Source organism: Gilliamella sp., from assembly GCF_024104075.1.
GTDB classification, from domain to species: Bacteria; Pseudomonadota; Gammaproteobacteria; order Enterobacterales; family Orbaceae; genus Gilliamella; species Gilliamella bombi.
Genome location: NZ_JAGGHR010000001.1, coordinates 115,344 through 173,014 on the forward strand (window position 1 = coordinate 115,344; position 57,671 = coordinate 173,014).

The 57,671-nt window shown below is 34.8% G+C and carries 52 protein-coding genes and 4 tRNA genes (2 of these 56 cut by a window edge); 32 read left to right on the forward strand and 24 right to left on the reverse strand.

Annotated elements, in window-relative coordinates; genetic code table 11:
- The 7 genes from J6569_RS00525 to J6569_RS00555 form a co-directional block, all read right to left on the reverse strand.
- Nucleotides 1–489 carry the beginning of a microcin C ABC transporter permease YejB gene (locus J6569_RS00525; protein ID WP_034910220.1) on the reverse strand. It extends 600 nt beyond the left edge of the window, so 489 of the gene's 1,089 nt are visible here — the first part of the coding sequence; it begins with the start codon at nt 487–489; its stop codon lies off the left edge, out of view.
- A gap of 1 nt (nt 490) precedes the next feature.
- On the reverse strand, nt 491–2,461 hold the full coding sequence (locus J6569_RS00530; RefSeq protein WP_174798749.1) for an extracellular solute-binding protein: 1,971 nt from the start codon (nt 2,459–2,461) through the stop codon (nt 491–493).
- 427 nt (nt 2,462–2,888) lie between these two features.
- A complete protein-coding gene (locus tag J6569_RS00535; RefSeq protein ID WP_194240433.1) occupies nt 2,889–3,089 on the reverse strand; it encodes a helix-hairpin-helix domain-containing protein in 201 nt (66 codons plus the stop codon).
- Between the two features lie 211 nt (nt 3,090–3,300).
- Complete coding sequence (locus J6569_RS00540) at nt 3,301–3,738, reverse strand: PTS sugar transporter subunit IIA (RefSeq protein ID WP_296317151.1); 438 nt, start codon at nt 3,736–3,738, stop codon at nt 3,301–3,303.
- 56 nt (nt 3,739–3,794) lie between these two features.
- The gene (locus J6569_RS00545; protein ID WP_296317153.1) at nt 3,795–5,210 is read right to left on the reverse strand and encodes a PTS fructose transporter subunit IIC; all 1,416 of its coding nucleotides are present in this window, start codon (nt 5,208–5,210) and stop codon (nt 3,795–3,797) included.
- 11 nt (nt 5,211–5,221) lie between these two features.
- Complete coding sequence (gene pfkB, locus J6569_RS00550; protein ID WP_065590357.1) at nt 5,222–6,142, reverse strand: 1-phosphofructokinase; 921 nt, start codon at nt 6,140–6,142, stop codon at nt 5,222–5,224.
- Between the two features lie 11 nt (nt 6,143–6,153).
- The gene (locus tag J6569_RS00555; RefSeq protein WP_034910211.1) at nt 6,154–7,008 is read right to left on the reverse strand and encodes a tagatose bisphosphate family class II aldolase; all 855 of its coding nucleotides are present in this window, start codon (nt 7,006–7,008) and stop codon (nt 6,154–6,156) included.
- Nucleotides 7,009–7,353: 345 nt separating this feature from the next.
- Between J6569_RS00555 and J6569_RS00560 the strand changes: the two genes are divergently transcribed.
- Nucleotides 7,354–8,175, forward strand: coding sequence for a DeoR/GlpR family DNA-binding transcription regulator (locus J6569_RS00560; protein WP_065590359.1), 822 nt, complete (start codon nt 7,354–7,356; stop codon nt 8,173–8,175).
- Nucleotide 8,176: 1 nt separating this feature from the next.
- Nucleotides 8,177–9,142 (forward strand): sugar kinase, encoded by a 966-nt coding sequence (locus tag J6569_RS00565; protein ID WP_296317155.1) that lies wholly within the window; start codon nt 8,177–8,179, stop codon nt 9,140–9,142.
- A gap of 244 nt (nt 9,143–9,386) precedes the next feature.
- Here J6569_RS00565 and hemW read toward each other — a convergent pair whose 3' ends face one another.
- Nucleotides 9,387–10,514 (reverse strand): radical SAM family heme chaperone HemW, encoded by a 1,128-nt coding sequence (gene hemW, locus J6569_RS00570; protein WP_296317157.1) that lies wholly within the window; start codon nt 10,512–10,514, stop codon nt 9,387–9,389.
- Between the two features lie 179 nt (nt 10,515–10,693).
- Here hemW and J6569_RS00575 point away from each other — a divergent pair, with 179 nt between their 5' ends.
- The 21 genes from J6569_RS00575 to yfbR all read left to right on the forward strand — a co-directional run bounded on the left by J6569_RS00575 (nt 10,694) and on the right by yfbR (nt 33,279).
- Nucleotides 10,694–11,566, forward strand: coding sequence for a D-hexose-6-phosphate mutarotase (locus tag J6569_RS00575; protein ID WP_296317159.1), 873 nt, complete (start codon nt 10,694–10,696; stop codon nt 11,564–11,566).
- A gap of 181 nt (nt 11,567–11,747) precedes the next feature.
- A complete protein-coding gene (gene rplY / locus J6569_RS00580; protein ID WP_065560399.1) occupies nt 11,748–12,032 on the forward strand; it encodes a 50S ribosomal protein L25 in 285 nt (94 codons plus the stop codon).
- 181 nt (nt 12,033–12,213) lie between these two features.
- Complete coding sequence (gene zwf, locus J6569_RS00585) at nt 12,214–13,674, forward strand: glucose-6-phosphate dehydrogenase (RefSeq protein WP_296317162.1); 1,461 nt, start codon at nt 12,214–12,216, stop codon at nt 13,672–13,674.
- Between the two features lie 13 nt (nt 13,675–13,687).
- Nucleotides 13,688–14,386, forward strand: coding sequence for a 6-phosphogluconolactonase (gene pgl, locus J6569_RS00590; protein ID WP_296317164.1), 699 nt, complete (start codon nt 13,688–13,690; stop codon nt 14,384–14,386).
- Between the two features lie 252 nt (nt 14,387–14,638).
- Complete coding sequence (gene mraZ / locus J6569_RS00595; RefSeq protein ID WP_065590397.1) at nt 14,639–15,085, forward strand: division/cell wall cluster transcriptional repressor MraZ; 447 nt, start codon at nt 14,639–14,641, stop codon at nt 15,083–15,085.
- A 15-nt stretch (nt 15,086–15,100) separates the two neighbouring features.
- A complete protein-coding gene (gene rsmH, locus J6569_RS00600; RefSeq protein ID WP_296302291.1) occupies nt 15,101–16,036 on the forward strand; it encodes a 16S rRNA (cytosine(1402)-N(4))-methyltransferase RsmH in 936 nt (311 codons plus the stop codon).
- On the forward strand, nt 16,029–16,409 hold the full coding sequence (ftsL, locus tag J6569_RS00605) for a cell division protein FtsL (protein ID WP_085164936.1): 381 nt from the start codon (nt 16,029–16,031) through the stop codon (nt 16,407–16,409). Before rsmH ends, ftsL begins: the two co-directional genes overlap by 8 nt.
- Entirely contained in the window at nt 16,409–18,187 is a 1,779-nt protein-coding gene (ftsI, locus tag J6569_RS00610) for a peptidoglycan glycosyltransferase FtsI (protein ID WP_065590395.1), read from the forward strand. The genes ftsL and ftsI overlap by 1 nt, the downstream gene beginning before the upstream one ends.
- A gap of 9 nt (nt 18,188–18,196) precedes the next feature.
- On the forward strand, nt 18,197–19,750 hold the full coding sequence (murE, locus tag J6569_RS00615) for a UDP-N-acetylmuramoyl-L-alanyl-D-glutamate--2,6-diaminopimelate ligase (RefSeq protein WP_296317165.1): 1,554 nt from the start codon (nt 18,197–18,199) through the stop codon (nt 19,748–19,750).
- Nucleotides 19,747–21,120, forward strand: coding sequence for a UDP-N-acetylmuramoyl-tripeptide--D-alanyl-D-alanine ligase (gene murF, locus J6569_RS00620; protein ID WP_296317167.1), 1,374 nt, complete (start codon nt 19,747–19,749; stop codon nt 21,118–21,120). The genes murE and murF overlap by 4 nt, the downstream gene beginning before the upstream one ends.
- A gap of 4 nt (nt 21,121–21,124) precedes the next feature.
- Complete coding sequence (mraY, locus tag J6569_RS00625; RefSeq protein ID WP_085164930.1) at nt 21,125–22,207, forward strand: phospho-N-acetylmuramoyl-pentapeptide-transferase; 1,083 nt, start codon at nt 21,125–21,127, stop codon at nt 22,205–22,207.
- 22 nt (nt 22,208–22,229) lie between these two features.
- On the forward strand, nt 22,230–23,564 hold the full coding sequence (gene murD / locus J6569_RS00630) for a UDP-N-acetylmuramoyl-L-alanine--D-glutamate ligase (RefSeq protein WP_065590393.1): 1,335 nt from the start codon (nt 22,230–22,232) through the stop codon (nt 23,562–23,564).
- Entirely contained in the window at nt 23,561–24,712 is a 1,152-nt protein-coding gene (ftsW, locus tag J6569_RS00635; RefSeq protein ID WP_081298061.1) for a cell division protein FtsW, read from the forward strand. Before murD ends, ftsW begins: the two co-directional genes overlap by 4 nt.
- Nucleotides 24,712–25,764, forward strand: coding sequence for an undecaprenyldiphospho-muramoylpentapeptide beta-N-acetylglucosaminyltransferase (murG, locus tag J6569_RS00640; protein ID WP_296317169.1), 1,053 nt, complete (start codon nt 24,712–24,714; stop codon nt 25,762–25,764). Before ftsW ends, murG begins: the two co-directional genes overlap by 1 nt.
- A 160-nt stretch (nt 25,765–25,924) precedes the next feature.
- A complete protein-coding gene (murC, locus tag J6569_RS00645; RefSeq protein ID WP_366941214.1) occupies nt 25,925–27,373 on the forward strand; it encodes a UDP-N-acetylmuramate--L-alanine ligase in 1,449 nt (482 codons plus the stop codon).
- Between the two features lies 1 nt (nt 27,374).
- Complete coding sequence (locus J6569_RS00650; protein WP_174798736.1) at nt 27,375–28,283, forward strand: D-alanine--D-alanine ligase; 909 nt, start codon at nt 27,375–27,377, stop codon at nt 28,281–28,283.
- Nucleotides 28,284–28,296: 13 nt separating this feature from the next.
- Complete coding sequence (locus tag J6569_RS00655) at nt 28,297–29,130, forward strand: FtsQ-type POTRA domain-containing protein (RefSeq protein WP_174798735.1); 834 nt, start codon at nt 28,297–28,299, stop codon at nt 29,128–29,130.
- Between the two features lie 21 nt (nt 29,131–29,151).
- Nucleotides 29,152–30,405 (forward strand): cell division protein FtsA, encoded by a 1,254-nt coding sequence (ftsA, locus tag J6569_RS00660; protein ID WP_174798734.1) that lies wholly within the window; start codon nt 29,152–29,154, stop codon nt 30,403–30,405.
- Between the two features lie 81 nt (nt 30,406–30,486).
- On the forward strand, nt 30,487–31,626 hold the full coding sequence (gene ftsZ, locus J6569_RS00665; RefSeq protein ID WP_174798733.1) for a cell division protein FtsZ: 1,140 nt from the start codon (nt 30,487–30,489) through the stop codon (nt 31,624–31,626).
- Between the two features lie 69 nt (nt 31,627–31,695).
- A complete protein-coding gene (gene lpxC / locus J6569_RS00670; RefSeq protein ID WP_065610422.1) occupies nt 31,696–32,610 on the forward strand; it encodes a UDP-3-O-acyl-N-acetylglucosamine deacetylase in 915 nt (304 codons plus the stop codon).
- 81 nt (nt 32,611–32,691) lie between these two features.
- The gene (gene yfbR, locus J6569_RS00675) at nt 32,692–33,279 is read left to right on the forward strand and encodes a 5'-deoxynucleotidase (RefSeq protein WP_296317174.1); all 588 of its coding nucleotides are present in this window, start codon (nt 32,692–32,694) and stop codon (nt 33,277–33,279) included.
- 7 nt (nt 33,280–33,286) lie between these two features.
- On the opposite strand, the gene J6569_RS00680 is transcribed toward yfbR, so the two are convergent.
- From J6569_RS00680 to J6569_RS00690, 3 genes are all read right to left on the reverse strand, one after another.
- A complete protein-coding gene (locus tag J6569_RS00680) occupies nt 33,287–33,493 on the reverse strand; it encodes a zeta toxin family protein (RefSeq protein ID WP_296317176.1) in 207 nt (68 codons plus the stop codon).
- 11 nt (nt 33,494–33,504) lie between these two features.
- Complete coding sequence (locus J6569_RS00685) at nt 33,505–33,798, reverse strand: hypothetical protein (protein ID WP_085164917.1); 294 nt, start codon at nt 33,796–33,798, stop codon at nt 33,505–33,507.
- Between the two features lie 432 nt (nt 33,799–34,230).
- Entirely contained in the window at nt 34,231–34,935 is a 705-nt protein-coding gene (locus J6569_RS00690; RefSeq protein WP_296317178.1) for a lipopolysaccharide core heptose(II) kinase RfaY, read from the reverse strand.
- A gap of 184 nt (nt 34,936–35,119) precedes the next feature.
- On the opposite strand from J6569_RS00690, the gene J6569_RS00695 reads away from it, so the two are divergent.
- Nucleotides 35,120–35,413, forward strand: a complete 294-nt coding sequence (locus J6569_RS00695) for a GIY-YIG nuclease family protein (RefSeq protein WP_065574493.1) — start codon at nt 35,120–35,122, stop codon at nt 35,411–35,413.
- 12 nt (nt 35,414–35,425) lie between these two features.
- On the opposite strand, the gene J6569_RS00700 is transcribed toward J6569_RS00695, so the two are convergent.
- From J6569_RS00700 to J6569_RS00710, 3 genes are all read right to left on the reverse strand, one after another.
- A complete protein-coding gene (locus J6569_RS00700; RefSeq protein WP_296317179.1) occupies nt 35,426–36,412 on the reverse strand; it encodes a serine/threonine protein kinase in 987 nt (328 codons plus the stop codon).
- Between the two features lie 11 nt (nt 36,413–36,423).
- Entirely contained in the window at nt 36,424–37,035 is a 612-nt protein-coding gene (gene yihA / locus J6569_RS00705) for a ribosome biogenesis GTP-binding protein YihA/YsxC (RefSeq protein WP_296317181.1), read from the reverse strand.
- A 65-nt stretch (nt 37,036–37,100) separates the two neighbouring features.
- Nucleotides 37,101–38,312 carry an aspartate aminotransferase family protein gene (locus tag J6569_RS00710; RefSeq protein ID WP_296317183.1) on the reverse strand — a complete coding sequence of 404 codons (1,212 nt, stop codon included), beginning with the start codon at nt 38,310–38,312 and terminating at the stop codon, nt 37,101–37,103.
- 214 nt (nt 38,313–38,526) lie between these two features.
- On the opposite strand from J6569_RS00710, the gene J6569_RS00715 reads away from it, so the two are divergent.
- From J6569_RS00715 to pflA, 7 genes are all read left to right on the forward strand, one after another.
- Complete coding sequence (locus J6569_RS00715; RefSeq protein ID WP_034914624.1) at nt 38,527–38,796, forward strand: oxidative damage protection protein; 270 nt, start codon at nt 38,527–38,529, stop codon at nt 38,794–38,796.
- An 8-nt stretch (nt 38,797–38,804) separates the two neighbouring features.
- Nucleotides 38,805–39,872, forward strand: a complete 1,068-nt coding sequence (gene mltC, locus J6569_RS00720; protein WP_034914627.1) for a membrane-bound lytic murein transglycosylase MltC — start codon at nt 38,805–38,807, stop codon at nt 39,870–39,872.
- A gap of 604 nt (nt 39,873–40,476) precedes the next feature.
- Nucleotides 40,477–41,427: a hypothetical protein gene (locus J6569_RS00725; RefSeq protein ID WP_296317186.1), complete on the forward strand. Its 951-nt coding sequence runs from the start codon at nt 40,477–40,479 to the stop codon at nt 41,425–41,427.
- A gap of 626 nt (nt 41,428–42,053) precedes the next feature.
- Nucleotides 42,054–42,902, forward strand: a complete 849-nt coding sequence (gene focA, locus J6569_RS00730; RefSeq protein ID WP_081298300.1) for a formate transporter FocA — start codon at nt 42,054–42,056, stop codon at nt 42,900–42,902.
- A 67-nt stretch (nt 42,903–42,969) separates the two neighbouring features.
- Nucleotides 42,970–45,252 carry a formate C-acetyltransferase gene (pflB, locus tag J6569_RS00735; RefSeq protein ID WP_085164906.1) on the forward strand — a complete coding sequence of 761 codons (2,283 nt, stop codon included), beginning with the start codon at nt 42,970–42,972 and terminating at the stop codon, nt 45,250–45,252.
- A gap of 1,228 nt (nt 45,253–46,480) precedes the next feature.
- Nucleotides 46,481–48,145: a group II intron reverse transcriptase/maturase gene (gene ltrA, locus J6569_RS00740; protein WP_366941218.1), complete on the forward strand. Its 1,665-nt coding sequence runs from the start codon at nt 46,481–46,483 to the stop codon at nt 48,143–48,145.
- A gap of 344 nt (nt 48,146–48,489) precedes the next feature.
- On the forward strand, nt 48,490–49,269 hold the full coding sequence (pflA, locus tag J6569_RS00745) for a pyruvate formate lyase 1-activating protein (protein WP_218055817.1): 780 nt from the start codon (nt 48,490–48,492) through the stop codon (nt 49,267–49,269).
- Between the two features lie 49 nt (nt 49,270–49,318).
- Here pflA and rarD read toward each other — a convergent pair whose 3' ends face one another.
- The 3 genes from rarD to J6569_RS00760 all read right to left on the reverse strand — a co-directional run bounded on the left by rarD (nt 49,319) and on the right by J6569_RS00760 (nt 52,617).
- Entirely contained in the window at nt 49,319–50,215 is an 897-nt protein-coding gene (gene rarD / locus J6569_RS00750; protein WP_296317191.1) for an EamA family transporter RarD, read from the reverse strand.
- A gap of 66 nt (nt 50,216–50,281) precedes the next feature.
- Nucleotides 50,282–51,574, reverse strand: coding sequence for a serine--tRNA ligase (serS, locus tag J6569_RS00755; protein WP_296317193.1), 1,293 nt, complete (start codon nt 51,572–51,574; stop codon nt 50,282–50,284).
- Nucleotides 51,575–52,440: 866 nt separating this feature from the next.
- A complete protein-coding gene (locus J6569_RS00760) occupies nt 52,441–52,617 on the reverse strand; it encodes a hypothetical protein (protein WP_155266131.1) in 177 nt (58 codons plus the stop codon).
- A gap of 443 nt (nt 52,618–53,060) precedes the next feature.
- Here J6569_RS00760 and J6569_RS00765 point away from each other — a divergent pair, with 443 nt between their 5' ends.
- Nucleotides 53,061–53,525, forward strand: coding sequence for an integrase core domain-containing protein (locus J6569_RS00765; protein WP_366941219.1), 465 nt, complete (start codon nt 53,061–53,063; stop codon nt 53,523–53,525).
- A gap of 170 nt (nt 53,526–53,695) precedes the next feature.
- Here the strand turns inward: J6569_RS00765 and J6569_RS00770 are convergent.
- From J6569_RS00770 to J6569_RS00800, 7 genes are all read right to left on the reverse strand, one after another.
- Nucleotides 53,696–53,772: transfer RNA gene (locus J6569_RS00770), tRNA-Arg, on the reverse strand.
- 20 nt (nt 53,773–53,792) lie between these two features.
- Nucleotides 53,793–53,869 (reverse strand) — tRNA-Arg (locus J6569_RS00775).
- A gap of 19 nt (nt 53,870–53,888) precedes the next feature.
- Nucleotides 53,889–53,965, reverse strand: a tRNA-Arg gene (locus J6569_RS00780).
- 18 nt (nt 53,966–53,983) lie between these two features.
- A tRNA-Ser gene (locus J6569_RS00785) sits at nt 53,984–54,076 on the reverse strand.
- Between the two features lie 123 nt (nt 54,077–54,199).
- Entirely contained in the window at nt 54,200–54,400 is a 201-nt protein-coding gene (csrA, locus tag J6569_RS00790; RefSeq protein WP_034913196.1) for a carbon storage regulator CsrA, read from the reverse strand.
- Nucleotides 54,401–54,531: 131 nt separating this feature from the next.
- Nucleotides 54,532–57,165: an alanine--tRNA ligase gene (gene alaS, locus J6569_RS00795; protein WP_296301021.1), complete on the reverse strand. Its 2,634-nt coding sequence runs from the start codon at nt 57,163–57,165 to the stop codon at nt 54,532–54,534.
- Between the two features lie 205 nt (nt 57,166–57,370).
- Nucleotides 57,371–57,671, reverse strand: partial view of a regulatory protein RecX gene (locus J6569_RS00800; protein ID WP_296301022.1) — the 3' portion only. The gene runs 206 nt beyond the window's last position; the window shows 301 of its 507 coding nt (coding positions 207–507); its start codon lies off the right edge, out of view; it ends in the stop codon at nt 57,371–57,373.

Below are 57,671 nucleotides of genomic sequence, written 5' to 3' on the forward strand. Positions count from 1 at the left end.
AAATGCAGAGCCATCCTTCACTGCTTTGCGAATGCCTAACGGGATTGAAATTAGATAAACAATCAAAGTACTCCATAATCCTAATGAAATTGAAACAGGTAAACTTTTGGCAATTAAACCTAGTACCGATTCACTTTTAAAAAAACTATTACCAAAATCAAATAATATATATTTCTTTAGTGTTTCGATATAACGTTCAAATATCGGTTTATCAAAGCCGTACTGCTTTTCTATCATTGCGACAACTTGGGGATCAAGACCGCGTGAACCGCGATAATTTGATTCATTTTTATATTGCTGCACTGGCGTAGATGAGCCACCACTCCCAGGCAATAGCCCTTGCCCTGCTTGCGGTCCGTTTTCAATCATAGCAAGCGCCTGATCAACGGGTCCACCTGGCGCAACTTGTACAATAAAAAAGTTGATAGTTAAAATCACAAACAATGTTGGAATAATCAGCAACAGTCGACGAATAAGGTAATTGATCATATTAATGTTTCCGATTTTTAGGTAGGCTAGCTGCTTTGTTTGCATCATACCACCAACTATCAACTCCGATTGCATAAGTAGGTTGTATAGCTGGTTGCCCAAATTTATTCCAGTATGCATAATACGTTTTACTGTTATACCACATTGGAATCATTGGATATTCTTGCGTTAAAATCCGATCAAGCGCTCGTCCTAGCGGGACTAACTCTTCTTGATTATCCACATGTTTGGTGATTTCAGCAATAATGGCATCAATAGCCTTATTATGCAAACCCGAAGCATTCCATGATGAGTTAAGATACTCGCTTCCCCAAAGCACTAGCAAATTAGAGCTTGGGTAATTTACGGCATAATAATCACGTGCAACCATATCATAATCACGTTCACGAACACGTCGTAATTGTTGTGCTGAATCTAGCAAGGTAATATTCATGGTGATCCCCAAACGTGCTAAATTTTGTTGAAAGGGAATGGCATATTTAATATCACTACCGAGGTAACTGATCAGTTCAAATTCAAATGGTTGCTGTGTTTTAGTGTTAATCAGCTTACCGTCTTTAACTTCCCAGCCCGCTTGTTTTAATAATTCTGCTGCCTTTAATAAATTATCACGATTAAAGCCCTGACCATCACTTTTTGGCACATAATAGGCATTGCCGAAAGCACGCTTTGGAATAATATCTTTATAAGCATTAAGCCATTTTAATTCTTGCTCACTAGGTGTGCCGATTGCGGCATAAATGGTATTTTCAAAAAAACTATAAGGTCTTTTGTAACTGTCATAATAAAAGGCATGATTTAGCCATTCAAAATCAAATGCCAAGGTAATGGCTTCACGAACTTTAATATCTTTAAATAGATCTTTTTGTAAATTAAACGCAAGCCATCTAGTGTCGGTAGCTGTTTGAACTGGTTTTTCTTGTTTAATAATATGGTTAGAATCAAAATATCTACCTTGATATTGAGTAAACCAGTTTTTAGGTTGATCTTCAGCACGCAAATCATATTCGCCAGCTTTAAAGGCTTCTAGCGAAACGTTATCATCCATATAATAATCAATACGTTTTTCGTCAAAATTATCTAAGCCTTTATTAATAGGTAAATTACGTGCCCAATAATTCGGATTACGTCGATAAACAACATATTGCCCTAATTTATATTCGCTAATGTAGTATGGACCACTACCAACTGGTGGTGTAGTTAGTGGTTCAGAAAGATCATGATCTTTCCAAAAATGTTTCGGCATAACTCGCATACTACCAACGAATGAAAAGAGTTTTTCCCGATCGGAATCGGGAATATCAACACGCACATGGTGATCATCTATTGCCTTAACTGTAATGCCTTTATTATAAACACGATACTGAGGCACGCCTTCGGTCATAAATTTGTGAAAGGTAAACTCAACATCATGGGCTGTTATTGGTTTCTCATCTTGAAAACGAGCGTTGGAATTAATAGTAACCTCAGCCCAACGATAACTATCAGAATAAGTTATTGATGTCGCAATAAGTGGATAAAAACTAGTAATATCATCAGCCGTATTGGTAAAAAGCGTGTCATATAACGCTCCCGAATTTCGCTCAGGTGCTCCACGGCTAGCATAGCGATTCAAATTATCAAAAGAGCCAACTTCAGCCAGTTTAATTACTCCACCTTTAGGTGCATTAGGATTTACATAATCAACATGTTGGAAGTCAACATGATACTTTGGTTGACCTGAAAGTGAAAAGATGGTTTTGTGGTAAATTACCTCACGTTTTTCAGTAGGAATAACGATATCAATTTGTTTATCCTGAGATGATTGAACAGGAATATTAACATCGATTTCTTCCTCAGTTTGAGGTGAAATTGTTTGCGGTAAAATTTGTTGTTCTTCATCGGCAAAAGCAGGTGCAGAACAAATGGCTATACCACTTAGGCAACTCAAGATGAATAATATTTTTGTAGGTTGTTTAATTCGACTAATCATCCTAATTCCGTTCCTGCTTTTATTTAACAATAACATGTTTATATTACTTTTTATTTATTATTAACAAATTCAAATCATTTAAGACAATCATCATCGCCTAGCTAGGGTGTCTATTTTGCCAAACTTCAACTAAATGAGCAAAAACTAATTAATAAAGTTTATATAAAATGATAATGTTAGCGAAAAGCATACCGTTATTTTTAGATTAAACAAGCTATATTGAATCAATTATACATTTTATATTTTTCAATATGATTAACTATGCCTTACATAAATTGGGATATATTGACAGCTATCTTTTTGTGAAAAAGTTTCAGGTAACTATACGTTTCAGTATAAATATCTTGAAAATAGATAAGAAATCAAAAAAACGATTATCATTGTTCAATTGAAAAGTTGGATGTACTTACCACTCATAAAAGAAATATTACGTATTGTTGGCTAAACTCAAAATATGATTTATTACCGTTTTTGCTTGATGACTGTTTTTCCAACAAGTTGAACCTGATAATAACGTACTTTTGTTAAGAATTTCATCTAAACTAGCATTACGCAATTTATCGAAAGAATCGAAGTGCATATCTTCAAGTCTTTCAATAATTTTGGCATCCACGAATTTAAGCTCCATCAACTGCTGTCGTTCTGATTCTGAAAAGGCAATATTATTCCCATTACGTTATATTAAATATGCTTTTAAAATAATGTATTTTTGTAGCTTTTTTAAGTAGGCGCCTATTAATATTTTATAGGCATAATGCTTTGTTATTAATAGATTTTATCGAGATTATATCATAACAACATTTTTATGCCTTTTCTTTTTATTACAAACTCAAGATCTTTTAATTACCTTGAAGAATTGCTAATAAATCCTCCGAAGTTTTAACTGCGTGAATTCGTGTTAGCGTATCTTCAGCAATTACAGCTCGGGTTAGTTGACGTAAAATATCTAAATGTTCATTGGCTTTTGCAGCAATACCAATGACAACATAAGCTATATTATTATCTTCGTCCCAATTGATTCCTTCAGGATAATATATGATTTTGATTCCAGTTTGGATAACACTATCACGTTTTTCCGTTGTGCCGTGTGGAATGGCGATTCCGTTACCTAAAAAAGTTGAAATTTGGTTATCACGATCAAACATTGCTTGGGTATAGTCATCTTTGACTAACTTAGCTTGGATCATCTTTTCTGATACATGTTTAATTGCTTCTTTTTTAGAATAGGATCCAGTTACGATTGAAATATCATGTACTGTCAAATTTAATGTGCTCATTTCTATTCCTTACTAAAATGAATATACCGAAATAAATCGGTATATTTCTTGATTGATTAAACTGATTTTTTGGCAACTAATTGTCGATTTTGATGAATACGTACTAAACCTAATAAAATAGCGCCAACTAGTGCTCCTACGAAGATACAGCCTACCCATAAAAATGGTTTATTAACCAATGGCAGAACTAAAAATCCTCCATGTGGCGCTGGAACTTGAATTTGACATATGAATGTCAATACTGATGCAATTGCAGAAGATAACATCATAATTGGAATTACTCGCAAAGGATCCTTAGCCGCAAATGGGATTGCACCTTCTGTAATGTGTGTCGAACCTAAAACATAGTTAACAAGTCCAGCAGCACGTTCTTCTTCTGTGAAAGCTTTGCTGCGGAAAATAGTGGTAGAGAATGCAATAACAAAGGGTGGTACTATACAAGCAGCAGACACACCTGCCATGAAATAGAAATTTCCTTCACCTAACAACATAGTGCCAGTAACATACGCTGCTTTATTAACAGGACCACCAAAGTCAAACGAACACATTGCTCCAATAACAATACCGAGTAAAACAGGATTTGCAGATTGTAATGATTCAAGGAAAGATTTCATTCCATTATTAATACTTGCAATTGGACCACCAAGTAAAAACATACCTGCACCGATAACAAATACACCAATTAATGGCATAATAAAAATCGATTTAAGTCCTTCAAATGAACGAGGTAATCCATCTAACATTTTTTTGACATAAAGCATTAAATAGCCTGCTGCAAAGCCAGCTATAATTCCGCCTAAGAATCCTGCACCAGTAATGTTGGCAATTAAGCCACCAACAAAACCAGCCACCATACCAGGTTTTCCACCTATTGAATAGGCAATAAATCCAGTAAAGATTGGTACCATTATGCCAAATGCTTGCCCACCTATTTTCATTAACAATGCAGCAAATTCATTATATTGGGCATTATTAGGGTCGGCTGAATAGATTCCCCATAAAAAAGATAAAGCAATTAGTACTCCACCAGCGACAACAAATGGTAGCATGTTTGACACACCACTCATTAAGTGCTTATAGATTTGGCGTCCAATCGATTCTTTTACTTCTACTTGGTTTGATGAAACTGTGTTATTAGTGCTATTTTGGGCGCCTTTACGAACAGGAACTGTACCTGACATAATTTTTTCGATTAGTGCTGCAGCCTTATGGATACCGTCTTTAACCGGTACTTCAACCACGGGTAAACCATTAAAGCGATCTGGATTGACATCTTTATCTGCTGCAATAACAACGCCAATTGCATTGACAATATCAGCATCAGTAATGGCGTTATCAATACCACCTGCACCATTGGTTTCCACTTTTATTTCGACTCCAGCCTTTTGGGCCGCTGATTTTAAGGCCTCTTCAGCCATATAAGTATGCGCGATACCGGTTGGGCAGCCTGTAACGGCTAATATTTTTTTCATAACAATCTCCTTTACTTGATTAGGGTAACTTCAAGTTGATCCATATAAATATTGATTTTATTTAGTAAACCTAATCCGTCTGATTCTGCAACGTTAGCGCCTGTTGCTGATGCCTTTTTTATGGCTTTTTCAATATGTTGTTGTTCAGGTAGCCATTCACTAAGAAAAGCTGCTAGTGACGCATCACCGGCACAAGCCGAGCTAATTAATTTGATTTTTACAGCATTGCAAAACCAAATATTTGTCCCATTAGAAAAGTAAAGCCCTTTAGCGCCCATGGTTAATAAAATATTTCTCGCTCCTTGCGCATGAATATTTTCTAATGCAGCGATGACTTGTGGTTTTGTTTTCGTTTCAAAGCCAAAAATCTCTTTTACTTCATCATCATTAGGTTTAATTAATAGTGGTTTATAGGAGAGTAAATCACTTAATTTTGGGTGACTAATATCAAGGATAACTTGAATATTTTTTTTGTTGCATAAATTTAAAATAGCCTCGTAATATTCAGATTCAATATTATTTGGCAAGCTACCACTGATGACTAAATAACTATTGTTAACCAGTGATTCAATAATAGTTAGCATTTCTGTTTTTTTATCATTAGGTATAAACGGACCTTTACTGACTAATTTATATTCGTTTTCATTATCATTGATAAAAACATTAATACGCGTGATATCATCAATAAAACAGGGTTTTGTCTTGACCTGTATTTTCGTTAGTTCATCAATAATATATTTACCAGAAAATCCGCCAAAGAATCCTAATGCACAAGTGGGGCTATCAAATTTATGCAATACGATTGAAACATTGACTCCTTTGCCATTCGGGCTATATTCAGTATGAGAGGTTCGATTAACTGCATTAGGGTTAAGCCCTTGACAATGAATATTCATATCGATTGCAGTGTTAAGTGTTAATGTATAGATCATTATCTTGGCCTCTATAATTTGCCTGCACATCCACATGTTGTAATAATTTTTTTGACAATGTCTTTCATTGCTGCTTTTGCAGGTTTCATATAATGGCGGGGATCATTGGCATCGGGATGTTCAATAAAGTATTGTTTTAATGCATCTGAAAATGCAATTTTTAATTCTGTCGCAACATTTACTTTACAAATTCCACGCTTAATACACTCACGCACGTCTTTCTCTGGAACACCCGAAGCGCCATGTAATACGAGAGGAATATCAACCATTGAGCGAATTTCTGATAAACGATCAAAATCCAGTTTTGGCTCTGATTTATAAAGACCATGTGCTGTACCAATGGCGATAGCGAGGGAGTCAATTCCTGTTTTTTCAATAAAATCTAAAGCTTGTTTTGGATTAGTATATAAAGCATCTTTATCATTAACGATTAAATCATCTTCAACGCCACCAAGGCGACCTAATTCAGCTTCAACACTAACATCGTAACGGTGAGCATATTCAACTACTTGTTTGACAATGGCGATATTTTCTTCATATGGAAAATGGGATCCATCAATCATGACCGATCTTACTCCAGCATTAATTTTACTGGTGATATCGTTATATTCTTCGTGATGATCTAAATGGACAGCTAATGGAATGTTATGCTTTTTTGATAAAGCATTTGCTATAGCAAGTATATTTTCTGTTTCTGCATAACTGTATGTACCAGGTGTACCAGCCAAAATAACGGGCGATTGTAATTCTGTTGCTGTTTCAACAACGACCTGCATAGTTTCTAAGTTATGGATATTAAAGGCAGGCACAGCATAATGTTCTGTTTGAGCCTTTTTTAGCATGTTATTACTTGAAATAATAGTCATATAACTTCTCCTTAATAATCTAATTCACTTTGTATTATGTTAGTAACTTTTGTTTTGAAAATTATTTCCATTAATTATGATTTCAAAACGAAAGTTAAGCTAGTAATAATCGCGTGAGTTAGATCACAAAAATTAACATTACTTTTAAAACGAAATAAAAAAGATTGATAAATTTTCGTTTTGATAGTTAACATGTATATGTAAAACGCTGTGGGATAAAAAATGTTAATTATTAATGGTATGATTTATAAGATAAAATTCTAATCATAGTTTGATGTTGACCTAATATATGATTAATTCTATTATCACTATCCTTAATTTTTATCTATGGCGTAGGAAATAAAATTGGCTAGAGCATCTTCAGGTTTATTAAAACGACGATTACAAATTGCAGAAATTGTTCGTAAGCAAGGTGAAGTTAAAGTTGATGAATTATCTGAATTGCTTCAGGTCTCAAATGTGACTATTCGTCAAGATTTAACTTATTTAGAGCAGCAAGGATATTTAAAGCGTTCTTTTGGTGGTGCAATTTATGTTACCCCTGAAGGTGTGTTTAATCAGCTAAGTGTTAATACACCAAGTTATATACAAAGTAATAGTTGTGATATTGAATTAGTTAAAACCTGTTTAAGTTATATTAGTGATGGCGATATATTGTTTTTAAGCCATGGAAATTTGATAAGAAAGTTGATTCCGTTTTTACATTGCAAAAAATCATTAATACTTATTATGAATGACATTAGCAATGCACAATTAGCGAAAGAGTTTACCGATGCTGAAGTAGTGCTTGTTGGTGGAGCCGTACTGGAAGGGAATCTTTTGTTAGATAACAAAATGATCAATTTTATTTTGAACCAATTTTCTATATCGCATTTTGTTATCGAATTAAGTTCAATCAATACTGATAATCAATTGATTATTGAAAGTTTAGAACAGGTTAGAATTTATCAACAAATAATGAAAAAAGCAGCACATACAATTGGCATATTACCGCAACGTATTATTCATAATAATGATAATAGTATTGGAACTTTAGTTGATATTGATATGGTGATGTTATCAAGATCTGCTGTAACCGAGTATCATCAACAATTATTAGATGCTAATTTTGAGCAGCTTATTTCAAATAAATATTGTGTAACTTATCAAAACAAATTGGAGACATAATATGCGTTTTAAAATCTGCACGATAGGCGAACTGCTAGTTGAGTTTTTAGCAAAAGAACAAAATCAGCGTTTCGATCAAGCTGGGGAGTTTATCGGCCCTTTTGTTAGTGGCGCCCCTGCAATATTTGCAGATCAAGTTGCAAAATTAGGTTTTCCTGTTGTTTTTTTTAGTTGTGTAGGAAAAGATATTTTTGGAAAAATGTGCATCCATCGCCTTAAAAGTGATGGTGTCATTATTGATGGTATTACTCCACATAATAAGGCCAATACAGGTAGTGCGTTTGTTACTTATAAAGGTTCTAATGAAAGAGATTTTATTTTTAACATTCCAAATAGTGCATGTGGTTTACTTTCGTTTAACCATATTAATGAAAACTTATTAAGAGATTGTACTCATTTGCATGTAATGGGGTCATCGCTTTATTCATTTCGTGTGATTGATGCTATGAGAAAAGCATTGGATATCATCAAAAGTAAAGGTGGTACAATTTCATTTGATCCTAATCTACGCAAAGAAATGTTTGATATACCAGAAATGGAACAATCTTTCGATTATATTATGGAGTATACCGATATATTTTTACCTAGTGAAAGCGAAGTTAGCTATTTTATTAACAATAATGAAAATGAACAACAAACCATGTTTAAGTTGCTTAAAAAAGGTATTAAACATATTGTGGTAAAAGGGGGGACTAAAGGAGCTAAATATTATGGACTTGATGAACAAGGTCATTTACAAAAACTTCATGCTGATGGATACAAGGTCAACTCGATAGATCCAACTGGTGCGGGAGATTGTTTCGGAGCAACATTTGTCAGTTTAATGTTAGCAGGTTACTCTGTTGAACAAGCCTTACAATATGCTAACGCTAGTGGTGCTTTAGCCGTATCTAAAAAGGGTCCGATGGAAGGAACTTCTACATTAGCTGAACTAAAACATTTCCTTTTTCATACTTCAATTGAATAGTTATTAAAATTAATGTGATTATCGGAATTATAGGCAAAAAAAACCCAATAACAAAAGTTATTGGGAAAACATAAGGAATAGGAAAACAATGAAATAATGCATTGTCGAGACATAGTATGTACTTTTTTTTGAAGAAAGTCTGTAAAGATATGTGAATAATTGATTAAATAGTTCGTATCTATCATGTTAAATAAACGTAAAGGATAAGTTTTTTTAGATAAATATAGGTATTTCAAAATGTTATCTATAAAAACATCTCTAATAACGAATTCAAGAATAACTTGCCATGATCAGTTACCAGCCAGTTTTGTTTATCCTCAATTAAATAGTTCTTTTCAATGGCAATCGCTATTTGTTTTTCAACTGAGTGTAAAGGTAAATAAGTCCGTTGCTCAAATTCATGTTTAGGTGTTGGTTCAAAAAGTCTAAAACGATTCATAAAAAATTCAAAAGGTAATTCCTCTTTTGGAACTGTATAATATTTATCTAAATAACGTCCCTCTAAATATCCTTTTGGGTGACGAGTTTTTATAGTGCGAATAATTTTCCCATCAGGTTGCGTTAATTTACCATGAGCGCCACATCCAATACCTAAATAGTCTCCAAATCGCCAATAATTTAAGTTATGTTGGCATTGGGATCCTTCTTTAGCATAAGCAGAAGTTTCATATTGTTGGTAACCACTTTTAGTTAATAATTGATTACCTTGTTGATAAATTTCCCAAAGTTTATCATCATCAGGTAAAACTGGTGGTTTTGAACCAAATAGCGTATTTGGCTCAATCGTTAATTGATACCAAGATAAATGCGGTGGTGCAATAGCAATGGCTTGTTTTAGGTCATATAGAGCATCATCAATACTTTGATTTGGCAAACCATGCATTAAATCTAAATTAAAACTTCTTAAATTTAATGTTTTGGCAATTTTTCCGGCTGTGATTGCTTCTTTGGGATCATGCACCCGTCCTAATTTAACAAGTTTATCGGTCTGAAAACTTTGCACGCCAATTGATATTCGGTTTATACCTGCTTGTTGATAGCCATTAAATCTTTCTATATCAACAGAATTTGGGTTAGCTTCAATGGTGATTTCGGCATCTTTATGTATTGGGATGATCTCATTTATATTTAATAATAATTTATCAATCAACTCGGCTGAAAATAGACTAGGTGTACCTCCACCGATAAAGATTGAATGAATTGAGCGATTTGAACAGAAAATTGTATCGTTTTGTAGGTCTTTAAGTAAATGCTCTATATAAGATTCATAATTTGGCGTTTTTTTTATGGTATGTGAATTAAAATCGCAATAGGGGCATTTTTGTACGCACCATGGCATATGAATATATAAACTTAATGGGATTTTATACATAAACGTAGTGTTACCTGAAACTTTTTGACAAAAAAATTAGAGTGCTGTTTCACTATTTATAGTGCTTTATTTTACTCCAATTCTTTAAAAAATGCTTTTGCATCTATTATGTTTTTATTATTAACTTAAAAAGTATACAATTATCAATAATTTGTTAAATTTATTATTTAGGAGTAAATATGAGTATATGTAAAGAGATTTTAGATAGTAGCTTATCAGGTGTATCCTTAAGCCCATCAATTAAACAATCAATTTATGGTGAACTGCCAATTTTAGTTATTAATCATAGCACTTGTTGTGCTGCCGTTGCATTACAAGGTGCACACTTATTATTTTGGCAACCATCTACTGAAAAAACACCAGTTGTTTGGCTGAGTAACAAAACAAATTTTAAAAAAGGCGTAGCTATTCGAGGTGGAGTGCCTGTTTGTTGGCCTTGGTTTGGTCAGTTAGGCAATCCTTCTCATGGTTTTGCACGCATTGTCGAATGGACATTAGATTCATGTAAAGAGGACGAGCAAGGCGTTACCCTTGTTTTATCGCTCACTAATAATCCGCAGACAGAATCTTATTGTAGCAAACCTTTCTCGGTATCATTAAATCTTCATCTAGGTAAAACTTGTGAAGTTTCTTTAAGCTGCTCAGCAGATTTTGATGTAACTAGTGCTCTACATACTTATTTTGGAGTTGATAATATTGATAGTGTTGTAGTCAAAGGTTTAGGTGAAGCTTATCAAGAAAGACTTGCTGCTGAAAACAAATCAGCGACTGTAGGCCAATTGACATTTAATCAAGAGGTCGATCGTATTTATACCAATGCAAGTAATCAAATCACTGTTACTGATGGCACTCGAACAATTCAATTAACCAATACTAATGTAAGTGATGTTGTTACTTGGAATCCATGGATAAATAAAGCTAAATCAATGGGAGATTTTGGTGATGATGAGTATAAATCTATGGTTTGTGTCGAAGCAGGTTGTATCACAAAACCATTAAAGTTATTACCGAATAAAAAATCAACTTATGGTTTTAAAATAGAATTGATCTAAGTGTGCATATAATATTCCATATACGTAATCAATATTTTACTGATTTGTAATATGATTAATTGATTGCGTTTAGAGGGATAACACTTTATAATCTCCAACGCTTTTTAAAGTACTAGTTTGATAGCCAATTACTGGGTCGCCTGTAATTGGTTTCTATTTTAAATAATTAAGAGAAATTAATATGTTTACATTCAAAGCTGAAGTTAGAAAAGAGCATGGTAAGGGTGCGAGCCGCCGCCTGCGTCACGCTGGTAAATTCCCAGCCATTATTTATGGTGGAACTGAACCTGCAATCTCTGTTGTGCTTGATCACAACCAAGTTTTTAATATGCAAGAAAAACCAGAATTTTATTCTGAAGTGTTAACTATTGAAGTTGACGGAAAAGCAGTTAAAGTAAAAGTGCAAGCAGTACAACGTCATGCATTTAAACCAAAATTAGTTCATATGGATTTTGTACGAGCATAATTTGCTTATTGGGAAATTACCCAATAACTTGTTTCAAGCAAAAGGTCACCCAGAGGTGGCCTTTTTGTTTTAGAGTAAACAAAGGATAATGCCTATTACTATGATTTATCCTATTAATCGGGTGTACACCAACCATTCAACATAATAGAATAATTACATTATACCATCGTAGGAGAAAACCATGTCTGATATCCCAGCTTGCGATTTAGTTATTTTTGGTGCTAAAGGGGATTTGACAAGACGTAAATTATTACCGTCTTTATATCAATTAGAAAAGTACGGAAAGCTACCTGAACAAACAAAGATTTTAGGCGTAGGGCGCGCTGATTGGGATCATGCCGCTTATTGTGAGGTAGCAAAAGAAGCGCTAATCTCGTTTATGCCAGAACCGTTAGACGATAATATTTGGCAACGATTTAGCCAACGATTGGACTTTCATAAATTAGATGTTAATGATAGTGCTGGTTTTGAAGGATTGAAAAATAAACTTGATTTGAATCATCCAGCTATTTTCTATTTTGCAATGCACCCGGGTGCTTTTGGGACTATTTGTCAAGGTTTAGCTGCTGCAGGATTAAATCAATCGCAAAACCGCATTGTGATGGAAAAACCACTTGGAACAGATCTCAAGTCATCTCAAGAAATCAATGATTCAGTGGCTAAATTCTTTAGTGAGTCGCAAGTTTATCGTATTGATCATTACTTAGGTAAAGAATCAGTATTAAACCTATTAGCCTTACGATTTGCTAATACAGTGTTTGCATCATTTTGGGATCGTAATTCTATTGATCATGTTGAAATTACGGTAGCTGAACAAGTAGGTATTGAAGGCCGTTGGGGATATTTTGATAAAGCCGGTCAAATGCGTGATATGGTACAAAACCATTTATTACAAATATTAACCATGATTGCCATGTCCCCACCTGCTAATCTTGAAGATGATAGCTTGCGTAATGAAAAAATAGCAGTACTTAATGCGCTTAGACCAATTAACAAATCCAATATTCGTGAAAAAGTAGTTCGAGGGCAATATACAGCAGGTTTTGTTAATGGTGTTAATGTGCCAGGCTATTTAGAAGAAGATGGCGCAAACCCAAAAAGTAATACCGAAACATTTGTTGCAATTCGAGTTGATATTGATAACTGGCGCTGGGCAGGTGTTCCTTTTTATTTACGTACTGGTAAGCGCTTACCAAGTAAATGTTCTGAAGTTGTAGTTTATTTCAAACCATTACCGCTTAATTTATTTAGTGAATTTTATCCAGAATTGCCACAAAATAAATTGACGATTCGTTTACAACCTGATGAAGGTATGGATATTGAAATCCTAAATAAAGTACCAGGGTTGGATAGTAATCATAATTTACAAACCACTAAACTTGACTTAAGTTTCAGCGAAACTTTTCACCAACAAAGTGCTGATGCTTATGAGCGTTTATTACTTGAAGTTATGCGTGGTCGCCAAGCATTATTTGTTCATCGTGATGAAGTTGAAGCAGCATGGAAATGGGTTGATTCAATTATTAGTGCATGGGAAACAGAAAAAGAACCACCAAAAACTTATCAAGCCGGAACTTGGGGACCAGTCGCATCCGTTGCCTTAATCACTAAAGATGGGCATTCATGGCACGAATTTGAATAAAGGAAAAATAACTATGTTTACGTTAAATAAATATCAAAATAGTCAATTATTGATCGAAGATTTAACCTCACATATCGTCAATGAATTAAAACAGGCCATTGTACAAAAAGGACATGCTTCAATTGCGGTTTCTGGTGGTAAAACACCTATTCCATTATTTGTTTCACTAAGTCAACAAAATATAGAATGGAGCCGAGTTTTTATTACGTTGGTGGATGATAGATGGGTTGATGATACTGATGATGCTAGTAACGAAAAGTTAGTGAACACTTATCTATTACAAAATAATGCTAAATTGGCTAATTTTGTTGGTTTAAAAAACAGTTGTAATAATCCATTTGATGGTGCAGAAGTTACAGATAAACTTTTAGATAAAATTCCGATGCCATTTGATGTAATTGTTTTAGGTATGGGAGAAGATGGGCATACTGCCTCATTATTCCCAGGCGCAGCTAATTTGGCTAACGGTTTAGATATGAAATCTGGACGGAAAGTTGTTGGTATGACACCATTAACAGCACCACTAGATCGTATTACATTAACATTGCCAGCTATTTTAAATAGCAAAAATATCTACCTACATTTAGTTGGTGAAAGCAAATTGTGTGTATTAGAACAAGCCGAAAAAAATAATGATGTTAATCAAATGCCTATTCGTGCTGTTTTGCAGCAAGATAAAGTTAATATAACTGGGTTTTGGACCGTATCTTAAATTTTCCTCATTTTTTTGCCGACTTACGTCGGCAAATCCCCCCTCCTTAATTTTCTTATACCAGCAATTTATTTTCTACATAAAAACCTAGAAGATGCTTTTAAATCATTTATAAATTAATTATTCAAATACCTATTAATTTATTAAATTTTGTGGTAAAAAGTGGGGTTAAGTGGTAAAAATGGGTGTTTTTATTAATATGTTGATTTTTATTAATTAAAATTTAAATAAATTATAAAGAAAAATACTTTTATGTTTAGTGGTGCAATTTCAATTAGTTTAGATAATAAAGGACGGTTAGCTATTCCTACTCGCTACCGTGAATCTTTATCTGAAGGTATGGTTTGCACAATTGGTTTATACGACCCATGCTTGACACTTTATTCAATGTCCGAATGGAAATGTATTGAACAGCAACTTGCAACATTATCAACCATTGTTGAAACTGAACGTAGAATAAAAAGATTGTTATTGGGGTATGCAACTGAGTGCCTAATGGATAATTCTGGACGAATTTTATTGTCACCTACATTGCGTACTTATGCAAAATTAGAAAAAAATATAATGTTTGTTGGTCAATCTAATAAATTTGAAATTTGGGATGAGGCAAGTTGGTATCAACAAATTAATGATGATATTACCGCATTATCAAGCGATATTGAAAACTTATCAGATAATTTGAAAAGTTTAACTATTTAATAAGAGTGAAGATTGATGGATTATCAACATACGACGGTTTTATTAAACGAAGCTGTGAATGCATTAAATATAAAAAAAGATGGCATTTATGTTGATGGTACCTTTGGACGAGGAGGCCATTCTCGTTTAATACTTGAACAACTTGGAGCACAAGGACGATTGATTGCTATTGATCGTGATGAGCGTGCAGAGCAAACTGCGTTACAGATAATAGATCCTCGATTTACTTTTATTCGTGGTGAATTTTCTAATTTATACCGATATATTGAAGAGTTAGAATTATTGGGCGAAATTGATGGTGTCTTGTTAGATCTAGGTGTTTCATCACCACAACTTGATGATCCTGACAGGGGATTCTCTTTTATGCGTGATGGACCTCTTGATATGCGTATGAATACTAGCCAAGGTTTAACTGCAAGTGAATGGTTACTTAGCAGTGATGAAGACGATATTTCATGGGTATTAAAGACATTTGGTGAAGAGAAATTTGCCAAACGTATTGCTCGATCGATTGTCGAGCAGAATAAAATCTCGCCGATTACTCGTACCTTAGAGTTGGCTAATTTAATTGAAAAAGCTATACCAAGAAAGGATAAAAATAAGCATCCAGCTACACGTAGTTTTCAGGCTATTCGTATTTATATTAATAGTGAATTGGAAGAAGTCGAGCAAGTGCTAAATAGTTGTTTATCAGTGCTTGCCAATCAAGGAAGATTAGCGGTTATTAGCTTTCATTCTTTAGAAGATAGGATTGTAAAACAATTTATTAGTAAACAGAGTAAAGGTCCAGATTTACCAACACGATTACCATTAACTGAACAACAAATTAAACAATATGGTAGTGCTAAATTAAAATCACTTGGCAAAATTAAACCAAATACTATTGAAATTAATAATAACCCGCGCTCCCGAAGCGCAATATTAAGGGTAGCAGAAAGGAAAAATGAATAACCAAGACAATGATTTTTTTCTAGATAAAACTTATATTGATAAAAATTTTCAAAAAAGACCGAGTAAAAGCTTGTTTGGTGTAATTATTGGGGATTTATTTAGGCATCAAAAAATTTCATTGTTATTACTTGTGATGATTATTATTTCTGCTGGTGCAGTATTAATAACAACGCAACAAATTCGTAAACAGTTATTTGAACGTGAGCAACTTTTATTAGAACAAGATGTGTTAGAAAGCGAATGGCGGAATTTAGTTATTGAAGAAAATGTACTTGCTGATCCAAAACGTGTCGAAGAGAAAGCTAAAAATCAATTAGGTATGTCTTATGTGACACAGCAAAATGAAACAGTCATTGTAATAAAGAGTAAATAATGAAACCTGCCACTAAATATAAAAAAAATAAAACTAAAAAGGTTGCAAAAACAAATAAAAATAATAGGTTAAATGGTAAAAGACAGTTTTTTACACCGAATCGTTTTTATATTATATATGGACTTATTATTTTAGCGATTATTTGTCTTATGGCTCGAATGGCATTATTGCAAATTATTGAACCAGATAAACTGATTGCTGAAGGTAATAAGCGCTCACTTCGTCACCAAGAAATTGATGCACCAAGAGCCATGATCACCGATCGTAATGGGCGTGCGTTAGCAGTAAGTGTACCGATGTTTGATGTTTGGGCAGATCCTAAAATTGTTGTGCAAAAAGGTGGTGTTAAAGCTGATGATATTAGATGGCAAGGATTAGCACAAACGTTGAATATTCCAATGTCAACGCTAAAGCAAAAATTAAACAACCCATCAATGAGATTTGTTTATTTGTCTAAGCAAGTAACGCCAACAATATCTGACTATTTAAAAAAACTAAAGTTACCGGGGATATCGTTTGCTAAAACATCTAAACGTTATTACCCTGCGGCAGAAAATATAGCTCAATTAATTGGTTTAACAGATATTGATGCAAATGGTGCTGAGAAAGGTTCTGAAGGTATTGAAAAAAGCTTTAATAAATGGTTAATAGGTGAATCGGGGCAAAGAGTTGTAAGACGTGATCGAGTAGGTCGTGTTATTGAAGAATTAGAACGGACAGAAACAGAAACAGCATCAGATTTAATATTAAGTATAGATGAGCGTTTACAATCACTAGTTTATAGCGAACTTAGTCAAGCGGTTCAATTTAACAAAGCAGACAGTGGAACAGCTGTATTGGTTGATGTGCATAGTGGTGAGATTTTAGCGATGGCAACCAGTCCATCTTATAATCCAAATAATCGCTCATCAATTGATTATAATTTATTGAGAAATAGAGCTGTTACTGATGCGTTTGAACCAGGCTCTACGGTTAAACCGCTAGTTGTAATGGCTGCCTTAGAAAAGAAAATTGCTAACTTAAATACTATTATCGATACTAGACCTTTTTATGTTAATCGTTATGAAATTAAAGATGTGTCATATCAAAAAACACTTAATTTGGCAGGTATCTTAGAAAAATCAAGTAATGTTGGAGTAAGTAAGCTAGCTTTACAAATGCAACAGGATGATCTTGTAGAATTCTATAGTCGATTTGGATTAGGTCAACCAACGGAATTAGGCTTAGGTGGTGAAGTTAGTGGTTCAATTGCAGCCGATAGAACCAGAAAATGGGCTGATATTGAGCGAGCAACATTTGCGTTTGGATATGGATTAACTGTTACCCCATTACAGTTAGCAAGAGCTTATGCAACTATCGGTAGTTATGGAATTTACCGACCTGTATCAATTTTAAAAGTCACAGAACCTGTTAAGGGTAAACGTGTAGTTTCTGAAAAAGATGCTAAAACAGTTGTTCAATTAATGGAGGCTGTAGCTGTTACTGGTGGAGGAACTAAAGCATCGGTTCCTGGTTATAGTGTTGGAGTTAAAACAGGAACAGCGAAAAAATTATCTGGTGGACGGTATGTTAATCAATATTTAGCTTATACCGCAGGTATCGCTCCAGCAACAGCACCAAAGTATTCACTAGTTGTTGTTATTGATAATCCTAAAGCTGGCCAATATTATGGTGGTTCAGTTTCTGCGCCTGTTTTCAGTCGCATTATGGGCGGTGTGCTTAGAACGATGAATGTAAAACCTGATCGCCAAGTTGATGGGCAAATGATTATTTATTAGTAGGTGAAAATGCTAGCAACAAACTCGTTTAAAACATTATTGGAATTATTAGGTGGAAGATGTAATTTAAAATTAGATGATTTTCCACTTAATCATTTGCGTATAGATAGTCGCAAAGTAGGAAAAAACGATGTGTTTATCGCTATCAAAGGTCATACAGTTGATGGTCAAGCATTTATTCCACAAGCTATTTCAATGGGGGCGGTTGTTATCTTAGTAGAAGCAAGTAGAAAATCAAATGACTTAAAAATCGACTATATTAAGCATGAAAATAAATCGATAATTCCACAAATTAGTGTTTTCCAACTTTCACAGCGTCTATCCTTGATTGCTAATGAGTTTTATCATTCTCCATCAAAAAAATTATCTGTTATTGGTGTGACAGGAACCAATGGGAAAACAACTGTTAGTCAGCTTATTGCCCAATGTTTAACATTATTGAATAAAAAAACAGCATTAATGGGCACCATTGGTAATGGAATTTATAATGAACTTGAGCCATCAGTTAATACAACGTTATCAGCAGTAGATGTGCAAACCTTATTAGCCGAATTTGTAGAGAAACAGGTCAAAGTTGTAACGATGGAAATTTCTTCACATGGGCTTGCTATGGACCGAGTTAAAGGACTAAATTGCGCTGCTACTGTATTTACCAATTTAAGTCGAGATCATCTAGATTATCATAAGACAATGAGTAGATATGCAAAAGCAAAATGGTCGTTATTTAGTCCCGATGAAAAAGACAAACAAGTTTTAGCTGCGGGTAAATCAATTATTAATTATGATGACAAATATGGTAAAAGATGGATTGAAAAACTTCCACAAGTGACAGCTGTATCATGTCAAACAAAATCATTACGTCGACTCAAGGCGTTAAATATACCTTATGTTGGTGTATCAATGATCGAATATCATGATAAAGGTGCCCAAATTCATATGGAATCAAGTTGGGGAAATGCCATTATTATTAGCCGATTGCTAGGTGAATTTAATGTTTCTAATTTGTTATTAGCCATAGCTACACTTTTAACATTGAACTACCCATTTTTTGCTGTTGTTAATATGGCTTCTTTTTTGACTCCAATCTGTGGGCGAATGGAGGTTTTACATGTAAAAAATAGCCCAACGGTTATTGTTGATTATGCACATACTCCAGATGCGTTACAGAAAGCTTTGCAAGCTAGTCGAATTCATTGTAAAGGTTCTTTATGGGTGATTTTTGGATGTGGTGGCGATAGGGATACTGGAAAAAGACCTTTAATGGCTGAAATCGCAGAACAATTTGCCGATAAAATTGTTTTAACTAATGATAATCCACGCACTGAAGATGAAATGAAGATTATTCATGATATTCAACAAGGTTTACATCACACTGATAATGTACTCATAATTACCAATAGAGTGCAGGCTATTACGCAAACATTAAAGCAGGCTAAGCCTAATGATGTCATTTTAATTGCAGGTAAAGGGCATGAGGACTATCAAATAATTGGTAATACCAAATATCACTATTCAGATCAAGAAACAGTGAAAAAAATTCTAGGAGTAGAGAATCAATCATGATTCCATTAGAAATTGAGCAAATAAAAAAAATAGTTAATGGTGAATGTTATTACATTCAAGATGAAAGTGCTGTGATTGATACAATTTGCACTGATTCACGAAAAATAATAAAACAATCGCTATTCATCGCACTTGTTGGAAATAATTTTGATGGACATGCTTTTGCTGAACAATCTATTAAAGATGGTGCTATAGCCGTGATCGTCGATCATAAACTTGATAAGCCCATACCACAGATTGTTGTTAAGGATACTCGCTTGGCTTTAGGGGGAATCGCTAATTTTATCCGGCAGCAAAGTACAGCTAAAATTGTTGCGCTTACAGGTTCATCAGGTAAAACGTCAGTTAAAGAAATGACTGCGGCAATATTACAACACTGTGGACAGACCCTTTATACACAAGGCAATTTCAATAATGATATTGGGGTGCCATTAACACTGTTACGTTTAACTAAACAAGACCAGTTTGCAGTTATAGAATTAGGCGCTAATCATATTGGTGAAATTGCCTATACTACAAATTTTGTTAAACCACAAAGTGCTTTAATTAATAATATTGCAGAAGCACATATAGAAGGTTTTGGATCACTTGAAGGTGTAGCAAAAGCTAAAGGCGAAATCTTTCAAGGATTGCTTGATGGTGGTATTGCTATTATTAATTTAGATAGTTGTTCTGATAAATGGTTTACTCAGTTAGTAAACAAAACAGTTTGGACTTTTTCGTTAACGAACCCTTCTGCTCAATTTTATGCTAGTAATATTCAACACGAAAAAAAAACAACATTTACATTACATACACCTAAAGGTGAATGTGAGATTATGTTATCGCTAGTTGGGAAACATAATATTTCAAATGCGATCGCGGCATCAGCTTTAGCACTTTCTGTCGGAGCGACTTTGAATCAGATTCAACATGGCTTAGCCTCTTTAACGCCTGTAAAAGGCCGGTTATTTCCAATAAAATTAAATCAAACCCAATTAATTTGGGATGATACTTATAATGCTAATGTTGGATCGATGTCAGCGGCTGTCAAAGTTTTGGCAAAACAGCCCGGTTATCGGATTTTAGTTGTCGGTGATATGGGTGAGCTAGGGCCAGAAGCTGAAAAATATCATTGCCAAATAGGTGAGCTTGCTCATGATGAAAAAATTGATTGTGTAGTAAGTGTAGGCAAATTAAGTCAATTTATTAGCCAGTTTAGTGGTGTGGGTCACCATTTCAATAATAAACAAGATGCAGTGAATTATCTATTAATGCTGTTACGCCAACAACCAAATTTAACAATGTTAGTTAAAGGTTCGCGTAGTGCAAAAATGGAAGAAGTTATCGAAAAAATTCAAATTGAACAACTCAAAATGAGTCAGGATTAAGATTATGTTGCTTTGGATATCGGAATATTTAGTTAAACATTTTACCTTTTTTAATGTTATCTCTTATTTAACAGTAAGAGCTATTTTAGGTTTATTAACCTCGTTAGCAATTTCATTATTTTTTGGACAAAAAGTCATTGACTGGCTACAAAAATTACAGATTGGTCAAGTTATTCGCCATGATGGGCCTGAGTCTCATTTAAGTAAAAAAGGAACACCGACTATGGGGGGGACGCTAATTTTAGCCTCAATTTCCTTGTCGGTATTGCTATGGGCAGATTTACGCAATCCTTATGTTTGGGTAACTTTGTTTGTTTTAATTGGTTATGGCATTGTTGGCTTTGCTGATGATTATTTAAAAGTGATTCGTAAAAATAGTGCTGGATTAATTGCTAGATGGAAATACTTTTGGCAATCGGTTATTGCATTAATTGTTGCTTTTGGTCTTTATGTTTATGGTAAAGATAGCACGGTAACAGTACTTGTTGTGCCATTTTTTAAAGATGTGATGCCTCAATTGGGACTATGGTTTATTTTATTAACTTATGTAGTTATTGTTGGGGCTGGTAATGCCGTTAATTTAACAGATGGACTTGATGGATTAGCAATTATGCCAACTGTTTTTGTAGCCGCTGGTTTTACGCTTGTAGCATGGGCTACAGGGAATGTCAATTTTGCTGCTTATTTGAATATTCCTTATATTAAATTCAGCGGAGAGTTGATGATTGTTTGTACTGCAATTATTGGTGCTGGACTTGGTTTTTTATGGTTTAACACATATCCGGCGATGGTTTTTATGGGAGATGTTGGATCGCTAGCTTTAGGTGGCGTGTTTGGAATTATTGCTGTTTTATTACGACAAGAATTTTTATTACTGATTATGGGGGGAATTTTTGTTATTGAAACTTTATCCGTAATTTTACAAGTAGGATCATTTAAATTACGAGGTAAAAGAATTTTCCGTATGGCACCAATTCATCATCACTATGAATTAAAGGGTTGGCCAGAACCGCGTGTTATTGTGCGGTTTTGGATAATTTCATTGATGTTAGTTGTAATAGGTTTATTAACTTTGAAATTACGTTAATAAAAGATATTAGGATCAAATCATGGTTAGCTATCAAGGAAAAAATGTCGTTATTATTGGTTTAGGTGTCACAGGACTTTCTTGTGTAGACTATTTTCTTGCTCAAAATGTTATACCTAAAGTTATTGATACTCGTAAATCGCCATCAGGGATGGAACAATTAGACAAACGTGTTGCTTGCCATTTAGGGGAATTAAATGTTGATTGGTTGCTTGATGCTGATTTAATAATAGTCAGTCCAGGAATTGCTTTATCAACACCTGAACTACAACAGGCAGCTAAAAAAGGTATTGAAATTATTGGCGATATTGAACTATTTTGCCGTGAATTGAATCAACAAAACAGTAAGCAAATTGTAGCCATTACAGGTGCAAATGGTAAAACTACAGTAACAACATTAGTTGGTGAAATTATTAAGTCGGCAGGTATTAAAGTCGCTATTGGTGGTAATATTGGGCAGCCAGCATTATCGTTATTGAATCAACATTACGATGTATATGTTCTTGAACTGTCTAGCTTTCAGCTAGAAACAACTCAGAGTTTAAAAGCTACAGTTGCAACAATCTTAAATATTTCAGAAGATCATATGGATCGTTATCCTCTTGGATTAATGCAATATGTTGAGGCTAAGCAACGTATTTATCATAATGCCAAGTATTGTGTAATTAACCATGATGATAAGTTAACCATTCCGACTGACCAACAAAAAAACTGCGTTTCATTTGGTGTAAATAAAGGGGATTATCATTTGGATTTCCACTTTGAACATTTGATTGCACAAGAGCAGCCAGTAGTAGCGACTAAAATAATGAAACTGGCGGGATGCCATAATTATCTTAATGCGTTAGCGGCTTTAGCTATAGTTGATAAACTGAAAATTTCACGGGAATCAAGTATAGCAACAATTATTTCATTTCATGGTCTAGCTCATCGTTTTGAGTTAGTGTTGGAAAAAAATGGTGTGAAGTGGATTAATGATTCCAAAGCAACTAATGTAGGTAGTACAGAAGCAGCATTAAATAGCGTAGTTTGCAAAGGGAAATTATTTTTATTATTAGGTGGGGATGGAAAATCAGCGGATTTTTCGCCATTGATTCCTTTTTTTGAAAACAGAAATCTAGAAATTTTTTGTTTTGGGCGTGATCGTTTTATCCTTGCTAAGCTAGCACCTCATATAACAACTGTAACTGAAACATTGTCAGATGCAATGCAAGTTATTGCTCAAAAAGTTGAACCAAATGATGTGGTCTTGCTTTCTCCAGCATGCGCAAGCTTAGATCAGTTTAAGAATTATATTGAACGCGGAAAACAGTTTGCACAACTTGCTGAACAATATACTCAAAGGAGTACAAAATGACACTCTTTTGGTTAAAAAAACAGGTTAATCCCCACATACCATTTGACAACCAGCTACTTTGGACTGTGTTAGGTTTAATGATCTTCGGTTTGATCATGGTGACATCTTCTTCAATGGCATTTAATGAAAGCGATCCTTTCTTTTATACACAACGAGAACTTATTCAGTTAGGACTATCATTATTTTTAATGTTTATTACGTTTTATATTCCAATGCAACGTTGGCAACAGTTTGCTTCTGTTTTACTTATTATTGCTATTATTATGTTAATCGTTGTGTTAGGTATTGGTTCTTCGATTAATGGAGCATCTCGTTGGATACCTCTAGGAGTATTCAATTTTCAACCTGCAGAACTTTCAAAATTAGCGCTATTTTTATTCTTAGCTGGTTATTTATCACGTAAATCTGAAGAAGTACAAAGCGGCTTTTGGGGTTTTTTTAAACCAATGGTTGTTATGACTATACTTTCCATTTTGTTACTTAAACAACCAGATTTAGGTACTGTTATTGTTTTATTTATGGTCACTATTGGCATTTTATTTATTGCAGGTGCGCAATTGTGGCAATTTATCGCTATTTTGCTAACGGGTGTTGGCGCAGTGATTTGTTTAATTTTGTATGAGTCTTACCGCTTAACACGACTGTTAACCTTTCTTGACCCTTGGCAAGATGCTACAGGTTCAGGTTATCAATTAGTCGCCTCATTAATGGCAATTGGTAATGGAGGCGTTACTGGACAAGGTATGGGAAATTCTGTACTGAAATTAGGTTATTTACCCGAATGTCATACTGATTTCATTTTCTCAATTATATCAGAAGAGTATGGATATATAGGTGTAGTTGCTTTATTGTCATTACTTTTCTTTCTAACATTTAAGGCGCTTGCAATTGGTTATCGAGCACTGAATGAAAGTTCATTGTTCTCTGGTTATTTAGCTTGTGAAATCGGGATATGGTTTGGTTTTCAAACATTTGTAAATGTGGGTGTTACATCTGGTATGTTGCCTACTAAAGGATTAACACTACCATTTATTAGTTATGGTGGATCAAGTCTTATTGTGATGAGTATTGCAACAGCAATATTACTCCGAATTGATTTTGAATTTAGACAACAACAAGCCCAAGCAAGAATAAGGTTAATAAAATAATGAAAAAATTATTAGTTATGGCAGGAGGAACTGGGGGGCATGTTTTTCCGGGTATTGCTGTGGCGCAATATTTAATGAAGCAAGGCTGGCAGGTAAGATGGTTAGGAACTGCCGATCGAATGGAAGCACACTTAGTTCCTGAAAATGGTATTGATATTGATTTTATCGAAATATCAGGGCTACGAGGCAAAGGTGTTATGGCATTATTAAAAGCACCTTATAAAATTTTAAAAGCAGTTTTACAAGCTAGAAAAATTTTAAAAACTTATCGCCCTGATGTTGTTCTAGGTATGGGTGGATATGTTTCAGGCCCAGGGGGAATAGCAGCAAAAACACTTGGCATACCGGTTGTAGTACATGAACAAAATGGTATAGCAGGTTTAACCAACAAATATCTAGCTAAGATAGCGGTTAAAGTTTTACAAGCATTCCCTACTGCTTTTCCTAAGGCTGAAGTAGTTGGCAATCCGGTTCGTAGTGATCTTTTAACTGTAGCAAAACCTGAAGAAAGATTCAAAGATCGTGATGGGCCAATTAGAGTATTAGTCATGGGAGGCAGCCAAGGAGCTAAAGTTATTAATGATATTGTGCCTAAAGTGATAACAAAATTATCCGATAAATATATAGTATGGCATCAAACAGGTAAAGGAATGTTGAATTCCGTAATTCAGTCATACCAAAATTGCGATATGACCAATAACAAAGTGACTGAATTTATCCAAGATGTTGCAGATGCATACAATTGGGCAGATATTGTAATTTGTCGTAGCGGGGCATTAACCGTTAGTGAAATTGAAGTAGTTGGTATTGGTGCTATTTTTATTCCGTTTATGCATAAAGATCGTCAGCAATTTTGGAATGCAAAATCACTAGCAGATATAGGTGCTGCAAGTATTATAGAACAATCCGATTTCAGTGTTGAATCGCTATCCAATTTGTTATGTAATTTGAACCGTGACAAATTAATTGAAATGGCAATAAAAGCTAAAAGTTTATCTATTGTGAATTCCACAGAAAAAGTAGCAGAAGCCCTTTATTCGGTGATAAAATAATACTTTTCTGACATAAATTTATGTAATATTTTTGTCAAAATGTTTCAGGTTAGATATATGTTTGAGTCAATGATTCATTTGAGCAATAAAAAATAACGATGATAGATATGCTCAATGATGATATGTACTGTGAACTGTAAAATAATGTAGGAGTTAAATAGTGAATACAAAGGAATTAGCGAAGTTAAGAGCAATTATTCCTGAAATGAAGCGAGTCAAACATATTCACTTTGTGGGTATTGGTGGTGCTGGTATGGGGGGAATTGCTGAAGTTCTCGCTAATGAAGGATACCAAATTAGTGGATCAGATATTGCTGAAAATGCGGTTACTCAACATCTAGAAACATTAGGGGCAAAAATTGTTATTGGCCATGCTGCTGAAAATGTGATTAATTCTAGCGTTGTTGTTATATCTTCGGCTATTTCGCAAGATAACATTGAAGTAACTGCCGCTCGTTCAGCACGTATACCTGTTATTCAACGTGCTGAAATGTTAGCTGAATTAATGCGTTTTCGATATGGTATAGCAATTGCTGGTACTCATGGTAAAACTACAACTACCGCTATGGTTACCTCTATTTATGCTGAGGCGAAACTCGATCCAACCTTTGTTAATGGTGGTTTAGTTAAGGCGGCAGGAACACATGCTCAATTAGGAAGTAGCCGTTATTTTATTGCTGAGGCTGATGAAAGTGATGCTTCATTTCTTCATTTGCAACCGATGGTATCTATTGTAACAAATATAGAGCCTGACCATATGGACACTTATCAAGGTAGTGTTGATAATCTAAAACAAACATTTATTTCATTTTTACATAACCTTCCATTTTATGGTTTAGCTATTATGTGCTACGACGATCCTATTAATCGAGAATTACTACCGATTGTGGGACGTAAAATTATCACTTATGGATTTAGCGAAGAAGCTGATGTTGTCATTAAAAATTATCGTCAAGAACGAGGTGTAAGCTATTACACGGTTTGTCGTCCTGATCGCAAGGCTTTGCAGATTGAGTTAAATGCACCTGGTAAACATAATGCTTTAAACTCGGCGGCTGCGATAATTGCAGCAACAGAAGATGGTATTGATGATGAATCAATTATAAATGCATTAGCTAAATTTGCTGGTACTAGTCGGCGTTTTGATTTATTAGGTATATTCCCGCATGTTGATGGTGGCGATATAATGATGGTTGATGATTATGGTCATCATCCTAGCGAGGTTAATGCAACAATTCAAGCAGCAAGAAACGGCTGGCCTGAACGAAGATTGGTTATGTTATTCCAACCACATCGATACACGCGTACTCGGGATTTATTTGACGATTTCGCACAAGTGCTTTCTCAAGTCGATGCACTTGTTATGTTAGATGTCTATTCCGCAGGAGAGCAACCTATTGCGGGTGCAGATAGCCGTTCGTTATGCCGTTCTATCCGCAATCGTGGCAAAGTTGACCCAATTTATGTTTCGGATTTAGATTTGCTACCCGAAATAATGCAAGAAGTTTTACAAAGTGGTGATTTATTAATTACACAAGGTGCAGGTAGTGTTGGTCGTATAGCACGCCAATTAGCCAAAACTAAATTATCATCAGAAGAGGTTTTATAAAATGGTAGATAAAGTTGCTGTATTGTATGGTGGTACTTCAGCTGAACGGGAAGTGTCACTTAAGTCAGGTAAGGCTGTACATGCAGGATTGTTGGCAAATGGTATCGATGCGCATCTTATTGATACTAAATATCATTCTATTACTAATTTAAAAGAAGAAGGTTATACAAAAGCTTTTATTATTTTACACGGACGTGGTGGGGAAGATGGTATTGTTCAAGCGATTTTGACTTATCAAAATATTCCTTATACCGGTAGTGATGTTTTATCATCAGCCTTAACAATGGATAAACTGAAAACTAAGTTAGTGTGGAAATCACTCAATTTACCTGTTGCTGAATATGTTATGGTTGAAAAATCACAATCAATTGATACTGGTGCTATAGTTAAACAGCTTGGTTTACCGTTGTTTGTTAAACCAAGTCATGAAGGATCAAGTGTGGGAATGGCTAGAGTTAATGAAGCATCTGAATTGGAAGCAGCTATTAGCGCAGCTTTCAAATATGATAGTGTAGTGATGGTTGAGTCATTTTTAGCAGGTCCAGAATTTACGGTAGCAATTGTTGGTGACGAGGTCTTACCTTCAATCCATATTAAACCCGCAACTAAATTTTATGATTATGATGCGAAATATTTATCTGATACCACTCAGTATTTTTGTCCAAGCGGTTTATCTGATGAACAAGAACAAGAAATTCGTAAATTAGCGTTAGATGCTTATAAAGCAGTAGGATGTCGAGGGTGGGGAAGAGTTGATATCATGTTTAATGCTAATCAAAAACCTTTTTTACTTGAAGTTAATACCGCTCCAGGTATGACAGACCATAGTTTGGTACCAATGGCGGCAAAAGAACATGGATGGTCATTTAATGAGCTTGTTGCTAAAATTTTGAATTTGGCAACTTTATAATTGGCCTTATTTTATGAAACAAGTTCGGCAAGCAGCACACAGAAGGGACGATAAAAACAAAAGAAAGCTGCTTATTTTTCGTAATACAGAGCAATTAATAGGATTTTTGTTCTTTATTGCGATTATTTGTATTAGTATTTGGGTCGTTCAAAGTTTTAAAAATTGGATGGATGATCCCGAACAAATGGTATTGTCTCAATTAACATTGAGTGGAGAGCATACCTATACAACTGAGGATGATCTTCGGGAAGCTATTTTAGGACTAGGGTTGCCTAATACCTATATAGGACAAGATGTTAATGATATTCAACAAGAAGTAATGCGATTTCCGTGGGTGAAGCAAACCAGTGTACGTAAACAGTGGCCAGATAGGTTAATTGTCTATGTGGAAGAATATAAGCCAGTGCTTTATTGGAATGACTTATTTTTACTTGATAAAAGTGGCAATGTATTTAGTGTACCACTTGACCGTATAAGCAACTTAAAACTACCAAAGTTATATGGTCCAGAGGGTAAAGCAAAATTGGCGTTAGAAACTTATTATAAATTAGAGAATCTTTCTAAAAAATTAGCTAATAATCAGTTGGCATTACATATTAAAACAGCAATAACTGATGAACGTAACGCGTGGCAATTGACGGTAAAACAGTGTGTATCAGGTTTTTGCCAAGAAAATCAGGAAATAAAATTACTATTAGGTAGTGAAAATATTGAACAAAGATATCAGCAATTTATCAAGTTATTTCCGGAAATTCAGTCAAGAATGCCAGAAAATGAAAAAATAATGGTCGCTGATTTACGTTATGAAAATGGCATTTCAGTGCAAAGAGAAAAAATGGTGCAGTAAGGAATAAATTAAGGCTGAAGTATGAAAGCAACAGAAAAAAAATTGGTTGTTGGATTAGAGGTTGGTACATCCAAAGTACTTGCTCTTGTTGGTGAAGTTCTTCCCGATGGTATTGTTAACATCATCGGTGTAGGGCATTGTCCATCAAAAGGGGTTGATAAAGGTGGTGTGAACGATCTTGAGTCTGTCGTAAAATCAATCCAAAGAGCGGTTGACCAAGCTGAATTAATGGCTGATTGTCAAATATCTTCAGTATATTTAAGCCTTTCAGGTAAACATATTCGTTGTCAAAATGAGATAGGCATGGTGCCAATAGAGGATGAAGAAGTAACCGCAGAAGATGTTGACAATGTTGTTCATACAGCAAAATCAGTCAGAATTTTAGATGAGCACCGTATTTTGCATGTCATTGCACAAGAATATTCTATCGATTTGCAAGAAGGTATTAAAAATCCTATTGGCTTATCTGGAGTAAGAATGAAAGCCAAAGTTCACTTAATTACTTGTCACAATGATATGGCTAGAAATATTGTGAAAGCAGTAGAACGTTGCGGTTTGAAAGTGGATCAACTTATTTTTTCTGGATTGGCCTCTAGCTATGCAGTTTTAACGGATGATGAAAAAGAACTTGGTGTTTGCGTAATTGATATGGGCGGCGGTACAATGGATGTAACGGTCTATACAGGAGGTGCGTTACGTCATTCAGTTGTAATCCCTTATGCTGGGAATGTTGTTACTAGCGATATCGCATATGCATTTGGCGCTCCGCCAATGGATGCTGAAAATATTAAGATTCGTTATGGATGCGCTGTAGGCTCATTAATTGGTAAAGATGAGGTTATTGATGTTCCAAGCGTAGGTGGAAGACCATCACGTTCATTGCAACGACAAACGCTTGCAGATGTAATTGAACCGCGCTATTCAGAACTTCTTTCGTTGGTACAAAAAGAGTTACTTGTATTACAAGAAGAACTTAAAAAACAGAATATCAAATATCAATTAGCAGCAGGTATTGTTTTAACTGGTGGTGCGTCGCAAATAAAAGGAATGGTGGAGTGCGCTGAAAAAATTTTTCAAAATCAAGTGCGTATTGGTCAGCCATTAAATATATCTGGATTAACCGACTATGTTCAAAAACCTTATTGTTCAACAGCTATAGGGTTATTGCATTATGGAAAACAAAGTTTATTAAATGATGATGGAAAAGATAATAATAAATCATCATTAAAAGGGATAGCTAAACGATTAACCGGATGGTTTAAAAAAGAATTTTAGCTAATATATTTCAAGAACTTCGTGGACATTGTAGATGATTATCTGTACAATGTTCGCAGATCGTAAATTTGGAGATAAGTTATGTTTGAACCTATGGTTGCAGATGATGAACCAGCAGCAGTCATTAAAGTTATTGGTGTAGGTGGTGGCGGCGGTAATGCTGTCGAGCATATGATTGCTGAACATATTGAAGGCGTTGAATTTTTTGCAGCAAATACAGATGCGCAAGCCTTAAAAAGAATTAAGGTAGGTCAAACTATCCAAATCGGGACTAATGTTACTAAAGGGCTTGGTGCAGGTGCTAATCCAGAAGTCGGTAGAAATTCAGCTGAGGAAGATCGAGATGTCATTCGTAGTGCTATCGAAGGAGCTGACATGGTTTTTATCGCAGCAGGAATGGGTGGTGGCACTGGAACGGGTGCAGCTCCTGTTGTTGCAGAAATAGCAAAAGAATTAGGAATTCTAACAGTTGCAGTTGTTACTAAACCTTTTGGTTTTGAAGGTAAAAAGCGTATGGCTTTTGCTGAGCAAGGTATTTCTGAGTTGGCAAAACATGTTGATTCACTAATTACTATTCCGAATGATAAATTATTAAAAGTATTAGGTCGTGGTGTTAAATTACTTGATGCTTTTGCTGCGGCTAATGGTGTTTTAAAGGGTGCAGTACAAGGGATCGCTGAGCTGATTACTAAACCTGGTCTTATCAATGTCGATTTTGCTGATGTTAGAACAGTGATGTCTGAAATGGGATATGCTATGATGGGGTCTGGTCGAGCTAGTGGTGATAATCGAGCTGAAGAAGCCGCAGAAATGGCAATTTCTAGCCCATTACTTGAAGATATTGATTTATCTGGAGCTCGAGGCGTATTAGTTAACGTAACATCTGGATTTGATATTGGTTTAGAAGAATTTGAAACAGTCGGTAACACAGTTAAAGCATTTGCTTCTGATAATGCTACGGTTGTTGTTGGTTCAACTTTTGATCCAGATATATCTGATGAAATTCGAGTAACAGTGGTTGCAACTGGTATTGGTATGGATAAACGTCCAGAAGTTAAAATGCCTAAACCAGTTTCACACAATGAGCTATTTAGCCGAAGTAGTCCTTTAGGACAACAAGAAGATAAATTAGCTAAGGTTGTTAATGAGCCAATAGCTTCTCCTCTTGATAATCGTGAGATTTTAGATATTCCTGCTTTCATACGGAAGCAAGCAAATTAAAGTAAAGTTGAACTTATTTGATTTTTTATTGTCAAAATCGGTAAGAACAAATAAAAAAGTAGGTGCAAAGTGAAACAAAGAACATTAAAAAAGACTATTCAAGCAACTGGTGTTGGTTTACATACTGGCAAAAAAGTTACCTTGACATTACGTCCTGCGCCTGAAAATACAGGTATAATTTACCGTCGTACTGATTTAAATCCATATGTAGATTTCCCTGTGGATGCCAAGTCTGTGCGTGATACAATGCTTTGTACTTGTTTAATAAATGAAGACAATGTTCGTATTTCTACAGTTGAACATATTAATGCTGCATTAGCAGGGCTTGGTATTGATAATATTATTATTGAAGTTAATGCCCCTGAAATACCAATTATGGATGGTAGTGCAAGTCCGTTTGTTTATTTATTGCTTGATGCTGGTATTGCTGAACAAAATGCACTTAAAAAGTTTTTGTGTGTAAAAGAAACAGTTCGAGTTGAAAATGGTGATAAATGGGCTGAAGTAAGGCCTTATAGTGGCTTTAAGCTAGATTTCACTATTGATTTTCAACATCCAGCTATCGATAATAGTTCACAACGTTATCAACTAGATTTTTCGTCTGAATCATTTATTCGTCAAATCAGTCGTGCTAGAACATTTGGCTTTATGCGTGATATTGAAGCATTACAATCTAAAGGCTTATGTCTTGGTGGTAGTTTAGATTGTGCAATTGTTGTTGATGATTATAAAGTGCTTAATGAAGATGGTTTACGTTTTGAAGATGAGTTTGTGCGTCACAAAATGCTTGATACTATCGGTGATTTATATATGAGCGGTCACAATATGATTGGTGAAGTTGTTTGTTATAAATCAGGTCATGCATTGAATAATCAATTATTGCAAGCATTGCTAGCAAAACAAAATGCATGGGAATATATCACATTTACAGAAGAGCAAATAGTGCCACTTGCATTGGGTACTCAACAGCTTATTTTTGCATAAAATATAAGTAATATTGTTTTATATTATAGACGCTCCTGTTTTTAATAGGAGCGTTTTTATTTTATATTAAAGGGATAATGTATGAATAACAGTCATTTTTTTGCTCATTTATCACGATTAAAACTTATTAATCGTTGGCCTTTAATGCGTAATGTAAGAACTGAAAATGTATCAGAGCATAGTTTACAGGTCGCTTTTGTTGCACATGCCTTAGCAATAATTAAAAACAAGAAATTTAATGGAAATGTTAATCCAGAAAGAATTGCATTGCTGGCAATGTACCACGACGTTTCGGAAGTGATAACAGGCGATCTACCAACACCAACAAAGTATTACAATCCACAAATAACGGTTGAATATAAAAAGATTGAAAAAATAGCACAGCATAAACTTATCAATATGCTTCCTAAAGAGTTACAAGATGATTTTAGAAAATTAATTGATGATGATTTTTATGACGAAATCGAGAAAAGTATTGTAAAACAAGCTGATGCATTATGCGCTTACCTTAAAACGATTGAAGAGCTCAGTGCGGGCAATAATGAGTTTAAATTAGCAGAACAACGTTTAAAAAAGACTTTATTTGAACGTAACAGTCCTGAAATGAATTACTTCTTAGACGTTTTTGTTCCAAGCTTTAGTTTATCACTAGATGAAATAACTATGTAAAATTAGTTTATTTATAAGCATCGGTATCAATAACCAAGAAATTGTTTTTGGCGTATTCATTTCTTACTGTTGATTTGCCTGAGCCGACCTGTCCGCCGAGTAAAATTACTTCAGGGTTATTTGAAGGTTTAACAAATCTCAGATATTCATTTTTGATTGCATTCTCGAAAATTCTGTCATGCTTATCTTTGGAAAGAATAAATTTATTAGCCATAAAATAAATAGTCAATCATCTTCTGAAAATACTACATCAGGAAATACTTCATTAAATTTCGGGTGAAAATTACCAGCCGCAATGGCTTTGAGTTCGTCTATATCTGCTGTACTTGGGGGGATAATTCCAACTTCATATAAATCTTGTAGAGCCTTTATATAGAGAGGATAAGCGGCATCATAAGCGGCTTGGTCGCCTGTTTCTTTAATTGAGCTGAAGTAGTGGCAAAACTTGATTTTTTCTCGTTTAACCGCCTGTTTTGCTGCGTCAATCCAAGGGTAAATGCTGGGATCTAGTGTTTTCATGATGTTTCCTTATTCATCGTTATAAATCGAGTGGCCGAAATGGATCATAGACATAAAGAAAAAAGTCAAAATTACCATACCAATGGTGGTGGGCATACTAAAGTAGGCATGGCCTAAAAGGTAGCTACCCACTTAAACATTTTTTATTTCTATTATAGATTATTAATAAAAAATACATACTTTTTCAGAATATTAAATTCTGTGATAATAAAAAGGTTTTTACTCTAGTTATAATAAATGTATTTTATGTCAGATACAAGTTAAATGGCTTTTAAGCTCGTCAATTTCCTCTAACTAATCGAGATATTTTTTAGTGATATACGTGATAACGAAACTAATTCACGATATCACTAATTAAAAAATTACGATTATACTGAATAATAATCACTCGAACCTTTACAGGATCAACAAACTCTCACAATGGTAGAATAATTAATCTTCTTTCCCTCGGATCTTCCGAGACAATCGTTTAAACCCATGAGTAAACTTTTTAATTGCCATTGCAAAAAAAGGAACCTTAATTTTGATATCAAAGCGTTCTTTCAACTCGATTGCGTCATTGGCTTTAGTTAGCCAAATAAATCCTGAGTTCGTTAAATCGATGGCCTTGATTTTTCCTTCAGGCGTTAAGATAAAATTTCCGCCATGAATATCATTAGATACTAAATTATAACTGTGCAGTTTTTCAATACAGTTTTTAACTTGCTCGCCATACTCTTTCATTTCTTCCCACTTTAAAGAGCGCCCTTCGATAAAGTTAAAAATCATATAATGGCGTTTAGTTTTTTGATCGAAAGCAACCAAATACAGTTCATAAGCAATATCGGCATTATCAAGTGATATTTTGGCGAGTTTACGAATTAAATTGAAATAAAAGTCGCCTGTAATTTTGGCGATTAAACGACGCTCTAAACGGTGCTCAACACCGCCATCAATTTTAAAAATAAATTTTGATTCATCATGATCGATTAAATAAGTATATCGCTCTAATTTATCGCTAGGATCGAGTAATTCATAATGTCCTTCTTCTGCCAAAAATTGGTCAAAAAGTTCTAAATAATTGATTTTGTCATTTTGCACATAGGCGAACTTCATATCGCCACGTTGAACTTCAATAATTTTTGCAAAGTTATTCAAATTTTATTATCCCAGAATACATCAAAAAAATTGACTTATCTTAAACATTATCTGCGTTAAAGTAAATGAAACAGTAACGTTTAACTAGTAGTATGAATAGTATTAATTAAAAAGTGATGAATATTTGCTATGCCATTAAAATGATATTATGGTTAAATAATTGAATTTATATTATTGGTTAGTTATGTCTAATAGCGCATCCGAATGGTTTTTATATATTATTAGAACAGCAAAAAAATCACTCTATACTGGTATTACAACAAATGTGGAAAGAAGGCTTCACCAACATCAAACCAACAAAGGTGCAAAGCATCTAAAGGGGCAAAAAGATTTGACTATCGTGTACCAAATCTACATCGGTGACAGATCGATGGCGCTTAGGCTTGAGTACCGAATAAAACAGCTTTCTAAACAAAAAAAAGAGAAGTTAGTCACAAACCAGCCTAATTTAAACGAATTATTAAAATTACTCAATTAATACGCTTTATATTCACATCATTGGCATTAACTGTATTGTAGGAGCTTTAATTGCATCAATTTGCTTATTAAACTCAGCTAATTGTTGACGCCAAAAATCCTCATCAGTAATCCATGGAAAGGCGATAGGAAAAGCAGGATCTTGCCAACGCTCTAAAATCCATGCTAAATGATGAACCATTCTCATCGCTCTTAAAGGTTCGATAAGCTTTAATTGATGATGATCAAACTCACAAAACTCCTGATACATTTCAATCAATAAATCCAACTGTAAACGTTGCTGTTGACGAACACCATGCAGTAACATCCACAGATCTTGAATTGCAGGGCCATTACGAGAATCATCAAAATCAACAAACATTGCATTATCGCGCCATAAAATATTACCCGCATGGCAATCGGCATGTAATCGAATAGGCTGCCAATCGTTATGCCAATGCTGTTCAACAGTTTTTATTAACTGGGCTAAAATATCTTTAAGGTCAGTTTGAACTTTCTTAGAAATATAATTGCTAGATAGCAATATATCTTGTGGCCGATAAAGATACTCTTCTAATCCAATCGTTGGACGATGTAAAAATGTCTGCTCAGCACCAATTTGGTGGATACGACCAAGCAACATACCCACAGATTCCATTTGCTCGATATTATCCATCTCATATTGTCGTCCTCCAACACTAGCAAACAACGTAAACAGATAACCTTGATATTCGTGTAGTGTCGTATTATTAAATGTTAATGGCGTAATAACGGGAACCTCAGCATCAGCTAATTGCTTAGTAAACTGATGTTCTTCAAGAATTTGCTGACGATCCCAACGATTTGGTCGATAAAACTTAGCCACATAACGTTTATGATCTTCATCTTGAAATTGATAAACACGATTTTCATAACTATTTAACACAGTCAAACCAGAATCTATACTCAATCCTATTGAAGATAGGCTATCAATAATTAAATCTGGTGATAAAGATTGAAACGAAAATGTTGAACTATTCATTGAATGATCCTTTATTGCAAACTAAACCATTCATCTAATTTTTGTTTTAGAGCTTCAAGTCCAATACGCTTAGGTGATGAAAAAGGAGCAACAGTAATATCTCCTTGAAAAGGTAAAATAGCTTCTTTAACCATATTAACTTGTTTTTTTTGAGCGCCAGAAGCTAATTTATCAGCTTTAGTAAGCAGTAACATAATAGGGATATCAACTGAAACCGCCCACTCAATCATCTGTTGATCTAAATCTTTTAACGGGTGTCTAATATCCATCAATACAACCAAACCTTTTAAACTTTCACGTTTTTGCAGATATTCGCCTAATGCTTTTTGCCATTTACGCTTTATCGCCTCTGGCACTTGAGCATAGCCATAACCGGGTAAATCTACTAAACGGCAATTTTCTTCAACTTCGAAAAGATTAATAAGTTGGGTTCGACCTGGCGTTTTACTCGTTCTAGCAAGCCCTTTTTGATTGGTTAATGTATTAAGTGCGCTTGATTTACCAGCGTTAGAACGACCAGCAAAAGCAATTTCAACACCATTATCAATAGGTAGATGAGAAATATCAGGTGCACTCAAAATAAAATGAGTTTTAGCATAATTTAATGGGTGAATATTGGTCATAAATAAGTATCCTTTAAATGCAACGGCATTTAATTGACTAAAATGCCGTTACTGTATAGAAAAACTTAAGAATTGACAACTTTTTCCACAGCTTTTGCTAATCGAGTCATACCTTCTTTAATTTCATCTTCAGAAATAATTAGTGATGGGGTAAGGCGTAAAACATTAGGTCCGGCATTTAAAATCATCACTTTAAATTCGGATGCTACGTTCAAAAAATCACGAGCTTTATTGTGAAATTTGGGCTGTAACTCTGCACCTAACAACAACCCTTTCCCACGATACTCTCGAAATAATTTAAATTTATCATTAATTTTTTCTAATTGCTCAATAAATACAGCACGTCGTTTTTGCACACCTTCAAGTATTTCAGGAGAATTAATAATATTAAAAGCCTCACAACCCACAGCACAAGCTAAAGGGTTACCACCATAAGTTGTACCATGTACACCGGGATGCATAACTGAAGCAATTTCGTCTGTTGTTAACATAGCACTAATAGGAAATCCACCGCCCAGTGCTTTAGCTGAGGTTAAAATATCTGGCTTTACATCATATTGTTGATAAGTAAATAAACTGCCTGTTCGACCCATTCCACATTGCACTTCATCGAACACCAGTAAAGCTTTATATTCATCACATAGCTCACGCAAACCTTGTAAAAATTCGGGTGTGGCTGAAGTTAATCCACCTTCACCTTGCACAGGCTCTAGTACAACCGCACAAGTATGATCATCCATTACGGCTTTAACTGCATCAAGATCATTAAAAGGAACATGAATAATATCAGCTGGTTTTGGACCAAAACCATCCGAATACTTAGCCTGACCACCAACAGAGACGGTAAAAAATGTACGCCCATGAAAAGATTGATAAAAAGCAATAATTTTAGTCTTATAAGGATTGTATTTATGTATTGCGTAATGACGAGCTAATTTAAACGCAGCTTCATTAGCTTCGGCACCAGAATTTGCAAAAAAAACACGTTCAGCAAACGTATTATCGATAAGTTTTTGAGCAAGATTTAAAGCCGGCTCATTAGTAAAAACATTACTTACATGCCATAACTTTTCACTTTGTTCATGTAATGCTTTAACTAATCTTGGATGACAATGCCCAAGCGCATTTACAGCGATGCCACCTGCAAAATCAATATATTCTTCACCATTTTGATCCCAAACACGACTCCCTTTACCCTTTACGGGGATAAATTTTGCTGGTGCATAAATAGGTAAAATAACTTTATCAAAAAGTTCACGTGTGATTTTTGGCTGCATTGTTTAATCCTTATTTATTTTATTAACTAGTTCCTATCATTTTAATCAAACTAATTGCGGTGTAAAGTAAATAATTATTCAAATATTTTAAATTAATATTCACTCATTAAAGGTGAATTCAATTTAAAATTAATATAATAATTTTCTTCTTATCTATAATTATTTTCAGGTATAATTAGCCACTATTCGTTAAGTGTACTTAAAAGAGATAAAAATGAGCCGTGTCGTTTATTGCCATTATTTAAAAAAAGAAGCAGAGGGATTAGATTTTCAACTTTATCCAGGGGAGATTGGAAAACGTATTTTTAACGAAATATCCAAACAGGCATGGCAAGAATGGCTCAAAAAACAAACAATGCTCATTAACGAACATAAACTCAATATGATGAATCTAGAACACCGAAAAAAAATTGAAGCTGAAATGATCAAATTTCTATTTGAAGGCGAAGAAGTTGTTATTGATGGATATAAACCGCAAAATTGAGATGTAAAATGAAAAAAAATAAAAAAATCATCGCGTTAATTATTTCTGTAACTCTTCTAACAGGTTGTCCTAGTACGAATTCAAAAAAAAATGAAAACAATTATGTTAAAGATACTAATGCTTTTAATATCTTAATTAGTCAATATGCTAATAACATTGAAGAAATTTGGGGTCCGAAAGAAGTCCTTATTGCAGGGCCTAAAGATTATGTTCAATATGAAGATAATTTAAAAACGCGTGTCCATATTAACTTTGTTTCTGGTGTGATTACTATTGAAACGATGGCAGAATCACCAATAGAAAACCTAAAAGAAGCGATAGTTTCGACATTACTTATGTCAGAGCCAGTTGACATTATACGACATGACAAAATCAGTCAAGACTTATCTCAAGAACCATTTCTATACAATCAGGTATTAGATCAAGAGCATCAACCGATTCGTTGGAGTGGCAGAGCCAATAGTTTTGCTGATTATCTGCTTAGCAATAATATAAAAACTCGCTGGTCTGGTTCTTATAAAATTACTTATGTTGAAATTAAACTTGTTCCTAACCACATAAATCAACGTGCCAGAAAATTCTTACCAATAGTAGCTGAAGCTTCTAATCGTTATTTTATTGATGAACGCTTGATCTTAGCCATTATGGAAGTTGAATCTGCATTTAACCCATATGCTGTCAGCCGTACTGATGCGCTTGGACTAATGCAAGTACAACAACACACCGCTGGGCGTGATATTTTCAAATTACAAGGCAAATCGGGTGAACCAAGTCGAAAATTCTTACTCGATCCGCGTAATAATGTTGATATAGGTACAGCTTATTTATCTTTATTAAAAACGAAATACTTAGCAGGCATTAATAACCCAATTTCGTTAAGATACGCCGTGATCACATCTTATAATGGAGGAGTAGGAAGTGTGTTGCGTACGTTTTCTAACGATCGCAATGAAGCTATCAACATCATAAACTCAATGACACCACAACAGGTTTATCGAAAACTTGTCACTTCTCACGTTTCGCAAGAGTCACGTAATTATCTAATAAAAGTCAATAGAATCTTAGATAATAAATAAGTTATAAAAAAATAAATATTTCCTCATCATTCATAAGTAATGATGAGGAAATATATCATTTACCAGCTCATAAACGAATGATAAAGCAAAATGGATTTAATGGTTGTTTAAAGATAACACAACATAATCAGTCAACATCTAGCGATTCAGAAGCTAACAAACAATAGCTAACTAACAAAAGGTAATAAACAAAAGTCTAAGCGATTGTGGGTAAAACACTCTAACAGTTTTTAAAGAATTATTTTAATTAAAAATTTACTTATCTATAAAGTGAATGATTTTCATCTTTACATTTCTTTACAAAAAAATCCGCCAAAAAACTAGCCAACAATTTTTTAAATGGTTATACTTTAACCGCTATAGGAAAGCAAGCTTTTTAAATAATCGGAAAACAATAAAAATTAAAATAAAACAAATAATTACTTGACAGGTAAACCATAATGCATTATCATTTTAGACACCAGACACCAGACACCAGCACTGGCAAACCTATGTCTTAAATTTATTAAATAATCTTATTCGAAGAGCTTTTACACAAAACTTATTTATACCTTCCAAATTATCTCTCAACGTATTATCAAAATTGTCTCAAAAAAGCTTATTGGTGTTGGGGCTGTTATTATTGTTATCTTCATGGAATTTACAGGCGAATGGCAAAAAATCTCGAACAGGTAATCGTAGTGATGCAATAATGCTACCGTCGCCAGTTATCAATTATGTAAGGCCAAATCTACTTTTGGGTGATGAAGAAAGAGCGGGTCCAGCTGACATATGGAATCCCGATAAGGGCTTTTTAGTACAATCAATTGATTTTGAATCAATTCATCCTGAATCATACAGTCTTAATTTTCCGACCACGGGTGGGCATAATTTATATTTTGATTTACTCATAAGTGGAGTAGATATAAAGGAATTGACATGGGAACCCATTACTTTGGGGGGCATCACTGCGACAGTGACAAATGTTGTAGCTAATGATAAGTGGATCCCTGATGAAGATAAGGGACAAGTTGTCGCTCGTGTTAAGCTAACAGGTCCAGAGGCAAGAAATCAATGGTACAATCCTCATCCTAACCCAATTGCTAAGCCACAGTTACCACAGACGTTTGAGTTAGTGGGTAGAGATATTAATACTGGTGATGAGGTAGTAAAATATGGATTTAAGTTAAAGCAGTGGTTTGTTAACCGAGGAGGTAAATATGATACAGCCCCAGCTCAAACAACATGGTGTAGTCGTTTGGGGTATCGTCTTACGCAGGTAAGAGATTTAACCAATGCAGTCAGAACAGCTAGTTTTCCTATTTCTAGTGCCACGCCGTCGTCATCTGAAAATTATTACCAGCGTCGAATTGGAGCTGGATTTTTCACGGAGTGGGGCTACATGTCCCATTACGCTAATGCGGATTTCGCTTACAGTACTCACTCCCACTATGGTTATTGGACGATCAACGCCATACCTAACCGTCAGTTCTATGTCTACTCGGACACTGGCTACATCAATAGCAATCACATGGGTGCTACCTTCGGGTATTATGCTGTTTGCACCACACCTTAGATTTTAGTGTTTATTTCTTAATCCTTAGGCTCAGGAATAGTTTATGGTGCAAATAAAGGATAATATAACAAAGAACCAAGCCTATGAGGCGTTAGGTATTGAGCAGGAAAAGCCTGCGAGCTTTGCGCTTTAATGACTGAAAGCCAAAATAGTGCTCTGATCGATACAAATTAAAATCTTGCGCTTTTGTTATTAACTAGCTGTTATTAACAAGTTATTATTAAATAGCTATTATTAAATAACAAAAGCGCTTTTCTTAAAAAGCAGAATCCAGTGTAATAAAAAAACTATTCTATAAGTGTTTGATTTCATTTAAAATAAAAAAATTAAATAAAATCAATAGCCTACCTGAACGATTTTAGAGCAAAAAATACGCTTATAGCACGGCAAAGTTAATATGGCTAATTTTAATCACGTCCGATAGGTTGATTCTAAATAAGATTAGCTCCCCACTAGATATAAATCTTCCTAAAAATTTTAATTCACTATTTTTACTATAAGTAACCTCTTTAATAATGAGGGATTTTTGTGGTTTTAAAGTTTTTTAATAAAAAAAACGTGATCTGCTTCAAATTTTGAGTATACTATGCGTCTCATAAAACCCTAGTTTTTTTGAGGATGTTAGTTTGAGTACCAATAAACTTGTGGATTCATATTCTCCCGCACAAATGACCCAAATTGCTGAAGATCTTGGCAATTACAAAGTAAACAAACACCCATGTAGTACGATTTTATCCGCAATGCTTGCTGGTGTTTATATCTCTATCGCTTTTGTATTTTATATTACCGTAACAACCGGAACAGCAACCGTTGCTTTTGGTTTGGCAAAATTAGTCGGCGGTATTTGTTTCTCTTTAGGACTTATGCTTGTTGTTTGTTGTGGTTCTGACTTATTTACTTCAACAGTATTGACCATTTTACCTAAAATGACCCATAAAATTGGCTGGACTAAAATGATTCGTAATTGGATTTTGGTCTATGTTGGTAACTTTATTGGTGCTATACTGTTTGTTACAGTTATTTGGTTTTCAGGCCAGTATATGGTAGCCAATGGTTTGTGGGGACTAAATATTTTACAAACCGCTGATCATAAATTACATCACACCTTTATTGAGGCAGTATGTCTTGGCTTTTTAGCTAATCTAATGGTCTGTTTGGCCGCCTGGTTGAGTTACGCTGGTCGTAGCTTACTTGATAAAATGCTAATTATGGTTTTACCTGTTGCAATGTTTGTTGCCAGCGGTTTTGAGCATAGTATTGCAAATATGTTTATGATTCCTATGGGTATTGTGATTAAGAACTTTGCGTCCCCTGAGTTTTGGCAAGCAGCTGGTGTGTCGGCAGATGCATTTAAAGAGTTAACAGTATCGCATTTTGTATTTAAAAATTTAATTCCAGTTACAATTGGGAATATTTTAGGTGGTTTAGCTGTAGCACTACCTTATTGGGCTTTATATTTACGTAAGCCACATTGATTTTATAATATTTACCCTCATATTTAATAGGGTAAATAGTTATTTTTGTAAACCTGAGGTGAAAATTATGAGTAATTTAAACGAAGTACAAGCAGCAGCTTGGAAAGGATTTAAAGATGGTGATTGGCAAAATAATGTTAATGTCCGCGATTTTATTCAAAAAAACTACACGCCATATGAGGGCGATGAGTCTTTCTTAGCTGGCGCAACTGAAGCCACAACTAAGTTATGGGATAAAGTAATGGAAGGCATTAAAATTGAAAATGCTACCCATGCCCCTGTGGATTTTGATACAAGTGTTATTTCGACAATTACTGCTCATGATGCAGGTTATATTGAAAAAGATTTAGAAAAAATTGTTGGCTTACAAACTGAAAAACCATTAAAACGTGCAATTATTCCGTTTGGTGGTATCAAAATGATCGAGAATTCTTGCAAAGCTTATAACAGAACGCTTGATCCTTTAGTCAAAAAAATCTTTACTGAATATCGTAAAACTCATAACCAAGGTGTTTTCGATATTTATACTCCAGATATTCTTCGTTGTCGTAAATCAGGTGTTATTACAGGTCTTCCTGATGCTTATGGCCGTGGTCGTATTATTGGTGACTACCGTCGTGTTGCGCTCTACGGTATCGACTACTTAATGCAAGATAAATTTGCACAATTCAATTCACTACAAGCTGATTTCGAAAACGGTGTTGATCTTCCAATGATTATGCAACGTCGTGAAGAAATTGCTGAACAGCATCGTGCACTTGGCCAAATTAAAGAAATGGCAGCTAAATACGGCTTCGATATTTCTGCCCCAGCAAAAACTGCACAAGAAGCAGTTCAATGGACATATTTTGGTTATTTAGCTGCGGTTAAATCACAAAATGGTGCTGCAATGTCATTAGGTCGTACTTCGACTTTCTTTGATATTTACTTCCAACGCGATCTTGAAGCTGGTTTAATTACAGAAAAAGATGCTCAAGAAATTGTTGACCATTTTGTTATGAAGTTACGTATGGTTCGTTTCTTACGTACGCCAGAATATGATGAATTATTCTCTGGTGATCCAATTTGGGCAACTGAATCTATCGCTGGTATGGGTGTTGACGGTCGTACATTAGTTACTAAGACTTCTTTCCGTTTCTTAAATACTTTATATACAATGGGTCCATCTCCAGAACCTAATATGACAATCCTTTGGTCTGAAAAATTACCAAGTGGATTTAAAGAGTTCGCATCAAAAGTATCTATCGATACATCATCATTACAATATGAAAATGATGATTTAATGCGTCCTGACTTTAACAATGATGACTATGCTATTGCATGTTGTGTAAGCCCAATGATTGTTGGTAAACAAATGCAATTCTTTGGTGCGCGTGCAAACCTTGCTAAAACTCTACTATACGCAATCAACGGCGGTGTGGATGAAAAATTAAAAATGCAAGTTGGTCCTAAAGAGGCTCCAATCACTGATGAATATTTAGATTTTGATACAGTGTTTGCTCGTTTAGACCACTTTATGGATTGGTTAGCAAAACAATACGTAACTGCATTAAATGCTATTCACTATATGCACGATAAATACAGCTATGAAGCATCATTAATGGCGCTTCATGATCGTGATGTTATTCGTACTATGGCATGTGGTATTGCTGGTCTTTCAGTTGCAGCTGACTCTCTTTCTGCGATTAAGTATGCAAAAGTAAAAGCAATTCGTGATGAAGATGGTTTAGCTACTGACTTTGAAATTGAAGGTGAATATCCACAATTTGGTAATAACGATCCACGAGTTGATGATATCGCTGTTGATTTAGTTGAACGTTTTATGAAGAAAATTCAAAAACTTAAAACTTATCGTAATGCAACACCTACACAATCTGTATTAACCATTACATCAAACGTTGTTTATGGTAAGAAAACAGGTAATACTCCAGACGGACGTCGTGCTGGTGCGCCATTTGGACCAGGTGCCAACCCAATGCACGGTCGTGACCAAAAAGGTGCGGTAGCTTCATTAACATCTGTTGCTAAACTTCCATTTGCTTATGCTAAAGATGGTATTTCTTATACTTTCTCTATCGTTCCAAATGCATTAGGTAAAGATGATGATGTGCGTAAACGCAACTTAGCTGGTTTAATGGATGGTTATTTCCATCACGAAGCTACAGTAGAAGGTGGTCAACATCTAAATGTTAATGTATTAAATCGTGATACATTATTAGATGCGATGGAACATCCTGAAAAATATCCACAATTAACTATTCGTGTTTCTGGATATGCGGTGCGTTTCAACTCATTAACTAAAGAACAACAAAATGACGTAATTAATCGTACATTTACACAAAAAATGTAAGTGCGACAAGAGCGCACTTATTCGTCTAACTATTTGATTTTTAATCAAAAGTTAGGTAGGTTAATTAAGGTGAACAACTTTAATTGACCACCCTCACAATATCCGAGTAGGGCGTTTATACATGTCCGAAAGGATATTGTATAACCTGTACTCGGTAAAGAATATATTAAAGTCCGTGGGAGACAACTCTCATACTTTAAAGAACAAATTCTTTGGACAATTCAACTAATCATATCTGATATTCTGGAAGATTCCAAGGAGTTCAATAAGAGATTATTGAAACGCCCAAGGAAACGAAAGAACCCATCAGCGTATAGTTTAAGCTAGAATTGACCTATTGTGAAGTTATAAGTGCATAAGCTGTTATTATCATTGTTGAAGCACAATTGCTTATAAATTAGGTAAAAGTGCGAGTCAACCTGTTATATGACTAACAGTAGCCTAGGGATAGTGCGAGACTGGCAACGGTCTGGTGCGGAGCTTCCTGACAATGTACCCCCTTGAGGAATAGCAAGGTTAATGCGTATCGTGAGGTAACATTAGGTAATGACAAGTAGCATGTCATGAGGGGCTAGGCTAAATAGAAAGATGAACGTAAGTGAATTGTTGATAAACGTCGTGAATTGTAAAGAGCTTAAGCTACTGACAAGCTCTAACCAAAAAGGTATATAGTGGGATATCTCTTTTTACATTGGGGATACGTCATCATAAACATTATCGGCGAACAGACAACATCTTAACTATTTGTGTGATAATAATGGAACTTGGTAAGCCTGTATTTCCGCCCTAGGGCAGGTAGAGCGTAAGCGATACTGTTGGGGGTGCAGGTAAGGGAGGTTAGAGAAAGCGAATGATTGGCTGTAATGGCTGATATAGGGTATGAAACATGACCTAACCCGAAAGGGTGCAGACTTCTAACTGGTCTTTCATCGTAAGATGTTGGCTAATCCTTTTGTGGTCATTTCTTCGGGAATGATTGGGTGAGGACAGGAAATAGGCAAGTGAAAACAAGCCCATTTCCCTACTCTAACAATTCACCATGTGACAGAGAAGTAGAATTTATTTGGCAACCTGAATAATTCTTCTTCTTGTTGTCCGCAACGAAGAAATTATTCACAACAAACCAAGTAGATTTCTGCTTATTTCTGTTACTATAGGAGTAAGTATGAAAGAGCACTCTAAGTTTAACGAAAAAGTTAAAAGTAGTCCAGCTCCAGCGACTCCTGACATGAATGAGCTATGGCACAAGATTGATTGGGTCAAAGCAACAAAGCATGTTAAAGGGTTGCAGGTACGGATTGCGAAGGCAACAATTGAAGGTGACTACCGTAAGGTTAAACGCTTACAACGGTTACTGACACGCTCAACGTATGCTAAGCAATTAGCGGTGCGGAGAGTGACAGAAAACAGAGGTAAAAGAACGGCAGGGGTTGACAAGGTAACATGGTCAACACCAATGAGTAAATGGAAAGCCATTGCAACGCTGACAAGTAAAGGATACAAACCGATGCCATTAAGGCGGGTTTATATTCCCAAGTCTGATGGAAAGAAGCGCCCTTTAGGCATTCCGACCATGAAAGACAGAGCAATGCAAGCGCTATATTTATTTGCTTTACAGCCTGTTGCAGAAACAACGGCGGATAAAAACTCGTATGGTTTTCGAATCAATCGTTCAACGGCGGATGCGATAAGCCACGTGCACAAGATATTTTCACGCAAAGGGAGTCAAATGAGACAAACGGCGCAATGGGTATTGGATGCGGATATACAGGGTTGTTTTGACCATATTAGTCATGATTGGTTAATAGCCAATATTCCGATGAATAAACGGATATTAGCAAAATGGTTAAAATCGGGCGTTGTGGACATGGGACAGGTCAAGCGGACGGCAGAGGGTACACCACAAGGGGGTATCATCTCACCAACTTTAGCAAATATGGCACTAGACGGCATTGACGAGCTATTAACTAAACACTTTGGTGTAATTGGAAATAGACAACGGCGAGCTAATAAGGTGTACATGGTTCGATATGCGGACGATTTTATTATATCGGGGAGTTCGAAAGAATTACTTGAAAATGAAGTTCTGCCAATAATACGGGAATTTTTGAAAGAGAGGGGATTAACCTTATCGGAAAAGAAAACTCACGTTGTTAATATCGAGCAAGGATTTGATTTTCTCGGTTGGACGGTGAAATCATTTAAAGGCAAATTGTTGATTAAACCGAGCAAGAAGAATGTGAAAGCATTTTATCGCAAGGTAAAAGAAACGATAAGCAAAATGAAGATGGTTAAGCAGGACATACTTATAGCAAAATTAAATCCGATGTTAAGGGGATGGGCTAACTATCACCGCAGCATTGTTGCTAAAGAGACGTACAGTAAAGTAGACTATCTAGTCTGGCAAGCGATTTGGCGATGGTGTTGTCGAAGACACAGTAACAGGCGGAAACGATTTGTTAAAGAGAAATACTTTACAAAGATACAAAGCAGAGACTGGATATTTGGCACACAGACAACGAATCGACACGGCGAGAAAATATGGACTGAATTACTGTTTTGCAGTAAGACAGAGATTAAACGTCATGCTAAGGTAAAATCGGAATATAACCCGTTTTTACCTGAATGGGAATTATACGGCGAAACGTTATACCAAAAACGGATGTACGAGGATTATTCGCACAGAAGTCAATGGCAAAGGTTGTATAAGGAACAAAAAGGGCGTTGTGGACTATGTCATCTCCCTATCACAAAAGAGACGGGATGGCATGACCACCATATTATATACCGTGTACAGGGTGGAGATAATAAACTGAAAAACAGGGTTTTATTACATCCTGTATGTCATACTAAAGTTCATGCACTGAAGTTAGACGTATTGAAACCGACTTAGCAATAAGTTAATAGAAAGGCTTGAGCTGTATGCGGAGAAATTCGCTCGTACAGTTCTTAGGGGGCGGCGACACAGTAATGTGTCGTTGCTACCCGACTTTAGTTAATTGTTAACTTAATCGAAATAGCGTCTTTAAAGGCGCTATTTTTTTATCAGTGCAAATATTATTTTTGCCATCTTTAAATTAAATATTAATACGATGATAATAATTTACTATTGTTGATATTTATCCAGTATAATTAATCAAAATATAATTCGTGACGATTAATACTATTGGTTTAAGTTTGACGGTAGTGGAGTTAAAATTATTAAAAAGTCATATGAGCAATGATTCGAGATTATCTATGGAACAACAAAATATTATTATGACAACTAATTCGCCTATTAAAGGCCGTATCCACTCTTTTGAATCCTTTGGTACTGTTGATGGTCCAGGGATTCGTTTTATTGTTTTTTTTCAAGGTTGCTTAATGCGTTGCTTGTATTGCCATAATCGTGATACATGGGATTTAAAAGCTGGCCGAGAGGTCACCGTTGATGAGCTTATGAAAGAAATTGTTTCTTACAAAAGTTTTATTATGCCTAATGGTGGTGGTGTGACAGCTTCGGGCGGTGAGGCTACGTTACAAGCTGAGTTTGTTACTCAATGGTTTAGAGCTTGTCATCAAGAAGGCATTAGTACTTGTTTGGATACTAATGGTTATGCAAGGCAGCTCGACCATGTTGTTGATGAACTTTTAGAAGTAACAGATTTGGTCATGCTTGATTTAAAGCAAGTTAATGATGAAATTCATCAAAAATTAGTTGGAGTACCAAATAAACGAGTTCTTGAATTTGCTAAATATTTGCAAAAAATTAATAAGCGAACTTGGATACGTTATGTTGTTGTTCCTGGGTGGACTGATGATGATAATTCAGCACATCTGCTTGGTAAATTTATTGAGGGGATGGATAATATTGAGCGTGTAGAATTACTTGCTTATCATAAACTAGGTGCTTATAAATGGGATACGATTGGTGATAAATATAAGTTGGAAGGCGTTGAGGCTCCACCAAGAGAAACCCTTGATAGGATCCAAGGTATTTTAGAAAGCTATGGTCATTATGTTACATTTAGTAAATAGTTGATAGATTGTTTGATAAGAGGCGCATTCAATTGTGCCTCTTTTGTATCTATTGTAATCTTTTTCGTTTTATTGCACGTATAACAAAAATCCCACCCTCAAAAGCTAGAATGCAGACAGATAACCAAATAAATCCATATGATACAATATGTTCTGATGAAACTTTCTCATGCAAAAACAGTATAGAAATAACTGTTAGTAGTACTGGCTCTACATATCCTAATAAACCAAATAATCCCATGGGCAGTAAGCGACTTGCAACAAAATAGATTGCAAAAGCAATAGCCGTGATGATCCCCAAGGTTGGTATGTAAATCGGGAAATGAGAAAGATCACTAACAATTTTGTCTAAACGATAATTTAAGGCACAATATATAAGGCACCCTAGGAAGATAAAGAAAAAGTCAGAAAAGGTGCCCACAATGCCATCTATTCGCAATTTGCTCCTTGTCATAAAGTAGATTGGATACCCCAAAGCAATAACAGCGGTTTCCCATGAGAAAGCACCAGTGATGTAAATTTCAATGGCAACGCCTAATACTGCAAGTGCAACAGCTATTTTTTGCAAGAAGCTGAGCTTTTCTTTATAAAAAATTTGCCCAGAAATCACCATTGCTAGTGGCAATAAAAAATAACCTAGCGATGCTGATAACCCATGTCCGTTAAGTGGTGCCCAAATAAAAATCATCATTTGTATTGTGAGCAAAACAGAAGAAAATAATAACCCCAATAAAAAAAGTGGTTGTTGTTTTATTCGTCTAAAAAGTGCAGTTATAACTGACCACTGTTTTCCCGCAATGATTAATATAGCTATTGCAGGAAATGAAGTTAGTAATCGCCAACAAAAAATATCAACAACAGATAAGGAGTGTAACAAAACTGGGTAGTAATACAGTAACCCAAATAGACATGATGCCAGTATTGAAAGCGCTACACCTTTTATCATTTTTTTCACCTTTATTAATAAAAAAATAGCGCTAATAGATAGCGCTATTCTCTAAGATAATGTAAGTTATTTAATAAACTCAACACCATTCATATAAGGTACTAAAACGGATGGAACTTTAATTGAACCATCTGCTTGTTGATAGTTTTCCATAATAGCAACAAGTGTACGTCCAACAGCTAGACCAGAACCATTTAGTGTATGTACTAAATATGTTTTATTATCAGCTTTATTACGATAACGAGCTTGCATTCGGCGAGCTTGGAAATCCCACATATTTGAGCAAGAAGAAATTTCTCGGTATGTATTTTGAGCTGGTACCCATACTTCAAGGTCATAGGTTTTACAAGAGCCAAAGCCCATATCTCCAGTACATAACACAATTTTTCGATATGGTAATTCAAGTAATTGCAATACTTTTTCTGCGTGAGCAGTTAACTCTTCTAATGCCTTCATCGATTCTTCTGGCTTAACAATTTGAACCAATTCTACTTTATCAAATTGATGCATACGGATTAAGCCGCGAGTATCTTTACCGTAAGATCCTGCTTCAGAGCGAAAGCAAGGAGTGTGTGCTGTCATTTTTAATGGTAATACACTTTCATCAAGGATTTCATCGCGCACAAGATTAGTTACAGGCACTTCGGCAGTTGGAATTAATGCATAATTACTGCTTTCAGCTTCTTCATCAAGCGGTTTAGTATGAAATAAGTCACCTGCAAACTTTGGCAATTGTCCTGTTCCAAAAAGTGTTGCTTGATTGACTAAATACGGTACATAAATTTCGGCATAACCATGCTGTTCTGTGTGTAAATCTAACATGAATTGAGTAATAGCACGATGTAAGCGTGCGATTTGTGATTTCATAACCACAAAACGTGCACCTGTGAGTTTTACCCCTGCTGCAAAGTCAAGATCACCAAAGCGTTCTCCTAATGCAACATGATCTTGAATTGGGAAATCAAATTTTCTTGGTGTGCCAAAGCGTGAAATTTCAACATTATCATTTTCATCTTTTCCATCAGGAACAGAGTCATCAGGAATATTTGGGATAGTGGAAGCGATATCTTTAATTTTGCTTAGTAGGATATCAAGCTCTGCTTTAGCGCTATTGAGTTTTTCACCAAGTTTATTGACTTCTTCACGGACAGCTGTAATATCTTCGCCTCGTGCTTTTGCTTCACCAATTGCTTTTGAACGAGCATTACGTTCGGCTTGTAAGTTCTCGGTTTCAACTTGTAATACTTTGCGTTTTTCTTCTAAGTGACGAATAGTATCAACATCTAATTTAAATCCTCGACGTGCTAATTTATTAGCAACAACATCCAATTCATTTCGGAGTAAATTTGGGTCCAACATAAATAGTGTCCATTATTAACTAGGGAATATCTTTCTACTTTATCGTTATTCTATTATAGAAAACAGAACATATAAATTAAAAAGTAGATTAATTTACCGATATTAAAATTTGTTAGCTTAGTATACTAGAATTATATTGGGATTCAACCGAAATGGCGACCAGAAGAACTTTAGGGAACTAGTAAAATATTATTTATTCAAATAGATAGACGATAAGCTGTTTTTTGATATATTAATCATATACAAATAAATATTTTTCATAATATCGGCTAGAGGGCTGTTTATCTTTGAATAAAAAGAAAATAAAAAGCATAAAGATGTTGTTATAATATAATTTCGAATTACTTAATATCGATATAATCATCAGATTATTTGATTATTTAGGATGATAATAGTAAGCACAGTGAATCAACCTCACAATATACAGCTCATGGTAATTGAAATAGATTGAATAGGCTGTAGTTATTTTGTCCACGTTTTTGTTCTGATTTCTTCTTGAAGCTGTAATTTTGCAAACATCCGTTTAGGCTTGAGATTTTTCGCTTCTAACTCTTTTAAACATCTGATATCCGAAATTTCTAGATCATCGTATTTTTCCTCCATTTATAAAAAGTTGAATATCCCATATCTTATTTGAGTTAAAGCGCTTTAATTGAGAAACGTGCTTTAACTTTTTTAATATCGGTACGATTTGGTGCTTATCACCTTTTTCATATTCAAATTCTCTTTTACTTTTATTATAGACAATTTTCTACTTTTTAGAAGATAGTTATAATAAAGGGGGGAGCTTTTAGTTCCCCTTTTTATTCGTTTTATTGTATTTTAGTTTTTGGTTGATGTTGATGTAAGTAGGTTTCCTAAAAAAACTAATAAATATCAATAATGAAGTCAATATCTTGTTGTTCTTGTAATTTTACCCTTAACAATTCTTTAAGTTCTTTTATTAAGCTATTTAGTTCAAATATTTCTTTTTTTGTGAGTAGCCCTGTTTTTGATTTTAATTCTTTAATTCTTAAAATTTTTTGCTTGATATTTTTGCACATTATTTACACTCCTTTCATTATTTAAATTTACTATAACTTATTACTTTTTAAAAATATTTGAAAGATTTCAACGATCAGTAACATCAATTAATATAGGTTTTAGCTATCGTGCGCTATTTAATCGATCTGTAAAACCGATCATAATATACTACCAATCAAAATTGATTTAAAGAATAAGAAAAAGATAAGTTATGTTTTGGTAAAAATGTAGTAGATGATATCGTCGATTTTTATCAAAAAAATCAAATTGAATATAAAGAATTATGGAAAATATTAATCAAATTTTTAATATTTCAGTATCGGATTGTAATGATTCTGTAAATTGGTAGCTTGATTATAAATGGATAAATAGACGTGTTTATCGAGTATATTGTGAGTTAAGGCTTAACCTCAGAATAAAACATAGAAGCGTATTTCATTTCGAACACCAGAAAAGTTATCATATTTCTAATAAAAAAGGTGAATGTTGGTTAATGGTTTTTATGAGTGATAGTAGCTGTAATCAACGTCGCTTTAGGACATTCAATGTCATCGATGGCTTTAATCGTGAGGCGTTAGAGATTGATATTGCAGTAAGCTTACCAGCGGGAAGAATTACCCGTTACTTAGATAAACTGGCTGAATATCTAGGGTATCCATTAAAAATACGGGTCGATAATGGACCAGAATTTACAGGAAAAACCTTTATAAACTGGGCTAAATCACATGATATAGCCATTGATTATATCCAGCCCGGTAGTCCTTATCAAAATGGCTATATTGAACGATTTAATCGTACTGAAGTACTCAATTTATATCTTTTTAACAAATTAGTACAAGCAAGGAGAATAACCGAAGAATGGTTAATGATTTATAACACTGAAAGACCACATGAGGCATTAAATAACATGACACAGCAAGCAGCGTAATTTTCTACATTAGTTTTAACTATGCGGTATCAAAATTTCCAAAATATACAAATAAACGTACAAAGTGGTGTGATGAGTAGTTCTTCGCTGTTTTTGAATCTGGATATAATAAGATAAGTTTTTGTTTTTTTATTATTGCTATAACTGATAAAGTGTTCGAAAGTGGTTAATGGCGCACCCGAAGGGATTCGAACCCCTGACCGCTCGGTTCGAAGCCGAGTGCTCTATCCAGCTGAGCTACGGATGCGTGTAAGTTCGTTAAAAAAGTGGTGCATCCGAAGGGATTCGAACCCCTGACCGCCCGGTTCGTAGCCGGGTACTCTATCCAGCTGAGCTACGGATGCGTTTTGAATTTATTTAAAATGGTGCATCCGAAGGGATTCGAACCCCTGACCGCCCGGTTCGTAGCCGGGTACTCTATCCAGCTGAGCTACGGATGCATATTTTAATTTATTTAATGGCGGTGAGAGAGGGATTCGAACCCTCGATGCAGCTTTTGACCGCATACTCCCTTAGCAGGGGAGCGCCTTCAGCCTCTCGGCCATCTCACCAATGTATTATGATTTTGCTTTAACAACAAAATCATAATGTGTGGCGCACATATTACGTTTTACAAAAAATAAGTCAAACATTTTTTTGCTTACGCGTGCTAGTTGTTTATTTCCTGCCCAATATTACCCTATGGACTTAGGTATTTCATCATTTGCTTCTTGTGGTTGATGAATTTTGTTATATATTTCTTCCCTATGAATAGAAACTTCTTTAGGTGCATTAATACCTACTCTGACTTGATTTCCCTTCACGCCCAAGATGGTAATAACTACATCATCACCAATTATTAGTGTTTCACCTACTCTCCTAGTTAAAATTAACATTAGATCTCCTAATATCAGTTAAGTATATATCCAAACAATTTTAATATATAGCTTTATCAGCCCCCATCAATAAGACGGGATTTTACAGAAAACTCTAATATTCAATTAACAAATATTTTGAGCCTATCTGGCTAATTTGCTTGTAATTTATTACTGATTTCCTTTTTCACAGAAGATAACGCTTCTGGTAATGCCGAGAGATCCATTCCACCTGCTTGAGCGAAATCAGGTCGCCCACCCCCTTTACCGCCTACTTTTAATGCTAATTGGGAAACCAAATCTCCTGCCTTAACTATATTGACTAAGTCATTGGTTACACCTGCAGCTAAATTGATCTTATCATCATTGACAGCGGCTAAAATTATTACACCTGTCTTTAATTGATTTTTCAGATCATCAATCATAGTCCGTAATAATTTTGCTTCAACATTATCAAGTTTAGCAATTAGTAAATGTTTATCATTGATTTTTTCACATTGATTAAGTAATTGTGCACTTTCTTGGCTAGCTTTCTGTGCTTTTAGTTGTTCAATTGTTCTTTCAAGCTGTTTAGTTTGCTCGATCAATTGCTCAATGCGCACTAAAACTGCCGATTTGTCACTTTTAGTTAGTTGTCCAATTTGAGTTAATAAATTAGATTCATTATGGATCAGATCCATTGCATTTTGCCCTGAAGTTGCCTCAATACGGCGTACACCAGAAGCTATGCTTGATTCTGATATTATTTTAAATAACCCAATATCACCAGTTCTATTTACGTGAGTACCACCACAAAGTTCAATTGAAAAATCGCCCATTGTTAGAACTCTAACGATATCTTCATATTTTTCACCAAATAAAGCCATAGCGCCTTTATCTTTAGCTTTATCAATTGGCATTAGCTCAATATCAACTGGTAAATTACGACGAATCTGTTGATTTACTAAGTTCTCTATTTCAATAATTTGTTCTGGCGTAATGGCTTGATTATGTGAAAAGTCAAAACGTAAATAGCTATCATTAACTAGAGACCCTTTTTGGTGGACATGGTTGCCTAAAATACGTTGTAAAGCCGCTTGTAATAGATGCGTAGCTGAGTGATTACGTCGAATACGTTCACGCAACTCAACATCAATAGCAGCAATGACATTATCACCAACTTTTAAAGAGCCTTTTATAATTTGACCAAAATGACCAATACTTTTACCATATTTTTGGCTATCAAAAACACTAAATTCAAGATTAGCCGCGGTTAGTAAGCCTTTATCACCAATTTGGCCACCAGACTCTCCATAAAATGGTGTTTTGTCTAAAACGACAATAGCTTCATCACCTGCGTTAATATTTTCGACTTTTTGGCCGTTTTTAAATATAGCAATAACTTTTCCTGATGATTCTGTTGCTTGATAACCTAAAAATTCAGTTTTATCATCAAGCTTGATAACATTACTATAATCAACATTAAATGAGCTTGATTCGCGAGCTCGCTTTCGTTGCTCTTCCATGCATTGGTTAAAGCCATCTTCATCGATAGTAATGTTTTTTTCACGACACACATCTGCCGTTAGATCTAATGGAAAACCATAAGTATCATAAAGTTTAAATGCGATATCTCCAGGTAAAACTTTCCCCGTTATTTTGGCTAATTCCTGATCTAATAAAGATAACCCTCGTTCAAGAGTCTTTAAAAATTGCTCTTCTTCAATTTTAAGTGCATCTTCGACTAGTTTTCGATTATTTTCTAATTCAACCGCTGCGCTTCCCATCACATCAATTAATGGTTTAACTAATTTATAAAAGAAAATATCTTTTGCTCCTAGCATGTGCCCATGACGCACTGCGCGTCGAATAATGCGGCGTAGTACATAGCCTCGTCCTTCGTTTGAAGGTAAAACTCCATCTGAAATTAGGAATGCACAAGAGCGGATATGGTCGGCAATAACGCGTAGCGATTTATTTTCTAAATCTTTAGTCTGAATAACGTTAGCAGCATCATTAATTAATTTCTTAAACAAATCTATTTCATAATTAGAGTTGACGTGTTGTAGCACTGCAGCAATACGTTCTAGTCCCATACCAGTATCCACAGATGGCTTAGGTAATGGTTCCATTGTTCCATCGGGATGGCGATTAAATTGCATAAAGACAATATTCCAAATTTCTATAAATCTGTCACCATCTTCTTCTGCGCTACCAGGAGGTCCTCCCCAAATGTGATCACCATGATCATAGAAAATTTCGGTACAAGGACCACAAGGACCGGTATCACCCATCTGCCAAAAGTTATCTGAGGCATACGGAGCACCTTTATTATCACCAATACGAATTATGCGTTCTTTAGGGATGCCGATTTCTTTTTCCCACATTGCATATGCTTCATCATCTGTCTCATAAACGGTAACGGTTAACTTCTCTTTAGGTAGGTTAAACCACTCTTTGCTGGTCAATAATTCCCATGCAAAATGTATTGCATCATGTTTAAAGTAGTCACCAAAACTAAAGTTTCCTAACATCTCAAAAAATGTATGGTGTCGAGCAGTATAACCAACATTATCTAAATCATTATGTTTTCCACCAGCACGGACGCAACGTTGCGATGTTGTTGCTCTAGTGTAAGAACGCTTATCAACACCAAGGAATACATCTTTAAATTGATTCATTCCAGCATTAGTAAATAATAATGTTGGATCATTGTGTGGAACAAGGGAACTACTTGCGACAACTTCATGTCCTTTGCCACGGAAAAAGTCAAGAAAATTTTGACGAATTTCTGCAGTACTTTTCATTTATGCTTCCATATAAAACGATAGATTTTTAAACATAGTAATATACCCGTTACAACTAAAGTTGAAAAGTAAATCTTCCTAAATTGGAGTGGAGCTAACTAATATTTATTACAAGTAAATAGGGATAAAATAAAAAAAGAATTAATGAGCTTTATTTGTAATAGGCTTTAAATTATATGTTTTGTATTCTAGATATTATAATTATTTAAGTCAATAAATCGTAAGCAGCTTTAATATCATCTTGTGTATAACCTCTAGCAACTAAAAACTGAGTAACTTTTTGTTTTTTATTGTTATTTTCGGATTTGATTTGTTTTGACTTTTTTAATAATTGTTTATATGCAAGGTTTCCCCAGTTTATATTAGAGGCTTGTAATAACTGACGGCTTAAGTCAACAGATAAACCCCGTTGTTTAAGTTCTATTGCAATTTTATACTTTCCGTAGCCTTTATTGGCACGCATAACAATATAATTTTCAATATAATGGGCGTCATTTATCCAATTT

What these genes read in the sequence shown, in the direction of transcription:
- J6569_RS00530 (WP_174798749.1), bottom strand. Translation starts at nt 2,461, where the DNA reads ATGATTAGTCGAATTAAACAACCTACAAAAATATTATTCATCTTGAGT.
- J6569_RS00535 (WP_194240433.1), bottom strand. Translation starts at nt 3,089, where the DNA reads ATGGAGCTTAAATTCGTGGATGCCAAAATTATTGAAAGACTTGAAGAT.
- J6569_RS00540 (WP_296317151.1), bottom strand. Translation starts at nt 3,738, where the DNA reads ATGAGCACATTAAATTTGACAGTACATGATATTTCAATCGTAACTGGA.
- J6569_RS00545 (WP_296317153.1), bottom strand. Translation starts at nt 5,210, where the DNA reads ATGAAAAAAATATTAGCCGTTACAGGCTGCCCAACCGGTATCGCGCAT.
- pfkB (WP_065590357.1), bottom strand. Translation starts at nt 6,142, where the DNA reads ATGATCTATACATTAACACTTAACACTGCAATCGATATGAATATTCAT.
- J6569_RS00555 (WP_034910211.1), bottom strand. Translation starts at nt 7,008, where the DNA reads ATGACTATTATTTCAAGTAATAACATGCTAAAAAAGGCTCAAACAGAA.
- J6569_RS00565 (WP_296317155.1), top strand. Translation starts at nt 8,177, where the DNA reads ATGCGTTTTAAAATCTGCACGATAGGCGAACTGCTAGTTGAGTTTTTA.
- hemW (WP_296317157.1), bottom strand. Translation starts at nt 10,514, where the DNA reads ATGTATAAAATCCCATTAAGTTTATATATTCATATGCCATGGTGCGTA.
- J6569_RS00575 (WP_296317159.1), top strand. Translation starts at nt 10,694, where the DNA reads ATGAGTATATGTAAAGAGATTTTAGATAGTAGCTTATCAGGTGTATCC.
- rplY (WP_065560399.1), top strand. Translation starts at nt 11,748, where the DNA reads ATGTTTACATTCAAAGCTGAAGTTAGAAAAGAGCATGGTAAGGGTGCG.
- zwf (WP_296317162.1), top strand. Translation starts at nt 12,214, where the DNA reads ATGTCTGATATCCCAGCTTGCGATTTAGTTATTTTTGGTGCTAAAGGG.
- pgl (WP_296317164.1), top strand. Translation starts at nt 13,688, where the DNA reads ATGTTTACGTTAAATAAATATCAAAATAGTCAATTATTGATCGAAGAT.
- mraZ (WP_065590397.1), top strand. Translation starts at nt 14,639, where the DNA reads ATGTTTAGTGGTGCAATTTCAATTAGTTTAGATAATAAAGGACGGTTA.
- rsmH (WP_296302291.1), top strand. Translation starts at nt 15,101, where the DNA reads ATGGATTATCAACATACGACGGTTTTATTAAACGAAGCTGTGAATGCA.
- ftsL (WP_085164936.1), top strand. Translation starts at nt 16,029, where the DNA reads ATGAATAACCAAGACAATGATTTTTTTCTAGATAAAACTTATATTGAT.
- ftsI (WP_065590395.1), top strand. Translation starts at nt 16,409, where the DNA reads ATGAAACCTGCCACTAAATATAAAAAAAATAAAACTAAAAAGGTTGCA.
- murE (WP_296317165.1), top strand. Translation starts at nt 18,197, where the DNA reads ATGCTAGCAACAAACTCGTTTAAAACATTATTGGAATTATTAGGTGGA.
- murF (WP_296317167.1), top strand. Translation starts at nt 19,747, where the DNA reads ATGATTCCATTAGAAATTGAGCAAATAAAAAAAATAGTTAATGGTGAA.
- mraY (WP_085164930.1), top strand. Translation starts at nt 21,125, where the DNA reads ATGTTGCTTTGGATATCGGAATATTTAGTTAAACATTTTACCTTTTTT.
- murD (WP_065590393.1), top strand. Translation starts at nt 22,230, where the DNA reads ATGGTTAGCTATCAAGGAAAAAATGTCGTTATTATTGGTTTAGGTGTC.
- ftsW (WP_081298061.1), top strand. Translation starts at nt 23,561, where the DNA reads ATGACACTCTTTTGGTTAAAAAAACAGGTTAATCCCCACATACCATTT.
- murG (WP_296317169.1), top strand. Translation starts at nt 24,712, where the DNA reads ATGAAAAAATTATTAGTTATGGCAGGAGGAACTGGGGGGCATGTTTTT.
- J6569_RS00650 (WP_174798736.1), top strand. Translation starts at nt 27,375, where the DNA reads ATGGTAGATAAAGTTGCTGTATTGTATGGTGGTACTTCAGCTGAACGG.
- J6569_RS00655 (WP_174798735.1), top strand. Translation starts at nt 28,297, where the DNA reads ATGAAACAAGTTCGGCAAGCAGCACACAGAAGGGACGATAAAAACAAA.
- ftsA (WP_174798734.1), top strand. Translation starts at nt 29,152, where the DNA reads ATGAAAGCAACAGAAAAAAAATTGGTTGTTGGATTAGAGGTTGGTACA.
- ftsZ (WP_174798733.1), top strand. Translation starts at nt 30,487, where the DNA reads ATGTTTGAACCTATGGTTGCAGATGATGAACCAGCAGCAGTCATTAAA.
- yfbR (WP_296317174.1), top strand. Translation starts at nt 32,692, where the DNA reads ATGAATAACAGTCATTTTTTTGCTCATTTATCACGATTAAAACTTATT.
- J6569_RS00680 (WP_296317176.1), bottom strand. Translation starts at nt 33,493, where the DNA reads ATGGCTAATAAATTTATTCTTTCCAAAGATAAGCATGACAGAATTTTC.
- J6569_RS00685 (WP_085164917.1), bottom strand. Translation starts at nt 33,798, where the DNA reads ATGAAAACACTAGATCCCAGCATTTACCCTTGGATTGACGCAGCAAAA.
- J6569_RS00695 (WP_065574493.1), top strand. Translation starts at nt 35,120, where the DNA reads ATGTCTAATAGCGCATCCGAATGGTTTTTATATATTATTAGAACAGCA.
- J6569_RS00700 (WP_296317179.1), bottom strand. Translation starts at nt 36,412, where the DNA reads ATGAATAGTTCAACATTTTCGTTTCAATCTTTATCACCAGATTTAATT.
- yihA (WP_296317181.1), bottom strand. Translation starts at nt 37,035, where the DNA reads ATGACCAATATTCACCCATTAAATTATGCTAAAACTCATTTTATTTTG.
- J6569_RS00710 (WP_296317183.1), bottom strand. Translation starts at nt 38,312, where the DNA reads ATGCAGCCAAAAATCACACGTGAACTTTTTGATAAAGTTATTTTACCT.
- J6569_RS00715 (WP_034914624.1), top strand. Translation starts at nt 38,527, where the DNA reads ATGAGCCGTGTCGTTTATTGCCATTATTTAAAAAAAGAAGCAGAGGGA.
- mltC (WP_034914627.1), top strand. Translation starts at nt 38,805, where the DNA reads ATGAAAAAAAATAAAAAAATCATCGCGTTAATTATTTCTGTAACTCTT.
- pflB (WP_085164906.1), top strand. Translation starts at nt 42,970, where the DNA reads ATGAGTAATTTAAACGAAGTACAAGCAGCAGCTTGGAAAGGATTTAAA.
- ltrA (WP_366941218.1), top strand. Translation starts at nt 46,481, where the DNA reads ATGAATGAGCTATGGCACAAGATTGATTGGGTCAAAGCAACAAAGCAT.
- pflA (WP_218055817.1), top strand. Translation starts at nt 48,490, where the DNA reads ATGGAACAACAAAATATTATTATGACAACTAATTCGCCTATTAAAGGC.
- rarD (WP_296317191.1), bottom strand. Translation starts at nt 50,215, where the DNA reads ATGATAAAAGGTGTAGCGCTTTCAATACTGGCATCATGTCTATTTGGG.
- serS (WP_296317193.1), bottom strand. Translation starts at nt 51,574, where the DNA reads ATGTTGGACCCAAATTTACTCCGAAATGAATTGGATGTTGTTGCTAAT.
- J6569_RS00760 (WP_155266131.1), bottom strand. Translation starts at nt 52,617, where the DNA reads ATGTGCAAAAATATCAAGCAAAAAATTTTAAGAATTAAAGAATTAAAA.
- csrA (WP_034913196.1), bottom strand. Translation starts at nt 54,400, where the DNA reads ATGTTAATTTTAACTAGGAGAGTAGGTGAAACACTAATAATTGGTGAT.
- alaS (WP_296301021.1), bottom strand. Translation starts at nt 57,165, where the DNA reads ATGAAAAGTACTGCAGAAATTCGTCAAAATTTTCTTGACTTTTTCCGT.